The sequence below is a fragment of the Stenotrophomonas sp. SMYL20 genome, from assembly GCF_036320045.1.
GTDB lineage: Bacteria > Pseudomonadota > Gammaproteobacteria > Xanthomonadales > Xanthomonadaceae > Stenotrophomonas > Stenotrophomonas maltophilia_A.
Window position 1 is genome coordinate 1 of record NZ_JAWIRT010000003.1, and the last position, 48,362, is coordinate 48,362.

The 48,362-nt window shown below is 67.2% G+C and carries 43 protein-coding genes; 22 read left to right on the plus strand and 21 right to left on the minus strand.

Translation table 11 applies throughout. The features are described 5' to 3' along the window. The first annotated feature begins 515 nt into the window (after nucleotides 1-515). A complete protein-coding gene (locus V3B48_RS02840; protein WP_329893127.1) occupies nucleotides 516-1,430 on the plus strand; it encodes an IS110 family transposase in 915 nt (304 codons plus the stop codon). Nucleotides 1,431-1,658: 228 nt separating this feature from the next. On the opposite strand, the gene V3B48_RS02845 is transcribed toward V3B48_RS02840, so the two are convergent. The 3 genes from V3B48_RS02845 to V3B48_RS02855 all read right to left on the minus strand — a co-directional run bounded on the left by V3B48_RS02845 (nucleotide 1,659) and on the right by V3B48_RS02855 (nucleotide 4,692). Beyond that, complete coding sequence (locus V3B48_RS02845) at nucleotides 1,659-2,441, minus strand: helix-turn-helix transcriptional regulator (protein WP_279913504.1); 783 nt, start codon at nucleotides 2,439-2,441, stop codon at nucleotides 1,659-1,661. Nucleotides 2,442-2,593: 152 nt separating this feature from the next. Further along, nucleotides 2,594-3,719 (minus strand): peptide chain release factor 2 gene (prfB, locus tag V3B48_RS02850; protein ID WP_097048047.1). Its coding sequence is split into 2 segments (ribosomal slippage): nucleotides 2,594-3,643 and nucleotides 3,645-3,719, totalling 1,125 coding nucleotides; the frame shifts between segments, so codons are not numbered across the junction. Nucleotides 3,720-3,789: 70 nt separating this feature from the next. Continuing rightward, nucleotides 3,790-4,692, minus strand: coding sequence for a LytTR family DNA-binding domain-containing protein (locus tag V3B48_RS02855; RefSeq protein WP_201119039.1), 903 nt, complete (start codon nucleotides 4,690-4,692; stop codon nucleotides 3,790-3,792). Nucleotides 4,693-4,827: 135 nt separating this feature from the next. Here V3B48_RS02855 and V3B48_RS02860 point away from each other — a divergent pair, with 135 nt between their 5' ends. Then, the gene (locus V3B48_RS02860; protein WP_329893128.1) at nucleotides 4,828-6,036 is read left to right on the plus strand and encodes an acyltransferase family protein; all 1,209 of its coding nucleotides are present in this window, start codon (nucleotides 4,828-4,830) and stop codon (nucleotides 6,034-6,036) included. A gap of 119 nt (nucleotides 6,037-6,155) precedes the next feature. On the opposite strand, the gene V3B48_RS02865 is transcribed toward V3B48_RS02860, so the two are convergent. Beyond that, complete coding sequence (locus V3B48_RS02865) at nucleotides 6,156-9,068, minus strand: VIT domain-containing protein (protein ID WP_329893129.1); 2,913 nt, start codon at nucleotides 9,066-9,068, stop codon at nucleotides 6,156-6,158. A 131-nt stretch (nucleotides 9,069-9,199) separates the two neighbouring features. Between V3B48_RS02865 and V3B48_RS02870 the strand changes: the two genes are divergently transcribed. Beyond that, nucleotides 9,200-10,249: a DUF1176 domain-containing protein gene (locus tag V3B48_RS02870; protein WP_121503182.1), complete on the plus strand. Its 1,050-nt coding sequence runs from the start codon at nucleotides 9,200-9,202 to the stop codon at nucleotides 10,247-10,249. Between the two features lie 85 nt (nucleotides 10,250-10,334). Here V3B48_RS02870 and recJ read toward each other — a convergent pair whose 3' ends face one another. Further along, nucleotides 10,335-12,092: a single-stranded-DNA-specific exonuclease RecJ gene (recJ, locus tag V3B48_RS02875; RefSeq protein WP_329893130.1), complete on the minus strand. Its 1,758-nt coding sequence runs from the start codon at nucleotides 12,090-12,092 to the stop codon at nucleotides 10,335-10,337. A 156-nt stretch (nucleotides 12,093-12,248) separates the two neighbouring features. On the opposite strand from recJ, the gene V3B48_RS02880 reads away from it, so the two are divergent. Beyond that, nucleotides 12,249-13,289, plus strand: a complete 1,041-nt coding sequence (locus V3B48_RS02880; protein ID WP_180860498.1) for a DUF1176 domain-containing protein — start codon at nucleotides 12,249-12,251, stop codon at nucleotides 13,287-13,289. Between the two features lie 111 nt (nucleotides 13,290-13,400). Here V3B48_RS02880 and V3B48_RS02885 read toward each other — a convergent pair whose 3' ends face one another. The 5 genes from V3B48_RS02885 to V3B48_RS02905 form a co-directional block, all read right to left on the minus strand. Continuing rightward, on the minus strand, nucleotides 13,401-14,318 hold the full coding sequence (locus V3B48_RS02885) for a phosphoglycerate mutase (RefSeq protein WP_121503180.1): 918 nt from the start codon (nucleotides 14,316-14,318) through the stop codon (nucleotides 13,401-13,403). 4 nt (nucleotides 14,319-14,322) lie between these two features. Continuing rightward, nucleotides 14,323-14,787, minus strand: a complete 465-nt coding sequence (gene greA / locus V3B48_RS02890; RefSeq protein ID WP_026347191.1) for a transcription elongation factor GreA — start codon at nucleotides 14,785-14,787, stop codon at nucleotides 14,323-14,325. Nucleotides 14,788-14,795: 8 nt separating this feature from the next. After that, nucleotides 14,796-18,038 (minus strand): carbamoyl-phosphate synthase large subunit, encoded by a 3,243-nt coding sequence (carB, locus tag V3B48_RS02895; protein WP_032128799.1) that lies wholly within the window; start codon nucleotides 18,036-18,038, stop codon nucleotides 14,796-14,798. Nucleotides 18,039-18,185: 147 nt separating this feature from the next. After that, entirely contained in the window at nucleotides 18,186-19,313 is a 1,128-nt protein-coding gene (carA, locus tag V3B48_RS02900) for a glutamine-hydrolyzing carbamoyl-phosphate synthase small subunit (RefSeq protein ID WP_329893131.1), read from the minus strand. A 355-nt stretch (nucleotides 19,314-19,668) separates the two neighbouring features. Next, entirely contained in the window at nucleotides 19,669-20,340 is a 672-nt protein-coding gene (locus tag V3B48_RS02905) for a dihydrodipicolinate reductase C-terminal domain-containing protein (RefSeq protein WP_240792142.1), read from the minus strand. 120 nt (nucleotides 20,341-20,460) lie between these two features. On the opposite strand from V3B48_RS02905, the gene V3B48_RS02910 reads away from it, so the two are divergent. From V3B48_RS02910 to V3B48_RS02925, 4 genes are all read left to right on the plus strand, one after another. Then, entirely contained in the window at nucleotides 20,461-21,240 is a 780-nt protein-coding gene (locus V3B48_RS02910; RefSeq protein WP_329893132.1) for a 3-oxoacyl-ACP reductase, read from the plus strand. Nucleotides 21,241-21,244: 4 nt separating this feature from the next. Continuing rightward, on the plus strand, nucleotides 21,245-21,640 hold the full coding sequence (locus tag V3B48_RS02915) for a MerR family transcriptional regulator (RefSeq protein ID WP_032128795.1): 396 nt from the start codon (nucleotides 21,245-21,247) through the stop codon (nucleotides 21,638-21,640). A 55-nt stretch (nucleotides 21,641-21,695) separates the two neighbouring features. Further along, the gene (locus tag V3B48_RS02920) at nucleotides 21,696-22,277 is read left to right on the plus strand and encodes an NAD(P)H-dependent oxidoreductase (RefSeq protein ID WP_329893133.1); all 582 of its coding nucleotides are present in this window, start codon (nucleotides 21,696-21,698) and stop codon (nucleotides 22,275-22,277) included. Nucleotides 22,278-22,393: 116 nt separating this feature from the next. Further along, a complete protein-coding gene (locus V3B48_RS02925) occupies nucleotides 22,394-22,855 on the plus strand; it encodes a DUF4304 domain-containing protein (protein ID WP_329893134.1) in 462 nt (153 codons plus the stop codon). Nucleotides 22,856-22,924: 69 nt separating this feature from the next. Here V3B48_RS02925 and V3B48_RS02930 read toward each other — a convergent pair whose 3' ends face one another. From V3B48_RS02930 to V3B48_RS02940, 3 genes are read right to left on the minus strand one after another with little or no spacing between them, the layout of a single operon-like run. Further along, on the minus strand, nucleotides 22,925-23,179 hold the full coding sequence (locus tag V3B48_RS02930; RefSeq protein ID WP_329893135.1) for a DUF6587 family protein: 255 nt from the start codon (nucleotides 23,177-23,179) through the stop codon (nucleotides 22,925-22,927). Continuing rightward, complete coding sequence (locus tag V3B48_RS02935; RefSeq protein WP_049400127.1) at nucleotides 23,179-25,044, minus strand: ferrous iron transporter B; 1,866 nt, start codon at nucleotides 25,042-25,044, stop codon at nucleotides 23,179-23,181. Before V3B48_RS02935 ends, V3B48_RS02930 begins: the two co-directional genes overlap by 1 nt. After that, nucleotides 25,041-25,295 carry a FeoA family protein gene (locus V3B48_RS02940; protein ID WP_032128790.1) on the minus strand — a complete coding sequence of 85 codons (255 nt, stop codon included), beginning with the start codon at nucleotides 25,293-25,295 and terminating at the stop codon, nucleotides 25,041-25,043. The genes V3B48_RS02935 and V3B48_RS02940 overlap by 4 nt, the downstream gene beginning before the upstream one ends. A gap of 119 nt (nucleotides 25,296-25,414) precedes the next feature. On the opposite strand from V3B48_RS02940, the gene V3B48_RS02945 reads away from it, so the two are divergent. The 6 genes from V3B48_RS02945 (at nucleotide 25,415) to V3B48_RS02970 (ending at nucleotide 29,509) form a co-directional block, all read left to right on the plus strand. Beyond that, nucleotides 25,415-26,203 carry an enoyl-CoA hydratase-related protein gene (locus tag V3B48_RS02945; RefSeq protein ID WP_032128789.1) on the plus strand — a complete coding sequence of 263 codons (789 nt, stop codon included), beginning with the start codon at nucleotides 25,415-25,417 and terminating at the stop codon, nucleotides 26,201-26,203. A gap of 2 nt (nucleotides 26,204-26,205) precedes the next feature. Next, nucleotides 26,206-26,607 (plus strand): VOC family protein, encoded by a 402-nt coding sequence (locus V3B48_RS02950; RefSeq protein WP_049400128.1) that lies wholly within the window; start codon nucleotides 26,206-26,208, stop codon nucleotides 26,605-26,607. Then, nucleotides 26,604-27,500 carry a hydroxymethylglutaryl-CoA lyase gene (locus V3B48_RS02955; RefSeq protein ID WP_049400129.1) on the plus strand — a complete coding sequence of 299 codons (897 nt, stop codon included), beginning with the start codon at nucleotides 26,604-26,606 and terminating at the stop codon, nucleotides 27,498-27,500. Before V3B48_RS02950 ends, V3B48_RS02955 begins: the two co-directional genes overlap by 4 nt. A 100-nt stretch (nucleotides 27,501-27,600) precedes the next feature. Further along, entirely contained in the window at nucleotides 27,601-28,371 is a 771-nt protein-coding gene (locus V3B48_RS02960) for an SDR family NAD(P)-dependent oxidoreductase (RefSeq protein WP_049457458.1), read from the plus strand. A 48-nt stretch (nucleotides 28,372-28,419) separates the two neighbouring features. Beyond that, nucleotides 28,420-28,986 (plus strand): elongation factor P-like protein YeiP, encoded by a 567-nt coding sequence (gene yeiP, locus V3B48_RS02965; RefSeq protein WP_005409468.1) that lies wholly within the window; start codon nucleotides 28,420-28,422, stop codon nucleotides 28,984-28,986. Then, complete coding sequence (locus V3B48_RS02970; RefSeq protein ID WP_329893136.1) at nucleotides 28,976-29,509, plus strand: hypothetical protein; 534 nt, start codon at nucleotides 28,976-28,978, stop codon at nucleotides 29,507-29,509. The genes yeiP and V3B48_RS02970 overlap by 11 nt, the downstream gene beginning before the upstream one ends. A 47-nt stretch (nucleotides 29,510-29,556) precedes the next feature. Here V3B48_RS02970 and V3B48_RS02975 read toward each other — a convergent pair whose 3' ends face one another. From V3B48_RS02975 to V3B48_RS02990, 4 genes are all read right to left on the minus strand, one after another. Next, complete coding sequence (locus tag V3B48_RS02975) at nucleotides 29,557-30,258, minus strand: MliC family protein (protein ID WP_329893137.1); 702 nt, start codon at nucleotides 30,256-30,258, stop codon at nucleotides 29,557-29,559. An 83-nt stretch (nucleotides 30,259-30,341) separates the two neighbouring features. Further along, a complete protein-coding gene (locus tag V3B48_RS02980; RefSeq protein ID WP_049400136.1) occupies nucleotides 30,342-30,734 on the minus strand; it encodes a nuclear transport factor 2 family protein in 393 nt (130 codons plus the stop codon). Continuing rightward, a complete protein-coding gene (locus V3B48_RS02985; RefSeq protein WP_329893138.1) occupies nucleotides 30,715-33,864 on the minus strand; it encodes a multidrug efflux RND transporter permease subunit in 3,150 nt (1,049 codons plus the stop codon). The genes V3B48_RS02980 and V3B48_RS02985 overlap by 20 nt, the downstream gene beginning before the upstream one ends. A 36-nt stretch (nucleotides 33,865-33,900) precedes the next feature. Then, on the minus strand, nucleotides 33,901-35,046 hold the full coding sequence (locus V3B48_RS02990) for an efflux RND transporter periplasmic adaptor subunit (RefSeq protein WP_329893139.1): 1,146 nt from the start codon (nucleotides 35,044-35,046) through the stop codon (nucleotides 33,901-33,903). 129 nt (nucleotides 35,047-35,175) lie between these two features. Between V3B48_RS02990 and V3B48_RS02995 the strand changes: the two genes are divergently transcribed. Next, nucleotides 35,176-35,892: a response regulator gene (locus V3B48_RS02995; RefSeq protein ID WP_020424480.1), complete on the plus strand. Its 717-nt coding sequence runs from the start codon at nucleotides 35,176-35,178 to the stop codon at nucleotides 35,890-35,892. Next, nucleotides 35,892-36,968, plus strand: coding sequence for an ATP-binding protein (locus V3B48_RS03000; RefSeq protein WP_032128780.1), 1,077 nt, complete (start codon nucleotides 35,892-35,894; stop codon nucleotides 36,966-36,968). The genes V3B48_RS02995 and V3B48_RS03000 overlap by 1 nt, the downstream gene beginning before the upstream one ends. Here V3B48_RS03000 and V3B48_RS03005 read toward each other — a convergent pair. The 3 genes from V3B48_RS03005 to V3B48_RS03015 all read right to left on the minus strand — a co-directional run bounded on the left by V3B48_RS03005 (nucleotide 36,946) and on the right by V3B48_RS03015 (nucleotide 40,533). Beyond that, the gene (locus V3B48_RS03005) at nucleotides 36,946-38,742 is read right to left on the minus strand and encodes a DUF4105 domain-containing protein (RefSeq protein ID WP_285302823.1); all 1,797 of its coding nucleotides are present in this window, start codon (nucleotides 38,740-38,742) and stop codon (nucleotides 36,946-36,948) included. The two genes, V3B48_RS03000 and V3B48_RS03005, sit on opposite strands and share 23 nt — an antisense overlap. 40 nt (nucleotides 38,743-38,782) lie before the next feature. Continuing rightward, nucleotides 38,783-39,082 (minus strand): DUF2388 domain-containing protein, encoded by a 300-nt coding sequence (locus tag V3B48_RS03010; RefSeq protein WP_329893140.1) that lies wholly within the window; start codon nucleotides 39,080-39,082, stop codon nucleotides 38,783-38,785. Nucleotides 39,083-39,144: 62 nt separating this feature from the next. Beyond that, nucleotides 39,145-40,533, minus strand: coding sequence for an FAD-binding oxidoreductase (locus V3B48_RS03015; protein WP_329893141.1), 1,389 nt, complete (start codon nucleotides 40,531-40,533; stop codon nucleotides 39,145-39,147). A gap of 169 nt (nucleotides 40,534-40,702) precedes the next feature. Between V3B48_RS03015 and serA the strand changes: the two genes are divergently transcribed. After that, a complete protein-coding gene (gene serA, locus V3B48_RS03020; protein ID WP_014037034.1) occupies nucleotides 40,703-41,944 on the plus strand; it encodes a phosphoglycerate dehydrogenase in 1,242 nt (413 codons plus the stop codon). A 78-nt stretch (nucleotides 41,945-42,022) separates the two neighbouring features. On the opposite strand, the gene V3B48_RS03025 is transcribed toward serA, so the two are convergent. After that, nucleotides 42,023-42,637, minus strand: coding sequence for an NUDIX hydrolase (locus V3B48_RS03025; RefSeq protein WP_125895397.1), 615 nt, complete (start codon nucleotides 42,635-42,637; stop codon nucleotides 42,023-42,025). Between the two features lie 133 nt (nucleotides 42,638-42,770). Between V3B48_RS03025 and V3B48_RS03030 the strand changes: the two genes are divergently transcribed. From V3B48_RS03030 to mtnC, 5 genes are all read left to right on the plus strand, one after another. Next, entirely contained in the window at nucleotides 42,771-44,246 is a 1,476-nt protein-coding gene (locus tag V3B48_RS03030; RefSeq protein ID WP_121503164.1) for an amino acid permease, read from the plus strand. 82 nt (nucleotides 44,247-44,328) lie between these two features. Beyond that, a complete protein-coding gene (locus V3B48_RS03035; protein WP_049424691.1) occupies nucleotides 44,329-45,756 on the plus strand; it encodes an amino acid permease in 1,428 nt (475 codons plus the stop codon). 530 nt (nucleotides 45,757-46,286) lie between these two features. Then, nucleotides 46,287-46,928, plus strand: coding sequence for a methylthioribulose 1-phosphate dehydratase (locus V3B48_RS03040; RefSeq protein ID WP_329893142.1), 642 nt, complete (start codon nucleotides 46,287-46,289; stop codon nucleotides 46,926-46,928). Nucleotides 46,929-47,020: 92 nt separating this feature from the next. Further along, on the plus strand, nucleotides 47,021-47,578 hold the full coding sequence (locus tag V3B48_RS03045) for an acireductone dioxygenase (RefSeq protein ID WP_014037028.1): 558 nt from the start codon (nucleotides 47,021-47,023) through the stop codon (nucleotides 47,576-47,578). A 3-nt stretch (nucleotides 47,579-47,581) separates the two neighbouring features. Then, entirely contained in the window at nucleotides 47,582-48,277 is a 696-nt protein-coding gene (mtnC, locus tag V3B48_RS03050; protein WP_043397315.1) for an acireductone synthase, read from the plus strand. Nucleotides 48,278-48,362 lie beyond the last annotated feature (85 nt).

The window sequence follows — 48,362 nt, forward strand, 5'->3', positions numbered from 1 at the left end:
TCGTGTGCGCAGTCCTGCGCACACGGCAAGACCGGGGTTGGGCGTCCTGCCCAACCCGCCCGAGGCATGCCTCGGGCCCATGCGGCTCACGCCCCCGCAACCGGACCCACCCCGCCTTCGACAGTTTTCCGCGATCTGTCGGAGCGGATCCAACTTCAGATGAATTTCGATATCTGACAGATGTGTCGACCAAGGTCGACACCTACCAACAGCCGCCGGAATCTGTCAGAGGCGGGGCGGTGTCGGAGTGCGGGGTGTCAGCCGCATGGATGCGGCTGCCAAGCCTTATCTGATCGGAATCTGGCAGCGTAGGCGTCGAGAGCCGGCGTGGGCCGCCGTGCGAGCCTAGATCTCGACGATCCGTAACCAGGATCGCGACGATCGCCATGTAGCTTGGCGCCCACGCCGGAATCTCCCTTGATCCGCCCGAACAGTTGCTGGAGCGACCACTCGAAGCGATAAGACTGGGCAAGCGGGGGAGCTCTCGACCCTTCCAGACTATACGGAGTCAGGTGATGAACGGGATCGGGATTGATGTCAGCAAGCGTCAGCTGGATATCGGTACGACGGACGGAGAAACCCTGCAGGTCAGCAACAACCGCTCCGGGTTTTCTGAGCTGGATGTTTGGCTGAAGAAGCGTCCGACCCGCCAGATCGTGCTTGAAGCCACGGGTGGCTATGAGCAGCCGGTGCTGGATTTCCTGCACAAGGCCGGTCATCCGGTGGCCCGTGCCAATGCCTTGCGCGCCCGGAAACTGGCTCAGGGGTTGGGTCAGATTGCCAAAACCGACCGTTTGGATGCCTACGCGTTGGCGCAGATGGCCGCCCTGGTGAAGCTGCCTCCCTATCAGCCGCTGCAGTCTTGGCAGCAGAAGATGCGGGAGTTCGTTCGGGCACGTCGGCAGGCGATGGACGCCCTGACCATCGCGCGGCAGCAGCAGGAAATGGTGCTTGATCGTGAACTGCGCCGACTACTGCAGGGCAACATCACCCGCCTACAAACGTTGGTTGAGCGTCTGGGCAAGCAGATCGTCGAGCAGGTTGGTCAGCAGCCTCAACTGAAGATGCTGAAGTCGATGAAGGGCGTAGGGCCTGTGCTGCAGGCAGTTCTAGCCAGCTATCTGCCAGAGCTTGGCAGGATCACTGGCAAGCGCATCGCCAGCCTGGTCGGGGTAGCCCCGATGTCCCACGACAGCGGCACGATGAGAGGAAAACGAAGCATCCACGGTGGAAGAGCCGAAATCCGGCAAGTGCTCTACATGGCGGCAATGTCGGCCATGCGGCATGAACCTCGGCTGCGCGATTTTTACCAGTCGCTACGAGCCCGCGGCAAGGAAGGCAAGGTGGCCATCGTGGCAGTGATGCGGAAGATGCTGGTCATCCTCAACGCCCGTGTGCGCGACGCTGAAAGCGGGCTAGTCCCCGTCTGAGGCGAGCCAGGGCGAAAGACCAAAGGCTGCCGGCCAGCGGCCGGCACTACCGTGCCCGTTTACCTGACGGGCCTGAGACTCTCCAGCAACACAGTTGCTACACGGACGTACTTGCGGCGTCCCCGCACTCCGACACCGCCCCGCCAACCCACGGATAGCTCGCTGTTGCTGTTGCCGTTGCTTCGGCTTGAAGCAGGTGCAGGGCTGCAAGCCCTGCCGAACAACCCCCTACCTACGCGGCAGGTAGGTAACCAGTGACAGGTCGTGCCGACTCTCCGGCACCAGCGCCACGTACTGCAGGTCCAGCAACCCCCGCGTTGGGTGGTTCAGCTTCTTCGCACCTTCGTCGAACCGGCGCACGTCGTGCTCCGGCCACCACTGGCGGAACTCCTCGCTGTGCGCAGCGATGTCCTCGGCCAGCGCCAGGAACGGGGCCTTGTCCGGCGCCTGCGCCATCGCCGCGCGGAAGCCGGCCAGCAGCCCGCGGGTCATTTCTTCCCAGTTGAGGATCAGCGTGCGGTACGGCGGGTACAGGAACATCAGCCGCAGCGTGTTGCGCTCATGTGACGCCAGCTGGCTGTAGTCCACGAACAGCTCGGCGATGGCCGGGTTCCACGCCAGGATGTCGTAACGGGTATTGCGCACGTAAGCCGGGATCGGCTGCATCGCTTCGACCAGCTGGCGCAGGCCATCGGTCACCGTTTCGTCGGGAGATTCCAGTGGCACGCCGTAGCCGGACAGCGCGAACGCATAGGCGCGTTCGTCGTCGCTCATGCGCAGCACCTGCGCCAGCCGCTCCAGCACCTCGGGCGAGGCGCGCACTTCACGGCCCTGCTCGATCCAGGTGTACCAGCTGACGCTGACCCCGATCGCCAGTGCGACTTCCTCGCGCTTCAGGCCCGGAGTACGCCGGCGTCCGGCCGGGAGGCCGAGCGTGGCGGGGTCGACACGGGCGCGGCAGGCCTTGAGGAAGCCGCCGAGTTCCTTGCGTTCACTTTCGCTGCGCATCATCGGCCCGTCCTACCCTTTGTAGCGTCGAGCCATGCTCGACGCGTCCGCCAGCTCGCGAAAAACAGCCGAGCATGGCTCGGCTCTACACAAAAACGGTTCAACCACCCTCGGCGTTGCGCGCGAGGGTGACGATCTCCGCGCAGGCACGTCGATCAGGCATCGACGCGCTTGGAGCCCACGGCCAGGCCGGCCTTCAGGCTGGCTTCGACGAATTCGTCGAGGTCGCCGTCCAGCACCTTCTGCGTATCCGAACGCTCGATGCCAGTACGCAGGTCCTTGATACGGCTCTGGTCGAGCACGTAGTTACGGATCTGGCTGCCCCAGCCGATGTCGGACTTGGTGGCTTCCACGGCGTCCTTCTCGGCGTTGCGCTTCTGGATCTCCAGCTCGTACAGCTTGGCGGCCAGCATCTTCATCGCGTTGTCGCGGTTCTGGTGCTGGCTACGGCCGGTCTGGCAGGCCACGACGATATTGGTCGGGATGTGGGTGATTCGCACCGCCGACTCGGTCTTGTTCACGTGCTGGCCACCGGCACCGGACGAACGGTACACGTCGGTACGCAGGTCGGCCGGGTTGATGGTGATGTCGATGTTGTCATCGATCTCCGGCGACACGAACACCGAGGTGAAGCTGGTGTGGCGGCGGTTGTCCGAGTCGAACGGCGACTTGCGCACCAGGCGGTGCACGCCGGTCTCGGTCTTCAGCCAGCCGTAGGCATAGTCGCCTTCCACGCGCAGCGTAGCCGACTTGATGCCGGCGACGTCGCCACCGGAGACTTCCATCAGCTCGGTCTTCCAGCCGCGCGATTCACACCAGCGCAGGTACATGCGCAGCAGGATCTCGGCCCAGTCCTGGGCTTCGGTGCCACCGGCACCGGCCTGGATGTCGACGAACGCGGCAGCATTGTCCATCTCGCCGGAGAACATGCGCTGGAACTCCAGCTTCTCGACGTGCGACTGGTGCTTGTCCAGGTCGGCGACCACGGCCAGCGCGGTGTCCTCGTCCTGCTCGGACTCGGCCAGCTCAAGCAGTTCGGTGGCATCAGCCAGGCCGTCCAGCACCGAGGCGATGCCGCCCACGGTCTTTTCCAGGCTGGAACGCTCACGGCCCAGGTTCTGGGCGTATTCGGCGTTGTTCCAGACGTCGGGGCTTTCCAGCTCCCGCGTTACTTCTTCAAGACGCTCTTTCTTGGCGTCGTAGTCAAAGATACCCCCGAAGCGACAGCACGCGATCGGTCAGATCGGTGATGCGCTGGCGGACAGGATTCAGTTCGATCATGTCGGCGGTTATGCATTCAAAAGATGACTGGTAATGATACCGCAGGCCGGGGATGCCCGGAATGAGGGCCTCACCCTGCCCCCAGCGCCTGCCGCAGCAGCGGCAGCTGGCGCCGGCTGCAGGGCACCTTCGCCCCGTCGGCCATGTGCAGCAGGGCCTCGCCCCCGTCCAGCGGCTCGATCGAGCGCAGCTGGCCCCGATGGATCAGCCAGCTGCGGTGCGGACGCAGGAACTCGCCCGGGTCCAGCCGCTGTTCCAGTACCGCCATGGTGATCCGCAGCGGGTAGTCGTGGCCGCGTACCCGCAGGTTCACGTAGTTCCCCGCCGCCTGGGCGTACTCCACGTCGGCGGTGGCGACCAGGAACTCCTTGCCCAGCTTGCGCACCAGGAAGTGCTGGGGGCGCTCGACCGGCTCCACCGGCGGGCCGACATCGGGCTCGGCCAGCAGGTGCGCTTCACCCTGCCGCTGGCGGCCGAACCAGGCCACGGCGTGCACGGCAATCACCAGCAGGCTGTAGGTCTGCACGTCCTTGAAGAACTCGTAGAACCACTGCGCCGGCCAGGCGCCATAGGTGTAGTGCTGGCCAATCAGGGCGAAGGCCAGCTTGCGCATCAGCACCATGGCACTGACATGCAACAGCCACCAGGCAACGCCACCCAGCACGTAGAAGCCGATCCGGCGCCGCCAGGTATCTGCATGCAACGGCCAGCGACGAGCGGCGGCGTGCAGAAGCGCCAACAGGCCCAGGCTGGCCAGCGCACTGCTGAACTCCTCGATCGAGACAGTCCCTGCGGAAAAGGGCTGCGCGTCGCGCAATGCCCGCATCCACTGCGCCAGCACATTGCCTGCGGCGGTGCCCAGGAACAGCAACGACCAGAATGCGACGGCAAGCCCGGGGCGACGCGTTCGTTCTGCAACTGGGGCGGTCAGCGCCGCCGAATCTCCATTCTCCATGCCTCCATTGTTGCCCATCCGGCTCCATGCGCATCAGCCATTGGTCCCAGCCACCCCACCACTGGCCCCTGAACGTCCGCCATCGCGCCCCATCCACTGGCATCCGGGCCTTGGCTGGCAGAGCGTGCAGCTTCCTCCCGAAGCCCGCCGCTCATGCACCGTCGCCACGACTTGGACACCCTGCGCATCGCCGCCTTCGCCCTGCTGATCCTCTACCACGCCGCCATGGCCTACGTGGCCGGCTGGGACTTTCACCTCAAGAGCACCTACACCTCCGAATGGCTGCAGTGGCCGATGATCGCGCTGAATCGATGGCGCATGCCGCTGCTGTTCGCCATCAGCGGTATCGCGCTGGGCCTGTCCCTGCCCGACCGGGGCCGGTTGCAGCACACCCTCCGCCGTAGCTGGCGCCTGCTGCTGCCCCTGGTCTTCGGTATCGTCGCGGTGGTGTCCCTGCAGGCCTACTGCGAGGCCTTGGACAAGGGTGACGTGGCACCGGGGCTGGGCCATTTCCTATGGCGCTACTGGCAGTTCCGGCCGTGGCCGGGCGCGCACTTCAGTGGTGCCGCCTACGGCTTCACCTGGAATCATCTCTGGTACCTGGCCTACCTTCTGCCCTACACGGTGCTGGCGGTCGTGCTGGCCAGCCTGCTCCGACCATTGCGCAGGGCGCTGCCGCGCTGGCAACCCGGTGATCGCCTGCTGGGCACCCTGCTGCTGGCGCTGCCGGTAGCCTGGCTGGCATGGTCCCTGCTGGTACTGATGCCGCGTTGGCCACCCACCCATGCCCTGCTGGACGACGTGTATGTGCATGCCGAGTCGCTGCCGCTGTTCCTCGGCGGCTTCCTGGCGGCGCGCTGGCAGCGCGGCTGGGATCTGCTGGTGCGCGGGCGCCGCGTGACCCTGGCCCTGGCGGTGCTGGGGCTCTGCCTGGAGCTGGGCATCCGCGCACTGGCCCGCCTGCCCCATGTGGGCGATCTGGATGCATGGGTGCTGGCACTGCCGTGGGCCCAGACCGAACGCGTCGGCCGCGCGTTGTATACGTGGTGCATGCTGCTGACCCTGTTCGGCTGGGCGCGCGTGTTGCTGGTCCGTCCCTGGCACGGTCTGAACTACTGCCGCGAAGCCGTGTTCAGTTGGTACATCCTGCATCAGACTGTGCTGATCGTTCTGCTGTACGCGCTGCGCCCGCTGCAGCTGGGCCCGTGGCTGGAACCTGTACTACTGGTGGCTGGCACGATAAGCGGCTGCCTGCTGATCCACGAACTGCTGATCCGACGCTCGCGTTGGCTGCGGCCGCTGTTCGGCCTCCGTGCCGATCCGCCAGCGTCGCCGATTGCACGCGCCGCAACGGCGCGCTGAGTTCGGTGCCGTTGTAAAGCCGAGCCCGCGCTCGGCTGCTTCTGCCGTGAGCCGAGCATGGGCTCGGCTCCACCTTGAGGCAGTCGAGCAAGCCCGACTCTACAAAAGCCCGCGATCGATCATTTCACCTCGAACTCGCCCACAAGCACGGTTTCAGCGCGATCCTTCAATCGCATCGTCACCATCTGGTCCTTCTGCTTCGGCGTGCCCCAGTGCGTGGTCAGCCGCAGCATCAGGGTCGTCGCACCGGTCACCAGCTGCTGGCGGCTGCCGAAGTAGTTGGCCTCCACCTTGTACTTGCCCGGCTTGGCGTTGCGCAGCGAGAACTGCTCGGGACCATAGCCACCAGTGAAGTCCTGCGACATCTGCCCACCCTGATAGGTCAGGCGGTTGCCGTAGTACGCGCGCTCGCCGTTCGGGTCGGTCACCCAGAGGTCCATGTCGCTGTTGTCGGCATCCCACGACAACACCACGCGCAGGTCCAGCGGCATCGCCTGCAGCAAGCGCGGGTCGATGCGGCGGGTATCCAGCCGTGTCGTGCTGCGTGCCACCAGGTTGGTCAACTCGTCCAATGCGATCAGGGCGATGCCGTCGAAGCGGTTGTCCCACGGCCGCACCACCACCTGGTACAGCGGCGCCAACGCCTGCTGCGGCTTGCCCGCAGCCGCCAGTGCCAGGCCCAGATCGCGGAAGCTCTGCGGTTCTTCCTGGCCCATCGCCAGCACCTGCTCGAACACCGGCACCGCCAGTGCCGGGGCATCGGCCTGCATCAGCCGGTAGCCGAGCACACGCAACAGGTGGCGGTTGTCCAGGTCCATCTCGGCCAGGTTCGACAGCACGCGCAATGCCAGTTCGCGCTGGCCCTGCTCCAGCAGCAGGTCGGCCACGTCGAGGAAGAACGCACTGCTGTCGGCGTGTGCATCGCGCTCGGCCAGGTAGCGGTCATACAGTTGCGACGCCGGGCCCTGGCGCAGCCGCCGGGCGATGGCCGAGTCCGGCTGCCAGGCCGCCAGCTGGATGCCGAGCTCGCCCTCGTTGGCGGCAGCGGGCGCAGCGACACGACCACCAGTGACCGTGATTGAATCCAGGGCCTTGTTCGATGCGGACGCTGAGCGACGTGCACGCGCGCTGCTGGCTTCCATGCGCTGCTCGGCAGCTGCGGCCATCGGTGCCGGCGCGGGCGGTGCCGCGGGGGCCGGCGCAGCGAGCATCGCCACCGGCGCCGAGTCCATCGCGTAGTCCGCGGATGCAACTTCCAGCGCCCCGCCTTTCAACTGTGGAGGCGCTCCCTTCGGCCAGCTGCGGTTCCACCACTGCTGGCGCTCCTTCCAGCGTGCGGCAACCTGGTCCAGGCGCTGGCGATCGGCGGCGGCGCGATCGCTCACCTGCCGTGCGAAGCGGGCATCGTACTCGGCGCGCAGTTTGCCGGACGGGCGGATCGCGTAGCGCAGGTAGTCCTCCAGGGTTTCCAGCACGATCAGCGAGGTGTCCGGTCCGACCAGGCCGAACTGCTGCGACAGCAGTTGCATTGCCTCGCGGTTGCCTCGGCGGTCGGCGCCGAGTTGCTGCAGACGGGCCTGCGCCCACAAGCCGGCCAGCAGCTCACCGTCGTCACTCTTCTGCGTTGCCGGCAGCGCCTGCCATTCACCGCCGCCCACGCGCACCCGCATCGGCACGCCGTCCGCCGCAAGGCGGGCATGCAGCCATAGCCAGCCTTCGGCCTCGCTGCGACGATCGATCACAACATCCTGTACGCCACGGCCCGCATCGACCTGCACGTCCAACGGCGACGACAGCAGTTCGCGAGCGGCCGCATCAACATCCTTGCCCAGCGCGACGAAGCGTCCGCCATGGGCTTCGCTCCAGCCGCGCAGGCGCACTGCATCGGTTCGCGCGCCAGCACTGCTGACCGCGAACAGGCGCTGCTCCGGTGCGAGTGCTGGCAATGCTTCCGGTCCATAGGTCAACAGTCCATCGCTGACCAGCAGGTATTCCTTCACGTTCGGCTGCGGCTGCCACTGCGCCAGGGCGCTGGCACCGTCCGGGCGTACGGCCTGGAGTGCTGCACGCAGCTCGCTCCAGTTGCCCGCACGGACACGGAAGCGACGCACCGGTTCGGCGCGGTCGCGCAGCACGGTCAACGCCACGGTGCCGTCACCCAGCGCTGCGAAATAGCGATCCAGCAAGGCGAACTCACGTGTGCGGTCGCGCTGGCCCGCCGAACCGGAGCCATCCCACAGCAGGCCGATCTCGCTGGGCAACGTGCGGGGCGTGCTGCTGGGCGACACCGGCAGCTGCGCCAACAGGTAGTGCCCGTCCTGCCAGGGCGCCACTTGGACCTGCGCCTGACGTGCTGCGGGCAGGCTCCACTGCAGCTGCTTCGGCAACTGCGCGCCCTTTCCCTGCCAGTGCAGCTGGCCCGCGCTGATGCGGAATGGCGCCGTACCCGCGGCGGTCGCGCCGGGGGCCTGCAGCTTCAGTTCAACCGAGGCTGCACCGGCGGCGAACTGCAGCGGCAGCGTCCACTGCCAGCCCTGGCCAGCGAAGGCCAGCGGTTCGCGAATCACCAGCTGCACGCGCCGGTTGCCGCCGGCCGGCAGCGGATAGATACGCAGGCGGAACTGGTTGCCGGCGGTCTGTTCCAGCAGGCCCGGGTCGACACCGCGGCGGGCGATTTCCTCGAATACCTGGCGGCCACGGTCCTTGGGCACCGGCACGGCGTCACGCAGTTCACCGTTGATGTCCAGCGCGAAGCCCGTGATCTGCTGGCCATCGGCCAGCGGGAACTGCAGCTCGCCCTCCAGCACGCGTCGGTTCGGGTTGTGGAATTCGAGGGTGATCCTGGTCTGGGCGATGCCGGCATGGACCTCGCCTTCGATGCGGGCACGCTGCAGCTGCACCGGCTGTTCGGCGGCGGGCGCGATCAACAGCGGGGTGGTGGCTTGCGGCCTGGCAATACGTGGCGACTGAGCGCCGACAGGCCCAGCCGCGAGGGCCAGCAACAACACAGCGCAGCAACGGACGAAGACCATGACAGGGCTCCAGAGGGATCGTGGACGTTTGAACGCACGGACAGCCGGAATGGGGTTGGACCGTGCTCGGCTTTTCTTTGCCCCCATCCACAGGCACCATGCCCCACGCTCCCACACGCGCAAGGATGCCGATGCGATTGCCCCTGCTGGCCACTCTGTTGGCACTGGCCTGCCCCCTGACGGCCCTTGCTGCGGCTCCGGCCAAGAGTCTGTATTTCCAGCACCACGACTGGGTCGTGGCCTGTGACAACACCTTGACCTGCCGCGCCGCCGGCTACGCCACCGACGATGGCAGCACCCTGAGTGTGCTGCTCACCCGCAAGGGCGGCCCGGATCAGGCCATCCAGGGCCGCCTGACGCTGCAGCCGGAAGAAGGCCAGACCCAGCCCAAGGGCGCGCTGCATCTGCGCATCCAGCGCCAGGACCTGGGCGTACTGGCTCCCGTGAAGGGCGAAGGCACGCACAGCTTGAATGCCGCGCAGACCAGCGCACTGTTGTCCGCACTGGTACGCGATGGAGGGATCAGCGTGACCGATGACGCTGGCCATCGCTGGCCGCTGTCGGACAAGGGTGCCGCAGCGGTACTGCTGAAGATCGATGAGTACCAGGGCCGCCTCGGCACGCCCGGCGCCGTGATGCGCAGGGGCAGCACGCCTGAGTCCGGCGTTCCCGCCGCACTGCCGGTGCCGGTTGTGCGCAAGGCCGCAACCCTGGACTCAACTCCGGATGATCCCACGTTTGCTCGGCTGGCCGCCTCACCCGCCCTGCGCGCAGCACTGCGTGCCACGCTGGAGGACGACAGCTGCGAAGGCCTGCAGGAAACTGATGCCGACGTTCCGCTCAGCAACTCCCCACTGCAGGTCCAGCGCCTGGACGCGCAGCATGTGCTGGTCAAGGTCCCGTGTTGGCGCGGGGCCTACAACATCGGCGATGGCTATTGGGTCGCGCGCCCGCAGGCGCCGTTCCAGGCGCAATGGGTGACCAGCGATGCGATCGACTACGCCGACGGCCAGATCATTGCCGCGCAGAAGGGCCGCGGCCTCGCTGACTGCATTTCGCACGCAGCCTGGACGTGGGACGGGACGAACTTCATCGCGACGTCCGAGGTGGCACCGGGTCTATGCCGGGGCGTACCCGGTGGCACCTGGGAACTGCCGATGCTGGTCAGCGAGGTCCGCTGACGCCACAGAAAAAGGGGACGGAGGGGATTAAGTCGCAAGTGGCAAACAAGGCACAAGCGACTTAATCCCCTCCGTCCCCTTATTCTCATGCAGGCAGGCAGTGCTCGACGATCAGTTGGATGGCGCTGCCGCCGCGATAGTCGTCGCAGGCCAGTCGATAGGCCAGATGCACATGACGGCCGGGTGCGTTGCCGTGCCAGCCGCCGAAATGGATCGCATTGATCGTGCCAGGCACGCCCGGCAGGCGCAGTTCCAGCTTCAGGTGGCGCTCCTTCAGTACGCGCCAGTTGGCCACTTCGAAGTGGCCATCGAACAGCGGTTCGGGGAAGCCCTGACCCCACGGTCCGGCCAACCGCAGGGCATCGGCGTGGCGATGATCCAGCTCATCTGCGGCCAGTTCGCCATCGCTCAGCACCTGCTGCTGCAGTGCCGCCGGGTCGAGCATTTCCAGCACCACGGCGACGAAGGCGGCCTTGAAGTCATCGACGTGATCCAGCCGCAGGCTGAGGCCGGCCGCCATGGCGTGACCACCGAAACGTTCGATCAGACCCGGATGCCGCGCATCGACCAGCGCCAGTGCGTCACGGATGTGCAGGCCGGGAATCGAGCGCGCCGAGCCACGCAGCGTGTCGGCACCGGGTTCTGCAGGCGCGAAGGCGATCACCGGGCGATGCAGGCGATCCTTCATCTTCGACGCGACCAGGCCGACCACGCCCGGGTGCCAATCGGCGTCAAACAGGCAGGCCGCCACCGGTCGCTGGCCTGCCATGTCCAGCACCACGCGGGTCAACGCCTGCTCGGCGTCGTCAGTCATCGACTGCTGCACGGCGCGCCGTTCCGAATTGATCTGCTCCAGCGTCTGCGCGATCTCGCGCGCCTGGCGCGGGTCTTCGGTCAGCAGCAGCGCGATGCCCAGCGCCATGTCCTCCAGCCGGCCCGCCGCGTTCAGGCGCGGGCCGAGTGCGAAGCCGATGTCGGTGGCAGTCAGTCGCGCGGCGTCACGGCCGCTGGCTTCGATCAGCGCACGCAGGCCGACACAGCCCTGCCCTGCGCGTAGACGGCGTAGGCCCGCACTGACCAGCGCACGGTTGTTCGGATCCAGTGCCACCAGGTCGGCAACGGTGCCGACCGCCACCAGGTCCAGCAGCGTGGTCAGGTCCGGCCCCTTGCCATCGGCAAAGACGCCGGCCTCGCGCATCTGCCGGCGCAGCGCCATCAGCACGTAGAAGATCACGCCGACACCGGCCAACGACTTGCTGGGGAAGGCATCGCCATCCAGATTTGGATCAACGATGACATCGGCCGGCGGCAGCTGCGGGCCGGGAAGATGATGGTCGGTGACCAGCACCTGCCAGCCACGCGCCTTGGCCTCAGTCACACCCGCATGGCAGGCAATGCCGTGGTCGACCGTGACCAGTAGGTCCGGCTGCAGCTCGGCCAGCTCCTCCACCAGCGACGGCGACAGGCCGTAGCCGTGCACCATGCGGTTCGGCACCGCGTGGAAGACATGCCGTGCGCCAAGCATGCGCAGACCGCGTACGCCGACCGCACAGGCGGTGGCGCCATCGCAGTCGAAATCGCCGACCACCAGGATGCGCTTGTCGTTGGCGATGGCTTCGACCAGCAGGCTCACTGCATCGTCGATGCCGGTCAGCAGCTCGGGCGCATGCAGGCTGCCCAGCTTCGGCAGCGCCAGTTCGGGTGTGCCTGCACCACGACTGGCGTAAAGCCGCGCCAGCAGCGGCAGCGTGCCCTCCGGCCAGTTGGCGGGCGCAACCGCATCGCGGCGGCGGATCGTCGGCGTATCAGAGGAGGGCTGCACGGCATCGGCGGCAAGGGACATCGGCATCGCCGGTTACGGAAGACCCGCACATCATAGCGTGCGACCTCCGCCCCGGTCGGCTGCCTCTGCGGACGCAGGTCTCTGACTCTTGACAGAGCAGTTGGTTTTCGCGGGCGCATCTTCCATGCTTGCCTGCCCTGCAACGGACATCTTCCAATGCTTCGCACTCTGCAGACCGCGCTGTTGGCGCTCGTCGTGGCCCCGGCCGCTTACGCCGCCACACCTGAGCCCAAGGCGGGGGTCGAATTCGAGCACAACGACTGGTCGCTGGCCTGTGACAACACCCGCACCTGCCGCGCGGCTGGATACAGCCCGCAAGCTGCAGGTAACCTGCTCAGTCTGATGCTGGAACGCGCAGGTGGTCCGGGCACGAAGGTGTTCGCACGGCTGCGCAATGGCGAGGACGGTGTAAGCCCAACGCCAACCGGAGCGCTGCGCCTGCGCCTGAACGGCAAGCACCTGGGCCCGGTGCGCGACACGGGCGACGGGGACAAAGAGTTGTTGCAGCAGGCACAGACCGATGCACTGGTCGCCGCACTGCCCCGCCAGGCACGCATCGAGATCATCGACGGCAAGGGCAAGGTCTGGCCGATCTCCGACAGCGGTGCAGCGGCCGTACTGCTGAAGATGGACGAGGCACAGGGCCGGCTGGGCACGCCGGGTGCGCTGGTGCGACGCGGCCACAAGGCCGAAGCGAACGTGCCTGCGGCATTGCCGGTGCCGGTGATCATGCGCGGCACGCTGGTGGAACCGCGCGCCGCGGACGCGGCGCTGGCGAAAGCACCGGGCCTGCGCAAGGCGTTGATCGGCAGCTTGCCGAAGCCGGATGTGTGCGGTCGCCTGAGCGATGGGGGGAAAGATGAGATCGAGATCCAGCGACTGGACGCCCAGCATGTGCTGGCAAGCACCAGCTGCTTCGTGGGGCCCTACAACATGAGCAACGGCTACTGGGTGGTGCGAGACAAATCGCCGTACCAGGCGACCTTTGTCACCGACCTGGCCGAAGATTTTGACCGCGATGACGCTACGTTGCGAGGCCGTTTCCGGGGCCGCGGTGTCGGCGATTGCATCTCCGCAAATGACTGGGTCTGGGACGGCGAGCGCTTCGTGAAGAGCAGCGATTTCACGACGGGCCAGTGTCGCAATATGCTCGGCGGGCACTGGACGCTGCCGACGGTGGTCAGCGAGGTTCGTTGATGCCGGCAGGGCTTCGCCCGTTACCTGCGCTAGTGCCGGCCGCTGGCCGGCAACCCCGGCAAACGTCCAGGGTCAGAGCCGTTTTCCGATGGAGAACGGATCCGATCCCGCTCAATCGTGAAGCTGCCGCGGCTTTTTCCAGAACTGCCAGCGCTGGCCACGATCCAGCTGGAACTGCAGGCCATCCTCGAAATCCAGCACCAGCCGCTGCAGCTCGCCACGTTTCAGCGCGGCCAGCAGCGGACGGATCGCATCATTGCCGAGCTGCTGCAAAGAGCGCAGCTGGCGCAGGTCGACCAGTGCATCCACCGCCTGCTCGCCATCCACGGCCACGCCCGCCGCCAGAGCCAGGCCCTGCAGCAGGGCATCACGACTGCGCACCTGCGCATGCGCCGTGCTGACCGACACTGGCATCACGCCACCGCCCCAGAACCACAGCGAATTGATCGGCTGTTGTCCCTGCGCGGCGCGCTGCTGGTTCCAGGAATGGTTGTGCAGCAGCACCTGCGCTTCGGTCATGAGCGCCCGCCAGCGGCGGCCACCCTCGCCTTCCGGCAGGTGCGAGAACAGGTCATCGCCCAGCACCTCGTCCGGACTGTCGAAGTCCGGCAGGGCCAGGTCGATCGGAAGCCGCAGGTACCAGCGCGAGGGATCGGGCGCGTCGAGCACGAACCCGGCATCGGCGAACAACGGCTGCAGCACCGGCAGCAGGGCCAGGCTGTCGGCCAGCGTCGGCCGCAGTGTTTCGCCATAGGCCATCATCCGCGCACCGTGCATGTCCGGCACCATGCAGGCCGGATCGGCACGCAGCCAGCACGCGCCGGCAGCATCGCCGACGTCACGCTGGCGGGTCAACGCGGCCACCGGCCAGTGCGGCGCGGCAACCGTGAAGTGGCGCGTCAGCTGCGCGCGTTCGCCCGGCGCGACCTGCACCGCCGTGGCGCGGCCGAGCGCACGCGCCACATCGTCAGGCAGCGCAGCCGCGGCAAAGCGGCTGCGCGCCGGCAACAGCAGGGTCGCCGTTGCCACTGGGTCAGTCCACGTAGCTGACGCTGACGATCTCGTACTCGCGCTGGCCGGCCGGGGCGTCGATCACGATCGAATCGCCTTCCAGCTTGCCGATCATCGCGCGCGCCACCGGCGAGGAAATCGCGATCAGGCCCAGCTTGATGTCCGCTTCCAGGTCACCGACGATCTGGTACTTCTTCTCTTCGTCGGTTTCCACGTCGGCCAGAGTCACGCTGGCGCCGAACACCACCTTGGAGCCGGCATTGAGCTTGCTCACGTCGATGATCTCGGCGTGCGACAGCTCGCCTTCCAGCTGCTTGATGCGGCCTTCGATGAAGCCCTGCTCCTCGCGCGCGGCGTGGTACTCGGCGTTCTCCTTCAGGTCGCCATGCTCACGCGCTTCGGCGATGGCAGCGATCACCTTCGGGCGCTTGACCGACTTCAGGTGATCCAGTTCGTCGCGCAGCTTCTGCGCGCCCTTCATCGTGATGGGGGCTCTCATGCATTCAACTCCTTGTGCAGCTCCTGCAGCGACCAGACGGGGCCGGTGCCGCGGAATTCCAGTGAATCCACCAGCGCCTTGGCGCCGGCAATGGTGGTCGAGTAGGTGACGCGATGCTGCAGCGCCTCGCGACGGATCGAGAACGAGTCGTTGATCGCCGAACGACCTTCGGTCGTGTTGACGATGTAGACGATCTCGCCGTTCTTGATCGAGTCGACGATGTGCGGACGGCCTTCGACCACCTTGTTGATGATCTCGCAGTCCATGCCGTGCTGCTGCAGCCACGCGGCGGTGCCACGGGTGGCGACCAGGCTGTAGCCACGCGCCAGCAGTGCCTTGGCCACCGGCAGCACGCGCTTCTTGTCCGGATCGCGGACCGAGACGAAGGCCTTGCCGACCGGCGGCGCCTTGATGCCACCGGCTTCCTGCGCACGCGCGAAGGCGGCGTTGAAGGTGCGACCGACGCCCATCACCTCACCGGTGGAGCGCATCTCCGGCCCGAGGATCGGGTCGACGCCCTGGAACTTGGCGAACGGGAAGATCGCTTCCTTCACCGAGTAGTAGTCCGGCACGATTTCCTTGGTCGCGCCCTGCTCGGCCAGGGTCTTGCCGGCCATGCAGCGGGCGGCGATCTTGGCCAGCGGCATGCCGGTAGCCTTGGACACGAACGGCACGGTGCGCGAGGCACGCGGATTCACTTCCAGCAGGTAGATGGTGTCGGCACCTTCATCGCTGGTCTGGATCGCGAACTGGGTGTTCATCAGGCCGACCACGTTCAGGGCCTTGGCCAGTTCCACCACCTGGCGACGCAGCTCGGCCTGAGTTTCAGCCGACAGCGAGTACGGCGGCAGCGAGCACGAGGAATCGCCCGAGTGCACGCCGGCTTCTTCGATGTGCTCCATCACGCCGCCGATCAGGACGTTGCCCTGGGCATCGGCAATGATGTCGACGTCGCACTCCACGGCATTGTCGAGGAAGCGGTCCAGCAGCACCGGCGAATCGTTGGACACCTTCACCGCGTCGCGCACGTAGCGGGCCAGGTCGGCTTCGCCGTAGACGATTTCCATCGCACGGCCGCCCAGCACGTAGCTCGGGCGCACCACCAGCGGGTAGCCGATCTCGCGGGCCAGCAGCAGGGCTTCCTGGTCGTTGCGGGCGATGCGGTTCGGCGGCTGCTTCAGGCCCAGCTTGTCGACCAGCTGCTGGAAGCGCTCACGGTCTTCGGCCAGGTCGATGGAGTCCGGGCTGGTGCCGATCACCGGCACGCCGTTGGCTTCCAGCGCGCGCGCCAGCTTCAGCGGGGTCTGGCCGCCGTACTGCACGATCACGCCCTTCGGCTGTTCCAGTTCGACGATTTCCAGCACGTCTTCCAGGGTCAGCGGTTCGAAGTACAGGCGGTCGGAGGTGTCGTAGTCGGTCGACACGGTTTCCGGGTTGCAGTTGACCATGATGGTTTCATAGCCATCCTCGCGCAGCGCCAGTGCCGCGTGCACGCAGCAGTAGTCGAACTCGATGCCCTGGCCGATGCGGTTCGGGCCACCACCCAGGATCATGATCTTGTCGCGGTTGCTCGGCGCGGCCTCGCACTCGTCCTCGTAGGTCGAGTACAGGTAGGCGGTGCCGGTGGAGAACTCACCGGCGCAGGAATCCACGCGCTTGTAGACCGGGCGCACCTTGTGCGCACGACGCAGCGCGCGGATGGCGGCTTCGTTGGTGCCGGTCAGCTGCGCCAGGCGCGCGTCGGAGAAGCCAGCGCGCTTCAGCTTGCGCAGGCGGGCGGCGTCCAGCGCGTCGATGCCACCGGCAGCGACTTCGGCTTCGGCCGCGATGATTTCCTCGATCTGGTCCAGGAACCAGTGATCGATGAACGACAGTGCGTAGATCTCTTCCACGCTCATGCCGGCACGGAACGCATCGGCGACGAAGAACAGGCGCTCCGGGCCCGGGGCCTTCAGCTCGCGGCGCAGGGTCTGCAGGTCTTCTTCGTTGCTCAGGTCCAGGCCGGTCGGGTCGAAGCCGACCTTGCCGGTTTCCAGGCCACGCAGCGCCTTCTGCACCGACTCCTGGAAGGTACGGCCCATCGCCATCACCTCGCCCACCGACTTCATCTGGGTGGTCAGGCGGGCATCGGCGGCCGGGAACTTCTCGAAGGCGAAACGCGGGATCTTGGTGACGACGTAGTCGATCGACGGCTCGAACGAGGCCGGGGTCAGGCCACCGGTGATTTCGTTCTTCAGTTCGTCCAGGGTGTATCCCACGGCCAGCTTGGCGGCGACCTTGGCGATCGGGAAGCCGGTGGCCTTGGAGGCCAGCGCCGAGGAACGCGACACGCGCGGGTTCATCTCGATGACGACCACGCGGCCGGTCTTCGGGTTGATGCCGAACTGCACGTTCGAGCCACCGGTATCGACGCCGATCTTGCGCAGCACGGCGATGGAGGCATCGCGCAGGCGCTGGTACTCCTTGTCGGTCAGGGTCTGCGCCGGCGCCACGGTGATCGAGTCACCGGTGTGCACGCCCATCGGGTCCAGGTTCTCGATCGAGCAGACGATGATGCAGTTGTCCGCGGTATCGCGGACCACTTCCATCTCGAACTCCTTCCAGCCCAGCACCGACTCTTCCACCAGCACTTCGGTGGTCGGCGACAGTTCCAGGCCGCGGCTGACGATCTCGACCAGCTCTTCGCGGTTGTAGGCGATGCCGCCACCGCTGCCGCCCAGGGTGAAGCTGGGGCGGATGATGGTCGGGTAACCGACGCGGGTCTGGATCTCCAGCGCTTCGTCCAGGGTGTGGGCGACGGCGGCGGTCGGGCATTCCAGGCCGATCTCACCCATGGCGACGCGGAACAGCTCGCGGTCTTCGGCCATGCGGATCGCTTCGCGTTTGGCGCCGATCAGCTCGACGTTGTACTTCTCCAGCACGCCGTTGTCGGCCAGGTCCAGCGCGCAGTTCAACGCGGTCTGGCCACCCATGGTCGGCAGCAGCGCATCGGGCTTTTCCTTGGCGATGATCTTCTCGACCGTCTGCCAGTTGATCGGCTCGATGTAGACGGCGTCGGCCATCTCCGGGTCGGTCATGATCGTGGCCGGGTTGCTGTTGACCAGCACCACGCGGTAACCCTCGTCACGCAGGGCCTTGCAGGCCTGGGCGCCGGAGTAGTCGAACTCGCAGGCCTGGCCGATGACGATCGGGCCAGCACCGATGATGAGGATGGTCTTGAGGTCAGTGCGCTTGGGCATTTTCTTCTCTAAGTCAGTACAGCGTGACAAGGGGGGTGATCGCACGCTGTCGATCAGGAATCTTGATCCGCAGCGCCGCGCCAGCGGCAGCAGCGTTGCGGGGTTTACGGTCCATCGCGACGCCACCGGGGGCCGGCGGCGTACTGATCACGCCTTGGCCTGCTCCATCAGCACCACGAAGCGGTCGAACAGCGGACCGACATCGGTCGGGCCCGGCGACGCTTCCGGGTGGCCCTGGAAAGAGAACGCCGGCACGTCGGTGCGGGCGATACCCTGATTGGTGCCATCGAACAGCGAGCGATGGGTCACGCGCAGGGTCGGCGGCAGGGTCGCTTCATCGATCGCGAAACCGTGGTTCTGCGAGGTGATCATCACCCGGCCGCTGTCCAGGTCCTGCACCGGGTGGTTGGCACCATGGTGGCCGTGGCCCATCTTCATGGTCTGCGCGCCCGAGGCCAGGCCCAGCAGCTGGTGGCCCAGGCAGATGCCGAAGGTCGGGATCTTCACGTCGATGAAGGTCCTGATCGCTTCGATGGCGTAGTCGCACGGTTCCGGGTCACCCGGGCCGTTGGACAGGAACACGCCGTCCGGCTTCAGTGCCAGCACTTCGGCGGCCGGGGTCTGTGCCGGCACCACGGTCACTTCGCAGCCGCGCTCGGCCAGCATGCGCAGGATGTTGGTCTTCACGCCGAAGTCGTAGGCCACGACCTTGAACTTCGCCGGCACGCTGACGAAGGCGTTGGCGTCCAGGTCCAGCTGGCCCTCGGTCCAGGTGTAGGTCTTCTCGGTAGTGACGACCTTGGCCAGATCCATGCCCTTCAGCCCCGGGAACTTGCGGGCAGCTTCCAGTGCCTTTTCCACGTCGATGTCACCGGCCATCAGCGCACCGTTCTGCGCGCCCTTCTCGCGCAGGATGCGGGTCAGCTTGCGGGTGTCGATGCCGGCGATGGCGACCACGCCACGCTGGATCAGCCAGTCCTGCAGCGACACCTGGCTGCGCCAGTTGCTGGGACGGCGGGGAACATCGCGCACGATCAGGCCGGCCGACCACACCTTGGACGCTTCATTGTCCTGGTCGGTCATGCCGGTGTTACCGATATGCGGATAGGTCAGCGTGACCATCTGCCGGGCGTAGGACGGGTCGGTCAGCACTTCCTGGTAGCCGGTCATGGCGGTGTTGAACACCACCTCACCGACGGACAGGCCGGGCGCGCCTACGGATTCGCCCTCGAATACGGTGCCGTCTTCGAGGACGAGGATTGCGGCTTGGGTCACGGGAATCTCACTTTGGCTACCGAGGGGGCTGCCGAAGTCACGCCTGCGCTTCACGGAAATCCGGTTGCAAAAAAGCGCGGACGTGCGGTCTGGGACCGGTCCGGCTTTCGTGATTCGGCGAGTGCGAATTGTAGCGCTGCCGGGGCGCTCGCGCCAGCGGTTATCGCACTTCATGAACAGGCGATTGCGCATTCATTTCAATCCGGCGGCGTATGCAGGGTCCACCGCCAGATCGTGCCGGCCGCTGGCCGGCAATCTGCATGCCATCAGGCGCCTGGTAGTGCCGGTCGCTGGCCGGCAATCCCCACGCCTTCGGGCGCCCGCAAGCTGCCGGCCAGCGGCCGGCACTACCGCCTTACTGCAGCAGGTCCCGCACCCGGTAGCTGCCCGGGGCGCGGCCCTGCAGCTGGCGGGCGGCAAACAGGGCGCCGCGGGCGAAGATGTCGCGGTTGGTGGCCCGGTGCACCAGCTCGATGCGCTCACCCAGGCCGGTGAACTGCACCAGATGCTCGCCGACGATGTCACCGGCACGCAGGCTGGCGTAATGCGGCTCCGCCCCGCCCCGCTGCGCGGCCGCGCCCAGGGTCAGCGCGGTGCCCGACGGCGCGTCCTTCTTCTGCGTGTGGTGCGATTCGACGATGTCACAGTCCCAGCCGGCCAGCGCCTGCGCCGCGCGCTCGACCAGCTCGTCCAGTACCGCCACGCCCAGGCTGAAATTCGACGCCCAGACCAGCGGGATGGACGCCGCCGCGGCCTCCAGCGCCTGCCGCTGTGTGCTGGAGATGCCAGTAGTGCCCGAGACCAGGCCCGCACCCCGCTCCACGCATAGCGCCAGCATCGGGTCGAAGCCCTCCGGCAGGCTGAAGTCGATCGCCACATCGAACACCGGCGCGCCAGGCAGTTCGCTGGCGCCGAAGAACGGCACGCCGTCGACCACGCGCTGGGTCGGCGCACGGCCGGTTACCGCAGCCACGATCTGCAGGGTTTCGGGATGTTCGGCGGCCAGCCGCAGCAGGGCCTGGCCCATGCGCCCGGAGGCACCGTGAATGAGCAATCGCAGGGGAGTCTGGTTCATGCCTGCAGGCTAGCGGCAGCACGCCTGCTCCGGCAAGCGCCATCACTGCTACGCTGCATGCCCTTTCATGCAATGGATGGCAGCCCCCTCATGCAGATCAGCGAACAGCTGGTGCTGGTCACCGGCGCCGGCCGCGGCCTTGGCAAGCACATCGCCCGCGCCTTCGCCGCCCAGGGCGCCCGCGTCATCATCAACTACCACCGCAGCGAAGGCGCCGCACGTGCGCTGGCCGCCGAGCTGGGCGGACAGGCGATCGCATTGCCGGCCGACGTCACCGACCGCAGCCAGGTCGACGCGATGCTGCAGCACGCCCTGGCGCACTTCGGCCAGGGCGTCACCACGGTGGTCAACAACGCACTCGCTGCGTTCTCGTTCAATGGCGATGCCCGCGACGCCGCCGCCGACATCGGCTGGCCGGCCTTCCAGGCGCAGTTCGAGGGCAGCGTGCATGGCGCGCTGAACACCGTGCAGGCCGCCCTGCCCGGTATGCAGGCCCGCCGCTTCGGCCGTGTGATCAACATCGGCACCAACCTGTTCCAGAACCCGGTGGTGCCCTACCACGACTACACCGCCGCCAAGGCCGCACTGCTGTCGCTGACCCGCACACTGGCCGGCGACCTCGGCCCGCACGGCATCACCGTCAACATGCTGTCCGGCGGCCTGCTGCGCACCACCGATGCCAGTTCCGCCACGCCCGAAGCGGTGTTCGACTACATCGCCGCCAACACGCCGCTGCGCAGCGTCACCACCCCGGCCGAATTCGCCGATGCCGCGCTGTTCTTCGCCAGCCCGTGGTCACGCGCGGTGACCGGCCAGAACCTGGTGGTGGATGGCGGACTGGTGCGGGACTGAGCCGATGCGCATCTCCGAGGTCAGCCGCCTGACCGGTGCCAGCGCCAAGGCCATCCGACTGTACGAGGCGCGCGGCCTGCTGCCGCCGGTGCCACGACTGAACCGCTACCGCGACTACAGCGAACAGGACGTGGCCTGGGTGCAGCTGATCCGCCAGGCGCTGGGGCTGGGTATCACGCTGGCGGCAATCTCGCGCCTGCAGGGCCGCGACGGGCGGCTCGACTGGCAGGCAGTGTTGACCCTGCTTGAGCAGCAGCGCAGCCGCATTGCCAGCGAGCGGGCACGGCTGGCGCAGGTCGAGCTCGACCTGCAGCAGGTCAGCGACGAACTGCAGCAGTGGCTGCTCTCCGGCAGCAATGACTGCGTGCTGGAACCCAGCGGCTGCACGACCCAGGCTTGACTCTGCCCTTGGGGCAGACCGCAGCCTCGCGCACTTTCCATTGCCCGAGGTTGCCGTGTCCCGTTCCATCCTGATCCTGCTCGGCCATCCCGACCGCGACAGCCTGTGCGGCGCCCTCGCCCAGCGCTACGCCACCGCCGCCGAGAATGCCGGCCACCGGGTGCGCCTGATCGCATTGGGTGAACTCGAGTTCGATCCGGTGCTGCGGCATGGCTACCGCCAGATCCAGCCGCTGGAAGCCGACCTGCAGGACGCGGCGGAAGCGATCGAGGCCTGCGATCACCTGGTGCTGGTCTATCCCACCTGGTGGGGTGCGATGCCGGCGCTGCTGAAGGGCTTCTTCGATCGCGTGCTGTTGCCGGGGTACGCCTTCCGCTACCGGCGCGATTCGGTGTGGTGGGACCGGCTGCTGGCCGGGCGCAGCGCGCGGGTGATCACCACGCTGGATACGCCGCCCTGGTACTACCGCTGGATCTACCGCGACCCGGGCATCACCCAGATCCGCGCCCCCCTCCTGGAATTCTGCGGCATCCGCCCGGTGCGGGTCAGCCGTCTCGGCGCGGTGCGCAGCAGCAGCCCGGCGCAGCGGGAGCGATGGCTGGCGTTGGCAGCAGAGCTGGGCTCACAGGCCAAGTAGATCCACGCCATGCGTGGATGAAATACAGGCCACGTTCCATGTGTCGCGTTTGCCAATTGACCGCCAGGCACTGCGCCTCAAGGCTGAGGGCCCCTCTTTCGGCCCAGGCAAAGCCCATGAAATCCTCGACTGTCTTCAGCAAGTGCGCCAGGAAGACCGGCTTTTCCGGCACGTCGACGACCCGCTACCGCTTGCTGGATGCCGCCCTGCTTGTCGTCAATCACCAACGCGCCAGCGAAAGCCGGGGCTTCTATGTGAATGCCGGGCTCTACTTTCCAGAACTGCTCGCGTATCCCCTCGCGCCTGACGACCTTGAAACCGCCTTCAGATACCGCTCCAGCATTCCCACGCCCCATGTCGACTGGCGGATCGAAGAGACGCCCGGCCTGCGCCGGGCTTTCATCCAGCAGGATCTGGATGATCTGCTGGAGGCCGGCAATCGCGATGGGATGAAATGCCTGCTGCTCGATGCTCTTGCCGACGTGGCGGGCTTCGCGGCAACCCATGGAAACCGGGAGTCGGTGCGGCGACTGAATCAGGACGGGAACTTCCGGGCGATCATCCGCAGAGAGGTCTAGTAGATCCACGCCATGCGTGGATGGACTCCAGGAGTGTGCGAACCAAGGTTCGCACCTACCAGGACACATTCAGTGCTGTTTGGGCGGCGTCGGCCCGCAGCTGTCGCAACCGCCACAGGCGCCACCGCCTCCGCTCACCGGCGGTGCGATCTTCCGCCCCAGCGCCTGCAGCCAGGCGGCGCGGCTGGGTTTCAACAGGGCCAGCGCCAGCGCCCCGCGCAGCTTGCGCACGGTGCCGGGAAACTGCTTCTTCAGCACCACCCAGGCACTGACCAGCACGGCCACCGCGATGATCAGGTACTGCAGCAGCAGTCCACGATCCATCAGCCGCCTCCCAGCGCCTTGGTCACCTGGTAGGTGATCAGCGCCGCCACGTAGGCCGCAGCAAACAGGTAGAACGCCGAGAAGGCCATCGTCTTCCACGAATTGGTCTCGCGCTTGATGGTGGCCAGCGTCGAGATGCACATCGGGGCGTAGATGTACCAGACCAGCAGCGACAGCGCGGTGGCCAGCGACCAGCCGTCGCTGATCAGCGGGGTCAGTGCCTGGCTGGCGGCATCGTCATCGGCTGCGGACAGCGCGTACACGGTCGCCAGCGAGGACACCGCCACTTCGCGCGCGGCCAGGCCCGGAATCAGCGCAATGCAGATCTGCCAGTTGAAGCCCAGCGGCGCGAAGAACACCGCCATCGCATGGCCGATCTGGCCCGCATAGCTGTAATCGATGGCCGGCATGGTGGCGCCGGCCGGAGCCGCCGGGAACGACAGCAGCACCCACAGCAGGATGGTCAGCGCCAGGATGATGCCGCCGACACGCTTGAGGAAGATCATGCCGCGCTCGTACAGGCCGACCGCCAGGTCGCGCACGTGCGGCAGGCGGTACGACGGCAGCTCCAGCATCAGCGGGTGCTCGCTCTTGTCGCGGCGCCACTTCTTCATGATCCACGACATCGCCAGCGCACTGAGGATGCCCGCCGCATACAGGCCGAACAGCACCAGGCCCTGCTGGTTGAACACGCCCCACACCGTCTTCTGCGGGATGAACGCGCCAATCAGCAGCGCATACACCGGCAGGCGTGCCGAGCAGGTCATCAGCGGCGCGACCAGGATCGTGGCCAGGCGGTCACGCGGGTCCTGGATGCTGCGCGTGGACATGATGCCCGGCACCGCGCAGGCGAAGCTGGACAGCAGCGGGATGAACGAACGGCCGGACAGGCCGGCGGCGGCCATCATGCGGTCGAGCAGGAACGCCGCACGCGGCAGGTAGCCGGATTCCTCCAGCACCAGGATGAAGAAGAACAGGATCAGGATCTGCGGCAGGAACACCACCACACCACCCACACCGGCGATGATGCCGTCAGTCAGCAGGCTGGCCAGCGGGCCTTCCGGCAGCACGCTGCCAACAAACGCACCAAGCCAGGCGAAACCGGCCTCGATGCCGTCCATCAACGGTGTCGCCCAGGCATACACCGCCTGGAAGATCAGGAACATCACCACCGCCAGGCTGATCAGGCCGAACACCGGGTGCAGCAGCCAGCGGTCCAGCGCGTCGTCGACTTTGGCGGTCCGTGCCGGCATGCGCACGGCCACCGACAGGATCTCGCGCACCTTGGCGTGGTAGTCGATGCCACCTTCCGGGCCCGGCACCGGCGCATCCAGGTGCGGCACCATCGCATCGAGGCGCTCGACCAGGGCCTTGGCGCCCTGCTTGCGCACCGCCACGGTTTCCACCACCGGCACGCCCAGCTCGCGCTCCAGCGCGGCCACGTCCACCTGGATGCCACGGCGCTGGGCCGCATCGACCATGTTCAGCGCAACCACCATCGGCTTGCCCAGCTCGCGCAGTTCCAGCGCGAAGCGCAGGTGCAGACGCAGGTTGGTGGCGTCGATCACGCACAGCAGCACGTCCGGTGCAGCCTCGCCCGGGTAGAAGCCCCGGCACAGGTCACGGGTGATCGCCTCGTCCAGGCTGGCCGGGTGCAGGCTGTAGGCACCTGGCAGATCGAGTACGGCGAACTCGCGGCCGGACGGCGCGCGCAGGCGGCCTTCCTTGCGCTCGACGGTGACGCCGGTGTAGTTGGCAACCTTCTGCCGGCTGCCGGTCAGCTGGTTGAACAGCGCGGTCTTGCCACTGTTGGGGTTACCGACCAGCGCAATGCGCAGGGGCGCGGTAGAAGTTGCAGCGGTCATGCGCGACGCTCCTGGCGGTTGGCGTCGACCACGACGCGCTTGGCTTCACTGATACGCAGCGCAAACCGGGTGAACCCGACCTGCACCAGCAGCGGCTCGCCACCGACCGGGCCCTTGGCCACCAGGCGCACTTCCTCGCCCTTCACGAAACCCAGCTCGCGCAGGCGACGGGCGATGGCATCGTTGGCATGGAGGTCCTGCACGGACTCGACCACGGCCGAGGCGTGCAGCGGCAGTTCGGACAGCGTCATCTAGCGCATTCTCTGCTGGATGTAAATGGTTCTCGATTCTAACATTCCCGCGTCGCGTCATGGCCCATGACCAATGGCCCGCTATGATCCATACAGGTATGGAGTGACCCTGGAATCCCATGAACGATGCTTTGCAGATCGAGCGCAGCGGCGCCGTCCTCACCCTCTGGCTGAACCGGCCCGAGCTGCACAATGCCTTTGACGCCGGCTTGATAGCGCGGCTGACCGCCGCCCTCGAAGCCGCCGGACGCGACGACGCGGTGCGCGCGGTAGTGGTGGCCGGCCACGGCGCCTCCTTCTCGGCCGGCGCCGACATGCAGTGGATGCGTGGCATGGCCGCCGCCAGCGAGGCCGACAACCGCGAGGACTCGCTGGCCCTGGCGCGGCTGATGCGCACCCTGGACGAGCTGCCCAAGCCAACCCTGGCCCGGGTCCACGGCGCGGCCTTCGGTGGCGGCGTCGGCCTGGTCGCCTGCTGCGACATCGCCATCGCCAGCACCGCGGCCCGCTTCGGCCTGACCGAAAGCCGCCTCGGTCTGCTGCCGGCGGTGATCTCGCCCTACGTGATCGAGGCCATCGGCCCGCGCCAGGCCCGTCGCTGGTTCGCCACCGGCGAGCACTTCGATGCCGATACCGCACTGCGCATCGGCCTGGTCCACCAGCTGGTCGAGCCGGAACGCCTGGACGAGGCCGTGCAACGCCAGCTGGCCCTGCTCGACAAGGCCGGCCCGATCGCTTCTTCCAGCGCCAAGCAGCTGGTGCGGCAGGTGCGTGACAGCCATGACCGCGATGCCCTGGATCGCGATAATGCCGCCCTGATCGCGCGCCTGCGGGTGTCCGCCGAGGGCCAGGAAGGCCTGGGCGCCTTCCTCGACAAGCGCGCGCCCCACTGGGTCACGGAAGCCTGAACATGCTCGATCATCTTGGTTTGACCAGCGCCGACCTGGCGCGCAGCAAGACCTTCTTCCTGCAGGCGCTGGCGCCGCTGCAGATCGGCGTGGTGATGGAAGTCACCGCCGAACAGACCGGCGCGCACGACCACATCGGCTTCGGCAGCGAGGGCAAGCCGTTCTTCTGGCTCGGCAATGGCGGCACCGCCAGCCACGGTGTGCACGTGGCCTTCGCCTGCGCCAGCCGCGCCCAGGTGGACGCCTTCCATGCCGCCGCCCTCGCCGCCGGTGGCCGCGACAACGGCGCGCCGGGCCTGCGCCCGTGGTACCACCCCGACTACTACGGCGCCTTCGTACTCGACCCGGATGGCAACAACATCGAGGCGGTATGCCACCGCCCTGCCGACGAGGTGGCCGCATGAGCGACTACGTCCGCATCGTCGAGGTCGGCCCGCGTGACGGTCTGCAGAACGAAAAGCAGTCGGTGTCCACCGCCGACAAGATCGAACTGATCAACCGCCTGTCGGCCACCGGCCTGCGCAGCATCGAGGCGACCAGCTTCGTCAGCCCGAAGTGGATCCCGCAGCTGGCCGATGCCGCCGAGGTCTACGCCGGCATCCAGCGCCGGGCCGGCATCCACTACCCGGTGCTGGTACCGAACGAACAGGGCTACGACCGCGCCCGTGCGGTGGGCGTGGAGGAAGTGGCGGTGTTCACCGCCGCTTCGGAGGCGTTCAACCGCACCAACACCAATGCCGGCATCGACGAATCGCTGGCCCGGTTCGAGCCGATCCTGCGCCGCGCCGCCGCCGATGGCGTGCGCGTGCGCGGTTACGTGTCCACCGTACTCGGCTGCCCTTACCAGGGCGAGGTACCACTGGCCGACGTGGTGCGGGTGGCGCGTGCCCTGCACCAGATGGGCTGTTACGAAATCTCGCTGGGCGACACCATCGGCGTCGGCACCCCGCGCAAGGCCCGGGCGATGCTGCAGGCGGTTGCCGCCGAGATTCCGATGGCCGCACTGGCCGTGCACTTCCACGACACCTATGGCCAGGCCATCGCCAACATCGCCACCTGCCTGGAAGAAGGCGTGCGCGTGGTCGACAGCGCGGTGTCCGGCGCCGGTGGCTGCCCGTATGCCAAGGGCGCCAGCGGCAACGTCGCCAGCGAGGATGTGGTCTACCTGCTGCAGGGCCTGGGCCTGGACAGCGGCGTGGACCTGCCGGCACTGGCCGAGACCGGCCGCTGGCTGGCCGGTCTGCTCGGCCGCGCCACTGCCAGCCGCACCGGCCAGGCACTGGCCGCCGCCGGCTGACCGCTGCACTGCGCCGCCCTGCACCGGCGGCGCAGTGCACAACAGCGGCGGTCACGGCTTCCGTTAGAATCGGCGGTTCTCGAACCTGCAGGACCGTTCAATGCAGCTGTCTTCCGTACGTGCCGTGATCACTGGCGGCGTCTCCGGCCTCGGCCTGGCCGTGGCCCAGCACCTCGTCGCCCAGGGCGGCAAGGTGGCCCTGTTCGACCTCAACGACGACAAGGGTGCAGCCGCCGTTGCCGGGCTGGGTGCCGACAAGGCCCGCTATTTCAACGTCAACGTCAGCGATGAAGCGGCCGTTTCGGCAGCCATCGACCAGGCCCACGATTTCCTCGGCGGCCTGAACGTGGCGATGAACTGCGCCGGCATCCTCGGCGCCGGCCGCGTGCTGGGCAAAGAAGGGCCGATGCCGCTGGCCGGCTTCCAGGGCACGGTGATGGTCAACCTGGTCGGTAGCTTCAACGTGGCCAAGGCCGCGGCCAACCGCATGCAGCACAACGAGGCCGGTACCGATGGCGAGCGCGGCGTGATCATCAACACCGCCAGCATCGCCGCCTACGAAGGCCAGATCGGCCAGGCCGCGTATGCCGCCAGCAAGGGTGGCGTGGTGTCGATGACGCTGCCGATGGCGCGCGAACTGTCGCGCTTCGGCATCCGCGTCAATACGATTGCTCCAGGCGTGTTCTGGACGCCGATGGTGGACGGCATGCCCGAGGCCGTGCAGCAGTCGCTGGCCGCCTCGATTCCGTTCCCGTCGCGCCTGGGCAAGCCGGAAGACTTCGCCAGCCTGGTTGGCTTCATCCTCGGCAACACCTACCTCAATGGCGAGACCATCCGCCTGGACGGCGCTACCCGCCTCGCTCCGAAGTGATTCCCCCGGGCGCCGGGACGGCGCCCTCCCCCAACGACCTAGATCACCATGAAAGCCAACGACATCAAGAAGGGCAACGTCGTCGAGTACAACAACGGCGTGTACCAGATCCGCGACATCGAGCGCAGCTCGCCGCAGGGTCGCGGCGGCAACGTCCGCTTCCGCTTCATCATGTACAGCGTGCCGGGCGGCAACAAGCTCGACGCCAGCTTCGATGCCGACGACAACCTGGTCGAAGTCGAACTGCTGCGCCGCCAGTCCACCTATTCGTACAAGGACGGCGATGCGTTCGTGTTCCTCGATGACGAGGACTACACCCCGTACACCCTGGACGCGGACGTGATCGGCGACGACGCCGGCTACATCACCGACGGCCTGACCGGCATCTACGTGCAGGTGATCGACGAGCAGCCGGTGGCGATCCAGCTGCCGGCCTCGGTGGTGCTGGAAGTGATCGAGACGCCGCCGGAACTGAAGGGCGGCACCGCCACCAAGCGCCCGAAGCCGGCCAAGCTCAACACCGGCATCGAAATCATGGTGCCGGAGTACATCGTCAACGGCGAGCGCGTGCTGGTGAACACCGCCACCGGCGAATTCGCTGGCCGTGCCGACTAAGCGCCTTGCGCTGATCGGTTGCCTGTCCCTGCTTGCGGCGTGCTCGCCGCAGGCAGCGGACAATGCTGCCGACGCCACGCCAGCCGAACCGGCCGTGACCGCCGCACCAGCGGTGGAAGCACCGGCCGCCGTGGAGGCCATCGCCGAAGCGGAGCCCGCTACCGAGCAGCCCTCGGGCGAAGAAGACCTGGACAAGGTACGTGCAGCCGCAGGCTGTCCGGTCCCGGAGGATGTGTATGACGTCGACGACGTGCGCATCTACTGCGCGATGCCGGCCGACGTGCAGGCCTTCCTCGCGCGCGAGAACACCTGCCAGCATTTCGCCGGCGAAGAGCCGTACGACGACGAGCGTCGCCGTGAACTGGAAGAGGCCAGCGCCAAATACTGCGAAGGCCGCGAGAAGAACTTCACCGATCTGGTCGTGCGTCATCGCGGTGACTGCGCTGTTCGCGCAGCGCTGATCGGGATCAACGGCCGCTATGACCTGGACTTCGATCTCGACCTGAAGCCCTGCGGGGGCTGACCCCTCGATGATGTAGAGCCGAGCGTGGGCTCGGCTCTACAGATGGCTTACGGCTGCTTCGCGCCGAAGTTGCCGCAACCATGATACTGGCGGGTGCCGATGGTCAGGTTCACCTTGGCCTCGAACGCCTCACCACTCATGTCGTCCTGGCAGGTGGTGCGCTGGAAGCTGAGCTTGACGTCGGTACCGTCGGACGCCTTGCCGCTCCAGCCGTCAGCGCCTTCGGTGGGTTTGGCCACGTCGAAGCGGCGCTCACCGTAATCGACTTCCACCTGCAGGCCTGGCGTGTCGCCATCTACGACCGCGAGCCACCCCGGTTCGTTGCCGGTGGCACGGAACGCGGCATTGCCGGCGCTGCCATCGCCTTCGGTGGCTTCGACCGCATGGCACTCGCGATCGGCTTCGCCCTTCAGGCTCAACAGGCCGTCATCGCTGCCCTTGGTCCAGAAGCTGTTGCCCTGGCCATCGCCATACTTCGCGCCCGACGCCGCACGCTCGGAAGTCATGGCGAAGGTACGTTCGCCGATCACTACCGTCGCCGCATCCTCGCCATTGAAGGTCGCGCGCACGTTCAGATCACCACACCGGTACATGGTCTCGCTGCCGGTACCGGCGCCGGTGCTGGCAGCCGGTTCGGGCGCGGCCGGCGGCGCGGCATCAGTGCCGCCCGCAGCGGGTGGCTGTGCCGGCTGGCACGCGGCCAGGACCAACCCGAGGGAGGCTGCCAACAGACTGGGGACTACACGCATGGCTCGACTCCTTGTCGACACTACAGAGATCTTCGACCCTACCACCTGCCGGTGAGCGGGGCCTGAAAGCGGCCTGACCGCGCTCATGCAGCCAGCACCGCCATCGACAACAACTGCGCACCGCTGCCGCCGGAACTGCAGGTCCAGACCCGCAGCAGGCGCAGTTTCAGCTCGCGCTCCTGGCCCTGCCCGCGCACCGACAAGCGCACGTCACTGGACAACAATGCCAGGCGTCCGCACAGCAGCGTTTCCACCGCGTACGATTGCAGGCTGCTCACCCGCAGGTTCCCGGCCAGCCAGTCGCCCAGCCAGGGCAGATCGAGCATGCGCCCGCCCTGCCCATCCATCATGAACAAGGCCGGCGATACCAGCGCGGTCAGCGCATCGTGGTCGTCATCCAGCAATGCCTGCCGCAGGCGCTGTTCCAGCGCTGCCAGCTGCCGCTCATGCAGGTCTTCAACGATGTCCCGTTCCATCCACGGATCCTTCCGGCATCGGCCGGCGCCTGCGCAGGCGTTGCGCGATCCACTGCCGCGCGCCCTGCACTACTACATAGAAGACCGGCACGAAGAACACCGCCAGCACGGTCGCACTGACCATGCCGCCGAACACGCCGGTTCCGATCGCCTGCTGGGTTTCCTTCGATGCGCCCTGCGCCAGCATCAGCGGCACCACGCCCAGCGCGAACGCCAGCGAGGTCATCACGATCGGCCGCAGGCGCAGCCGTGCCGCCTCCAAGGCCGCTTCGACCAGGCCACGGCCCTGCTGCTGCAGCTGGCGTGCGAACTCGACGATGAGGATCGCGTTCTTCGCCGACAGCCCGATCACCGTGATCATGCCGACCTTGAAGAACACGTCGTTGGGCATGCCGCGCAACAACACGGCCGCGACCGCACCGAGCAGACCCAAGGGCACCACCAGCATCACCGCCAGCGGAATCGACCAGCTCTCGTACAGTGCCGCCAGCACCAGGAACACCACCAGCATCGACAGCAGCAAAAGCCACGGCGCCTGCGCACCGGATTCGCGTTCCTGCAGCGACTGGCTGGTCCATTGCAGGGCAAAACCGGATGGCAACTTCTCCGCCAAGCGCTCCATCTCCGTCATCGCCTGGCCGGTCGAAACACCGGAGGCCGGTGCGCCGGACAGGTTCAGCGCCGGGAAACCGAGATAGCGTTGCAGCTGCAGCGGCGCCTCGGTCCAGTGCGGGGTCACCAGCTCGGACAACGCCACCATGCCGCCTTCGCTGTTGCGAACGTACAGCTTCAGCACGTCCTCCAGTTCCATCCGGTGGGGTGCATCGGCCTGCAGGATCACCTGCTGCAACCGGCCCTTGTTGGGGAAATCATTGACGTACTGCGAGCCCATTGCCGCCGACAGCGTGCTGCTGATGTGTTCGAAGCCCACCCCCATCGCCTCGGCCTTGGCCCGGTCGATATCCAGCCGCACGCTGGTGCCGGCCGGCAGGCCATCGGCATGTACCTCCGACAGCAGCGGGCTGGCCTCGGCCAGCTTCAGCAGCTCCTGCAGAGCCGCGCGCAGTTCGGCCTGGCTCTGCCCGGTACGCGCCTGCAGGGCGAGCGAGAACCCGGACGAACGGCCCAGGCTGTCGATCGCCGGCGGCATCACGCTCATCACCTCGCCCTCGGCAATCGTGGACATCGCCTTCTGCGCGGCCTCCACCTCGCCGGCTGCGGTGGCCCCTGCACGCTCACCCCAGTCCTTGAGCATGGTGTAGGTCAGCGCCGCGCTCGGGCCGGAACCGGAGAAGCTGTAGCCGAGGATCGACTGGTTGGAGCCGATGCCCGGGCGCGAGGCCACGTGCCGTTCGTAGGCTTCGACCACGGCCAGCGTGCGCTCGGCCGTGGCTTCGGCAGGCAGCTGGATCGATGTCATGAAATAGCCCTGGTCTTCTTCCGGCAGGAACGCACCCGGCAACCAGTGCAGTCCCAGCAGCAGCGCCACCACCAGTGCGGCGAACACGCCCATCACCCGCCCACTGCGCTGCAGCACCGAGGCCACGCCACGCTGGTAGCGCCCGGTCATCTTCTCGAAGCCACGATTGAAGGCACCGAACAGCCCGCCACGACCATGGTGTCCATGGGTATTCGGGCGCAGCAGGGTCGCGCACAGCGCCGGCGTCAGGCTCAATGCCAGCAGCGCCGAGAACAGGATCGACACCGCCATCGCCACGGTGAACTGGCGGTAGATCGCGCCCACCGAGCCGCTGGCCAACGCCATCGGAATGAACACGGCGGTCAGCACCAGGGTGATGCCGATCACCGCACCGGTCAGCTCGCTCATCGCCTTGATGGTGGCCTCGCGCGGCGGCAGTCCTTCCTCGGCCATGATCCGTTCCACGCCCTCGACCACCACGATGGCGTCGTCGACGATGATGCCGATCGCCAGCACCATGCCGAACATGGTCAGCACGTTGATCGAGAAGCCCAGTGCCAGCATCACCGCAAAGGTGCCGAGCAGCGCGATCGGTGCGACCAGCGCCGGAATCAGCGTGTAGCGCCAGTTCTGCAGGAACAGGTACATCACCGCAAACACCAGCAGCATGGCCTCCAGCAGCGTCTGCACCACCTTCTGGATCGAGATCTTCACGAACGGTGCGGTGTCGAACGGAATGCTCGACTCCACGCCGCGCGGCAGCAGCGGCGCCAGTTCGGCCATGCGCTCACGGACCGCCGACGCGGTGCGCACTGCGTTCGCGCCAGGACGCAACTGCACCCCGGCGGCGGTCGCTGGGTGGCCATCCTCGCGGGTGCCCCACGCATAGCTCTGCGCGCCCAGTTCGACGCGGGCGACATCGCCCAGCACCACCCGTGAACCGTCTGCCCCGGCGCGCAGCACGATGGCTGCGAACTGCTCCGGCGTGGACAGCTGCCCATCGGCGCTGAGCGGCACGGTGATGCGCTGGCCTGGAACACCCGGCGAATCACCGATGCGTCCGGGCGAGATCTCCAGGTTCTGCTGCTCGATGGCGGTGGCCACATCACCCATGGTCAGGCCGTAGCCGGTCAACCGGGTCGGGTCCAGCCACACGCGCATCGCCTGTTCGGCACCGAACAGCTGCACGCGGCCGACGCCATCGATGCGGCGCAGCTCTTCGATGATGTTGCGCGCCATGAAATCGCCCAGCGCGGCTTCGCTGACGCTGGCATCCGGCGAACGCAGGCCGACCAGCATCAGGAAGCCGGAATCGGCGGCCTCCACGAACAGGCCGTTCTGGCGCACGCTGCGCGGCAGGCGCGGCTCGATCGCCTTGATCCGGTTCTGCACGTCCACCTGCGCCAGCTCCGGGTTGGTACCGGGCTTGAAGGTCGCAGTAATCGAGGCTTCGCCGGAGGTGTCCACCGACGATTCGAAGTACAGCAGGTGCTTGACGCTGGACAGCTCGCGCTCGATCAGGCCGACCACCGCGTCATTCAGCGTCTGCGGGCTCGCACCCGGGTAACTGGCATAGATGCTGACGCTGGGCGGCGCGACCGCCGGATAGCGCTCCACCGCCAGCCGCGGGATCGCCAGCACACCGGCCAGGATGATGAAGATCGCCAGCACCCAGGCGAACACCGGGCGATCGATGAAGAAACGTGCCATGTTGGATTTTCCTGGAGGGACCGGCCCGGTAGAGGCTCAGCCCTTGCTGCCGGCCTGCACCGCGCCGGCGCTGGCGACCGGCATCTGCCAATCGCGCGCATCGACCACCACGCCTTCCTGCAGGCGTTCCTGGCCTTCGACCACCACCTTTTCGCCCGCCTTCAGGCCGGTGCGCACCAGCCATTGGCGATCGACACTACCGTCCACTTCCAGCGTGCGGATCACCGCCTTGCCATCGCCACCGATCACCCAGGCATAGGCCTGGCCACCGGCACTGCGCAGCACGGCCTGCTGCGGCACGGTCAGTGCGCTGGCCGGCGCACCCCGCGGCACCTTCGCGCGCACGTACATGCCGGGCAGCAGCTGGCGCTGCGGGTTGTCGACCAGGATGCGCAGGATCACATCACCGGTGCGCGCATCGACATTGATACCGGAGAACAGCATCTGGCCACGTTCGGGCAGCGGCTTGCCGGCCGCACCGATGATCGTCACCGGCAGCTCGCCGCCACCGGCACTGCGTTGCAGCGACTCGAGCTGCGCCGCTGGCTGGCGCACATCGACGTAGACCTGGTCGATCTGCTGCACCACCGCCATCGGCTCGGCATCGGCCACGCCAACCAGTGCACCTTCGGTCACCAGCGCCTGGTCGATGCGACCGGCAATCGGTGCACTGACCGTTGCATAGCGCAGGTCGAGCTGGCGGCGGGCCAGGATCGCGCGCGCCTCGTTCACCGCGGCACGGGCCTGTTCGTACTCGGCACTGGCATCGTCGCGGTGCTGCTGGCTGACGGCCTGTGCCGCGGCCAGTGCATGCAGGCGCTGCGACTGCACGCGACTGCGGCCCAGGGCGGCCTCACTGCGCTGCAGCGCGGCCAGTGCCGAATCGACATCGGCACGGAAGGCCGCCGGATCGATCTGGAACAGGGCCTGGCCGGCGTCTACTTCCGCGCCCTGGTCAAACAGCCGGCGCTGCACGATGCCACCCACCTGCGCTCGGATCTGCGCGGTGCGCACGGCGGCCACGCGGCCAGGCAGTTCGTCGTCACGCTGCACCACCTGCGGGCCGACGGTAACCACGCTCACGCGGGGTGCGGCTTCGGGCGTGGCTTCGGGGGTGGAGCAGGCCGTCATGGCCAGGGCGAGGGCCGCGATCAACGCGACCGGAGTCCTGAAGGTTCTCATTGCTGTGCACAATGCCGCGCGGGCGGCTGATAGGTTCTGAAGAACCCAGTGTGCGTGGCGATGATGGGGTTTCGATGGAGGAACTGTGGAGATACGATGGAGGCAAGCACCTTAAGGCCCCGCCCCTGCATGCATGCCGCCCCTGCCCTCGCCGCCCTCGTCCTGATCGTCGAGGATGAGGCCGAGATCGCCGACATTCTTACCGCCTATCTGGAACGCGAAGGACTGCGTACGCTGCGCGCCGCCGACGGCCACAGCGCACTGGACCTGCATCGCAGCGCCCGCCCCGACCTGGTCCTGCTCGACGTGCAGCTGCCGCGGCTGGATGGCTGGAGCGTGCTGACCCAGCTGCGCCAGCGCGGCGAGACGCCGGTGATCATGCTGACCGCACTGGACCAGGACCTGGACAAGCTGACCGCACTGCGCATGGGCGCTGATGACTACGTGGTCAAACCATTCAATCCGGCCGAAGTGGCGGCGCGCGTGCGCGCCGTGCTGCGGCGTACGTTGCGCGCCTCGCGCGTGGATGCCCCGACCGCGCTGCGGGCGGGCCCGCTGCTGATCGACTCGGCCACCCACGCCGTACACGTGGAAGGCGAAGGCTACAGCCACGAAGTGCTGCTCACGCTCACCGAGTTCAAGCTGCTGCACTGCATGGCGCTGGCGCCGACCCGCATCTTCAGCCGCAGCGAACTGATGCACGAATGCCTGCCGGAAAGCGAGGCGCTGGAGCGCACGGTCGACAGCCATGTCAGCAAGCTGCGCCGCAAGCTGGATGAAGTGGGCATGGTCAATGTGCCGGCCAGCGTGCGTGGCGTCGGCTACCGGTTGATGGCCGACCGCTGATGGCCCGCCTGCGCCGCTCCGGGCTCAGCCGCCACATCATCGTCTCGATGTCGCTGATGGTGATCGGCGTCATTGTGATGATGATCCTGTCATCGTGGCTGCTGTATGCGGTCCTGGTCGAATTCTTCCCCGGCACTACCGAGGAGCCGGAAAGCTGGCTGCCGACCGGCCCTGAACTGGCATGGATGGTCGGCGTGATCCTGACCGGCCTGGCGCTGGCCATCGCCGCCTCGTTCCGTCTTGCCCATCGCATCCTGTCGCCGTTGAATTCGCTGGTGGACAGCGTGCGCGCGCTTGCCGGCGGCGACCTGGGTGCGCGTGCCAGCGTCGAGGAAAACTCGCCGGGCGAAGTGGCCACCTTGGTCGAGGACTTCAATGCCATGGCGCGGCGGCTGCAGCACGTGGAGAGCGAGCGTGCGATGTGGCATGCAGCCATCGCCCATGAACTGCGGACTCCGGTGACGATCCTGCGCGGCCGCCTGCAGGGCCTGGCCGAGGGCGTCTTCCAGCCGGACGAATCACAGTTCCGCAGCCTGCTCGCCCAGGTCGAGGGCCTGTCACGACTGATCGAGGATCTGCGCGTGCTGAGCCTGTCCGACAATGCGCGGCTGGACGTGCGCCGCGCACGTACCGACGTGGTGGCCGAAGTGCATTCGGTGATGACCCTGGTCGATCCCCAGTTCCGCGCCGCCGGCTTCGTGCTGGAGCTGGAAACCAGCCGCGAAGAACACAACGCGCACTGCGACCCGACCCGCCTGCGCCAGGCGCTGCTGGCGCTGCTGGAGAACGCGCGCCGCTATGCCAGCCCGGGCAAGGTGCGGATTGCCGTGCATGACACACCGGGCCATGTGCAGGTAGCGATCGAGGATGAGGGCCCGGGCATCGACCCTGAGCTGCACGCCGACATCTTCTCTCCGTTCATGCGTGCCGACGGTTCGCGTTCGCGCCAGGGTGGCGGTAGCGGGCTCGGCCTGGCGGTGGTCAAGGCCATCGCCGATGCGCACGGTGGCCGCGTCTACTGCACGGCGGGCAACGCTGGTGGCAGCCGTTTCGTTATCGAGCTGCCGCGCCAATAGCCGGCGTGGCTGCCTGTTCCCGCAGGCGGGCACCGAGCGCAGCGAGGTTGGCGTCGATCGCATCCATTTCGTTGCGCTGCTTCTCCGGCAGCTGCTGACGCAGCTGTACGCGCAGCGCCTGCCAGGCCGGCACCGCCTGTGCGCTGGCGGTGGCAACCGCTTCGGCCAGCACCGCCTGCTCATCGGCCAGCGGCAACCCGTAGCCGCCGTCCGCCAGCAGCGTACCCGGGCGCAGCCATTGCCCACCCTGCTCCAGCAACTGGCGCAGGCCCCGGGTCTCGGCACTGTCCGGTGCGGCCAGCAGGCGCCGTTTCAGCACATCGCGCGCGCGCAGCTCGGCGCGGCGTTGCGCAGCCTGTTCCAGCAGCAGCAGGCCGGCGCTTGCGCGCAGGTCGCCCTGCAGCAACCACAGCGCACGCTGCTGTGCGGGCAGCTTCAACCAGCCGCGTACGTCGCGTGCGGGCAATGCCAGCTGGGCTGCCGCCACGCCGAACAACTGCTGGTAGTGATCGCGTGCCGAGGCGAAGTAGTAACCCTGCGCCTGTGCTGCATTGCGGTCCGTGAGTACCTGCTCGTCCAGCACATGCAGCTGCGACAGCCGACGCTTCAAACCACGCGGACTCAGCTGGGCCAGCCCGGCCTCGCCCAGCCGCGGCACACCCGCCTGCAGCAGCTTGGCGGTTTCCACCGCGCAGTTGTTGCTGACGAAGTAGTAGCGCCCGTCGTAGCTCCAGTGCACCTGTGCAGTGCGCTCGAGCAGGCTGGCGATCTCGCCGGGCGACAACTGCAACGGCAGCGACTGCAACCCGCGCAGTTCCACCTTGGTGTACTCATCCACCACCTGCTGCAGCGGCAGCACGAACAGTCGCGACGGGTAGCCACCGGTAAGGCCACGCCAGTTGGAAATCTGCACGTCACCAACGAAGGCACGGAACGAAAGCACACGGTGGTATTCCAGGTCCAGGCGACAGTCCGGCCCCGGCGCACGGCCCGGCCGGCAGATCACCAGCCGCAGCATGCTGTGGCCCCAGCGGCTCATCGGCTGCGCGCTGCCTTCGGCAAACAGGTAATCCACCGCGTAGACGCGTGCCGGGTCGAGTTGCAGCAATGACGCCGCGCCCTCTTCCGATTCAGCCTGCAGCAAGGGCAGCGTGGTCGCGCAGTGCGACTGCGGCAGCGATGGCGGGGTTCCGAAATGGGCCTGGTACCACTGCGCCAGTGCCGGGCGCCGGCAGGCAAACTCGCTGTCGAGCACGAAATGCTCGGCGTTCACTGCCAGGTACTCGGCCGGATCTTTCAGTTCATACGCATCGGGACTACGGTCTCGGAAGTCATTGCCGCCACGGCCGAGATGCCAGGGCTTGCGCTGCCATCCGGCCAGATCACGCCAGCGCACACTGCGCGACCAGTTCGCCCCGGTACGGTCGGCAACATGGCTCAGTTCGTGTACCAGCGCGCTGCGGCGTGCGCGGCGCGCACCGGGCACGGCATCATCCAGCAGATCGCGGCGCAACGTGATGCGGCCGGCGAAGGCGCGGCCATGCACCTCGGCGGGAAGGCCATCACTCCAGCGCACCTGCACCTGCGCCGGCAGGGCGCGCAGCAGGCCATCTGGCAACAATGACTGCACGTCGGCCAGGGTCTGCGTCGCCACCTGCTGCTGTGCAGGGCTCAACCCCGCAGGATCGAGCTGCAGGCGGTCAGCCGCGTGCGCGACGTGAGCGATCAGCAGTAGAGCCACGCCGTGCGTGGCTGCGTTCCTTGCAGTTGTCATGGCGTTGCCGGCCAGCGGCCGGCACTACCCGAAGGCAGGATCAACGCGCCAGCAGCGCGCGGGCCAGTTCCAGGTCGCTCTGCTGCTGTGTGGCAGTGCTCTGCTCACGCAGGTGGACAAGCGCCGCCTGCAGGCGAGCGCCACGGATCTGGCCGTCGCTGGCGACGAACGCAGCGGCATCGTCGCGTGCAGCCAGCACCACCTTGTCGTCACCCGAGCTGCTGCCCGAGGAACCGGAGGACGCACCCGTGGCCGAACCGGCCGACGTGCCGGCGAAGCTGGAAGCGAAGCCGGCCAGCGGCAGGGACAGCAGGGCGAGCAGCAGAAGCGGACGGGTCATCGGTTCGAAGCCGGTTGTTAGGAAGCGTGGAGCGTAACGGGTGCGTGAAGGATTTGCCCGACTCAAACGTCGAACAGCTTGCCGGGGTTCAGCCGCGCTTGGGGATCGAACGCGCGTTTGACCGCCTTCATCAGCGCGATCTCGGCCGGGCCGCGGGTGCTGTCCAGGTAGCCCTTCTTGACCAGGCCGATGCCGTGCTCGGCCGAGATGCTGCCATCGAAGCGGGCCAGCACCTGCGCCAACAGCATGGTTACGTGCTCGCATTGCGCCACGAAATCAGCGTCGCTGGTGTCGTCCGGCTTGAGCACATTGATGTGCAGATTGCCGTCACCGATGTGGCCGAACCAGACCACGTCGAAATGCGGATAGGCCTGCCCGATCAGCGCTTGGGTCTCGGCCAGGAACGCCGGCATCGACGAGATCCGCACCGAAACATCGTTCTTGTAGGGCTTGTAACGGGCAAGCGACTCAGTGATGCCTTCGCGCAGGCGCCACAGCTGCGCGGCCTGCGCGTCGCTGGCACTGATCACGCCATCGCTGACCCAGCCATTGCCCATGCAGTCCTCGAACGCGGCCATCGCCGCCGCTTCCTGGGCCTCGTCGCCGGCCGCGAACTCGGTCACCACGTAATACGGGTGCACTTCGTCGAACGGCGCCTGCGCGCCATGCGCCAGCACGTGCTCCAGCGCCCGGTCGGTGAAGAATTCGAAGGCCTGCAGCTGCAGGCGCGCGCGGAACGCGGCGAATACCTGCATCAGCACCTCGAAGCTGGGTACGGCCAGCAGCATCACATTGCTGGCCGGCGGCGGATCGGTCAATTTCACCGTGGCTTCGACGATCACGCCCAGCGTGCCTTCCGAGCCGATCAGCAGCTGGCGGAAGTCGTAGCCGCTGGAGTTCTTGATCAGCCCCTTGTTGAGTTCCAGCAACTCGCCGTCAGCGGTGACCACCTTCAGTCCAGCGATCCACTCACGGGTGTTGCCGTAGCGGATCACGCGGATGCCACCGGCATTGGTGGCGATGTTGCCGCCGATCGAGCAGGACCCGCGCGCGGCGAAATCCACCGGGTAGATCAGGCCGTGGTCCAGCGCGGCGTTGTGCACGGCCTCCAGTGGCATGCCGGCCTGCACCACCAGGGTGCGATCGACCGCGTCGTAGGCCAGCGCCTTGTTCATCCGTTCCAGGCTGAGCACCAGCTCGCCGTTGGCGGCCACCGCGCCACCCGAGAGGCCGGTGCGGCCACCGGACGGCACCACGGCCACGCCCTCGCCTGCGCTCCAGCGCATCACCGCCTGCACTTCCTCGACCGTGGCCGGCAGTGCGATCGCCAGCGGCGCCGGCGTCCAGCGCCGGGTCCAGTCGCGCCCGTAATGCTCCAGGTCGGACGGATCGGTCTTCAGCTTCAGGCCGGGGCAGGCTTGTTGCAGCGAGGCAATGCGGGAATCGGTCATGACAGTCCAGCGCGGTGCGTGAAGAACGGGCAAGCGTGCCAGCGGCACGCGCCAGCGTCCAGCCCCGCAGCCGTGCAGATAGCTACGGATGCAACCAATTGCGCACTGCACCATGGTCGCTGCGATCTGGCATAGTGGTCAGCCCCTGTCCCACTGGCCGTGTTGCCCCATGTCGCCGAAGAAGACCTCGTTCCCGAAGCAGGATATCCGCGTGCTGTTGCTGGAGGGGGTCAGCCAGACCGCCGTGGAGGTATTCAGCGCCGCCGGCTACAGCCAGATCGAAGCGCACACCAAGGCGCTGCCCGAGGACGAACTGAAGGCACGCATCGCCGAGGCGCATATCGTCGGCATCCGTTCGCGCACCCAGCTCAGCGCCGAAGTGCTGGCCGAGGCCAAGCGCCTGATCGCGGTGGGCTGCTTCTGCATCGGCACCAACCAGGTCGACCTGGACGCGGCCGAGCTGGCCGGCATCCCGGTGTTCAACGCGCCGTACTCCAACACCCGCAGCGTGGCCGAGCTGGTGATCGCCGAGGCGATCATGCTGACCCGCGGCATCCCGCAGAAGAACGCCGAATGCCATCGCGGCGGCTGGTCGAAGTCGGCCAGCGGCAGCCATGAAGTGCGCGGCAAGACGCTGGGCATCATCGGTTACGGCCACATCGGCACCCAGGTCGGCGTGCTGGCCGAATCGCTGGGCATGCAGGTGATCTTCCACGACGTGGAAACCAAGCTGGCACTGGGCAATGCCCGTGCAGCGGCCAGCCTGGACGACCTGCTGGCGCGTGCCGACATCGTCACTCTGCACGTGCCGGAGACCCCGTCCACGCAGTGGATGATCGGCAGCACCGAGCTGGCGAAGATGCGCAAGGGCGCGCACCTGATCAACGCCGCACGCGGTACCGTGGTCGACATCGATGCACTGGACGCGGCACTGGCCAGCGGCCACGTCGGCGGCGCCGCGCTGGACGTGTTCCCGGTCGAGCCGAAGGGCAACGGCGATATCTTCGAATCGCCGCTGACCCGCCACGACAACGTGATCCTGACCCCGCACGTGGGCGGCAGCACGCTGGAGGCGCAGGACAACATCGGCGTTGAAGTGGCCGCCAAGCTGGTGCGCTACAGCGACAACGGCAGCACCCTGTCGGCGGTCAATTTCCCGGAAGTGACCCTGCCCGAGCACGCCGACAGCCTGCGCCTGCTGCACATCCACCAGAACGTGCCGGGCGTGCTGTCCAAGGTCAACGAGATCTTCTCGCGCCACAACGTCAACATCGACGGCCAGTTCCTGCGCACCGACCCGAAGGTGGGCTACGTGGTGATCGACATCACCGCCAGCGAGGAACAAGCCGCCGCCGTGCGCGACGAGCTGGCCGCGATTCCGGGAACGCTGCGCACGCGCATCCTGTACTGAAAAAAGGGGACGGAGGGGATTAAGTCGTTTGCGGCACATGCGGCGTAAACGACTTAATCCCCTCCGTCCCCTTTTTCTTCAGCGCGTCAGCCACCGGCGCGCCATGCGCTGCATGGATTCGTCCGATTCCGGATCGGCCGCGACCTCGGTCACCGGCCGCCAGGCCAGTTCCAGCGACTCCTCGCTGAGCACGAAGGCCTCGCCACCCAGCGCCCGGATCACGAAACGCACGTCGTAGTGCCAGTGCCCCGGCACGTCCTTGCGCTCCGGAATCCAATGCTTGTCCAGGTCGAAGATGGCCGGGTCTTCCAACACCAGGCCGCTCAGTCCCGATTCTTCCTCGGCTTCCTTCAGTGCCACCTGGGCCAGGTCGCGGTCGCCGTCGGCGTGGCCGCCCAGCTGCAGCCAGCGCTGCAGCTTGCGGTGATGGGTCAGCAGCAGGCGCTGGCCGTCGGCACTGACCAGCCAGCAGCTGGCGGTGAAGTGGCCGGCCAGCCGCTCGCGCCGGAACGGATCTTCCGGATCGTCCAACAATGTGCCGAATTCGGCAGCCAACGCGTCGTGGGCGGGCTCGCGGCGGGCGTAGTCCCGCAGCAGGCCACGCAGGCGATCGTCAAGCACGGCAAGGGTTTCGGCGGTCTGGCTCATGAATGGGCGGCGTTTGGAAAAATACTGCTCATTATCGCCGTTCATTGTTGCGATTGCGCTTGTGCGTTGGCTTCAGCTTTGGCTAAGGTACAGCGGGCCGTTCGCGCGGCCTTCACCATTCCAGGGTTGCCGGCAACGTATCGGCGGCCCACCCAATCCGATCACTAGGAAGTACTGCATGCTGAAAGCTCTGTTGAGGGTCAAGCCGGTTGAACCGGCCGGGCACGTCGATGCTGGCGAACCCATCGAAGGCAGCCTGGACGGCGAAGCCACGTTGAAACGGACCCTCACGGCTAAACACCTCATCCTGCTTGGCGTGGGTGCGGTGATCGGCGCAGGTATCTTCGTGCTGACCGGCCAGGCTGCGGCCAACCACGCTGGCCCGGCAGTGATGCTGTCGTTCGTCATCGCCGGTTTCGCCTGCGCCCTGGCGGGCCTGTGCTACGCCGAATTCGCGGCGATGATGCCGGTCTCCGGCAGCGCCTACTCCTACTCCTACGCCACCCTCGGCGAGGGCATGGCCTGGTTCATCGGCTGGTGCCTGGTGCTGGAATACCTGTTCGCCTCGGCCTCGGTCGCGGTGGGCTGGTCGGCATACCTGATCAGCTTCATCACCACCACGCTGCACATGCCGTTCCCGGATGCCCTGAGCGCGGCCCCGATTGCCTGGACCGGCAGCGAGTTCATCGCCTCGGGCAAGCTGTTCAACCTGCCGGCAGTACTGATCGTGGCGGCGGTGTCCGGCCTGCTGTACGTGGGCGTGACCCAATCGGCCTTCGTCAACGCGATCATCGTGGCGATCAAGGTCACCGTCATCTGCCTGTTCATCGGCATCGGCGCGGCTCACATCGACCCGGCCAACTGGCAGCCGTTCATCCCGGAAAACACCGGCGTGGCGGGTGAGTTCGGCTGGAGCGGCGTGTTCCGTGCGGCCACCATCGTGTTCTTCGCCTACATCGGCTTCGATGCGGTCTCCACCGCCGCCGGTGAAACCAAGGACCCGCAGCGCAACATGCCGATCGGCCTGCTCGGCTCGCTGGCGGTGTGCACCATCGTCTACATCATCGTCTGCGCGGTGCTGACCGGCATGATGCCGTACCACCTGCTGGGCACCGACAAGCCGGTGGCCACCGCGCTGGAACCCTACCCGACCCTGTCCTGGCTGAAGACCCTGGTCGAGATCGGCGCCATCGCCGGCCTGTCCTCGGTGGTGCTGGTGATGATGATGGGCCAGACCCGCATCGCCTACACCATCTCCCGCGACGGCCTGCTGCCGAAGTTCTTCGGCAGGGTCCACGCCCGCTTCCGCACCCCGTACGTCGCCACCATCGTGGTGGGCGTGATCGCCGCGGCACTGGCCGGCCTGGTACCGCTGAACGTGCTGGGCGAACTGGTCTCGATGGGCACCCTGCTGGCCTTCGCCACGGTCTGCATCGGCGTGCTGGTGCTGCGCTATACCAAGCCGGAGATCCACCGCCCGTTCCGCGTGCCGGCGGTGTGGATCATCTGCCCGCTCGGCGCAGCCACCTGCCTGTTCCTGTTCTGGCAGGCGTTCGTGGTGCACTGGCACCTGTTCGTTGGCTGGACGCTGCTCGGCCTGCTGATCTACCTGGGCTACGGCATCCGCAACAGCAAGCTGGCCAAATCGCCCTGATCCGCCTACGGGCCGGCCTCGCGCCGGCCCGTCCGTTTTCCCCGCGCGCCGGTCATGGCGCGCTTCGACAAGACCACCACACATGTTCAAGCAACTGTGGGCCACCAAGCACCCGCATGCCGCCCATGAAGACGCCAACGGCCTGAGCCTGCGCCGCCACCTCGGCCCCTGGGGGCTGACTGCCCTGGGTATCGGCGCGGTGATCGGCGGCGGCATCTTCGTCATCACCGGCCAGGCCGCCGCCAACCACGCCGGCCCGGCCATCATGCTGTCCTTCGTACTGGCCGCCATCTGTTGCGCCTTCTGCGCGCTGGCCTACGCCGAATTCGCCTCGATGGTGCCGGTCTCCGGCAGCGCCTACACCTACACCTACGCCACCTTCGGCGAGCTCTCGGCCTGGTTCATCGGCTGGATGCTGGTGCTCGAGTACGGCGTCTCCGCCTCGGCGGTCGCGGTCAGCTGGACCGGCTATTTCCTCAGCCTGCTCAGCCAGTTCGACATCCATCTACCGGCGGCGCTGGTCAGTGCCCCACTCGATGCACAGCTGCGCCCGACCGGCGCGATCGCCAACCTGCCCGCCGCCGCACTGGTGCTGCTGCTGACCTGGCTGTGCTACGTCGGCATCAGCAAGTCCTCGGCGATGAACATGGCGATGGTCGTGCTCAAGACCGGCCTGATCGTGCTCGTCATCGTGGTCGGCTGGAAGTACGTGGACACCAGCAACTGGACCCCGTTCATTCCGGCCAACGAAGGCCCCGGCAAGTACGGCATGGAAGGCGTGCTGCGCGGTGCGGCGATGGTGTTCTTCGCCTACATCGGCTTCGAGGCGGTGTCGGTGGCGGCGCAGGAATCGAAGAATCCACAGCGCGACATGCCGTTCGGCATGATGCTGTCGCTGGTGATCTGCACCGTGCTGTACATCGCGATGGCCGCAGTGATGACCGGCCTGGTGCCGTTCCAGCTGCTGGGCACCGACGAGCCGGTGGTGACCGCGGTGGCCGCGCATCCGCAGCTGGGCTGGCTGCGCTGGGTGGTCGAGGTCGGCGCGCTGGTCGGCCTGTCTTCGGTGGTGCTGGTGATGATCATCGGCCAGCCGCGCATCTTCATGATCATGGGGCGCGACGGCCTGCTGCCGCCGGTGTTCACCAAGATCCACCCGAAGTACCGCACCCCGCACATCAACACCGTGATCACCGGTATCGGCATCGCGCTGCTGGCGGCGCTGTTCCCGCTGGATATCCTCGGTGAGCTGACCTCGATGGGCACGCTGATCGCGTTCGCGGCGGTCTGCGCGGGCGTGCTGATCCTGCGCCGCACCCAGCCGGACCTGCCGCGTCCGTTCCGCATGCCGATGGCGTGGCTGATCTGCAGCCTGGGCGTGCTGAGTTGCCTTGCGCTGCTGTCGGCGATGACGATGCACAACTGGATGCTGATGGGTGTCTGGACCTTCGTCGGCTTCGTGATCTATTTCTGCTACGGCTTCAGGCACAGCCGGCTGCGGGTGAAGTAAAGGGATTGCAGGGCCTGCGGCCCTGCACCCGCCTTTGAAGCCGGAGCAACGACAAGAGCTGGGCTGAGGGTTTGGCGGGGAGGCATGGGTTCGCGGGGGACGCCGTGAATCCATCCCTGGAGGCTTGGCCGCGGCATCCATGCCGCGGACACCCCCGCGAACCCATGCCTCCGCACCCCTGACACTCTCCCGGCGCGTCCGGTGGATCCACGCCATGCGTGGATGAATTCGGTCTGGGAAATGAATTCTCTGTAGAGCCGAGCCATGCTCGGCTCCGAGCAAGCGCAGCGCCGCGACCCGCTTCTGCCTTTCCTTCTTCACTCCGTGGCTGACGCGCACGGAACCTGTCCGTGGTCGGGGGGGGGGGGTGGGGGGGGGGGTGGGGGGGGGGGGGGGCGCGGCCCAGCCCCCCCGCAACGGTGGGAGCGGCGCCCCGGCGCACCCACCCGCCCGGCCAAAGCAAGAAATCCAGCCCGGCGAGACAGCCACGAGGGGCTCAGCCGTTGGCCGAATCCAGTAAAATCGCCGGCATGAACGCCCCCACCCTCCCGTACGACACCGCGCGCCTGAGCGAACTGGCCCAGCTGCTGATCGACAACGTCCGCGAGCTGGCCCACGCCGGCTGGACCCCGGCCACCAGCAGCAACTTCTCCCACCGCCTGGACGACCGTCACGCCGCGATCACCGTCTCCGGCAAGGACAAGGGCCGCCTGATCGAGGACGACATCATGGTGGTGGACTTCGACGGCCTGGCCGTCGGCCGCCCGCTGCGCCCGTCCGCCGAAACCCTGCTGCACACCCAGCTGTACCGCCGCTTCCCGGAAATCGGCTGCGTGCTGCACACCCACTCGCCGGTGCAGACCGTCGCCTCGCGCCTGTACGCGCCGCAGGGCCACATCCGCCTGGAAGGCTACGAGCTGCTGAAGGCCTTCGCCGGCAACAGCACCCACGAGATGGCCATCGATGTTCCGGTGTTCGCCAACACCCAGGACATGAACGTGCTTTCGAAGCAGGTCGATGACCTGCTCGACCGGCAGAACCTGTGGGGCTACCTGATCGACGGCCACGGCCTGTATGCCTGGGGCCGCGACATGGCCGAGGCACGCCGCCACCTGGAAGCGTTCGAGTTCCTGTTCCACTGCGAGCTGGAACTGCGCAAGCTGCGCGGCTGAACCCGCACGCAGGTGCAGATGCCGATCCGGAATCTGCACCTCGTGCCCACCCTGCTACCCTGTCTTCCCCCCGAGACGTTCAAGCTGCCGCCATGAGCCGACTGCGCATCTACGACGACACCCGCCCCGAATCGCCGCTTCTGGATACCCAGGACGGCGCGGTCATCGCTGCCGAGCTGCAGAAGATCGGCGTCACCTTCGAGCGCTGGCAGGCCACCGCACCGGTCGCACCGGGCGCCAGCCAGGATGAAGTGTTCGCCGCTTACCGCGCCGACATCGACCGCCTGGTTGCCGAGCGCGGCTTCAAGAGCGTGGACGTGGCCTCGATCGCCCCGGACAACCCGAACCGCGCCGAGCTGCGCAGGAAGTTCCTCGACGAACACTTCCACAAGGAAGACGAGGTGCGCTTCTTCGTCGCAGGCTCCGGCCTGTTCACCCTGCACGTGGGTGACAAGGTCTATGAGATCGAGTGCGTGAAGGACGACCTGATCGCCGTACCCGATGGCACCACCCACTGGTTCGACATGGGCGACGAGCCCAGCTTCGTGGCGATCCGCTTCTTCACCGAACCGGATGGCTGGGTCGGTCACTTCACCGGCACCGACATCGCGCAGAAGTTCCCCCGTTACGTACCCACCCAGGCGTCCTGATCCATGCAGCCCCGCGTCATCCTGACCGACATCGAAGGCACCACCAGCAGCATCTCGTTCGTCAAGAACGTGCTGTTCCCCTATGCCCGCAAGGCGCTGCCCGCGTTCGTCGCCGAGCACGGCCAGCAGCCGGAAGTCCGCCGCTGGCTGGATGCGGTGGCCACCGAGATCGGCGGCGCCTGCCAGGACAGCCTGGTGGCCGAGACGCTGCAGGGCTGGATCGACCAGGACCGCAAGCACACCGCTCTGAAGGCGCTGCAGGGCCTGATCTGGGACGAAGGCTACCGCCGCGGCGACTACACCGCGCACTTCTACCCGGAAGTGGCGCCGGTGCTGAAGGGCTGGCACGCCTCCGGCCTGCCGCTGTACGTGTACTCCTCCGGCTCGGTGCCGGCGCAGAAGCTGTTCTTCGGCTTCAGCGACGCCGGTGACCTCAGCCCGTTGGTGTCGGGCTGGTTCGACACCGAAGTCGGCGGCAAGCGCGAGGCCGACAGCTACCGCCGCATCGTGCAGGCCATTGGCGTGCCGGCCGGCGAGATCCTGTTCCTGTCGGATGTGGTGGAAGAACTGGATGCCGCCCGCGAAGCCGGCCTGCAGACCCGCCTGATTGATCGCCTGGACGACTACCCGCTGCCGCGCACCGGCCAGGCCGCCAACGGCCACGAGCGGGTCGAGAATTTCCAGCAGATCCAGCTGTAAGCAAGAAAAAGGGGACGGAGGGGATTAAGTCGTTTTTGTGGGGCGAGGGGGGCCCGACAGCGGAAGGCCCACCGGCGCGGTGTTG

What these genes read in the sequence shown, in the direction of transcription:
- V3B48_RS02840 (WP_329893127.1), top strand. Translation starts at nt 516, where the DNA reads ATGAACGGGATCGGGATTGATGTCAGCAAGCGTCAGCTGGATATCGGT.
- V3B48_RS02845 (WP_279913504.1), bottom strand. Translation starts at nt 2,441, where the DNA reads ATGATGCGCAGCGAAAGTGAACGCAAGGAACTCGGCGGCTTCCTCAAG.
- V3B48_RS02855 (WP_201119039.1), bottom strand. Translation starts at nt 4,692, where the DNA reads ATGGGCAACAATGGAGGCATGGAGAATGGAGATTCGGCGGCGCTGACC.
- V3B48_RS02860 (WP_329893128.1), top strand. Translation starts at nt 4,828, where the DNA reads ATGCACCGTCGCCACGACTTGGACACCCTGCGCATCGCCGCCTTCGCC.
- V3B48_RS02865 (WP_329893129.1), bottom strand. Translation starts at nt 9,068, where the DNA reads ATGGTCTTCGTCCGTTGCTGCGCTGTGTTGTTGCTGGCCCTCGCGGCT.
- V3B48_RS02870 (WP_121503182.1), top strand. Translation starts at nt 9,200, where the DNA reads ATGCGATTGCCCCTGCTGGCCACTCTGTTGGCACTGGCCTGCCCCCTG.
- recJ (WP_329893130.1), bottom strand. Translation starts at nt 12,092, where the DNA reads ATGTCCCTTGCCGCCGATGCCGTGCAGCCCTCCTCTGATACGCCGACG.
- V3B48_RS02880 (WP_180860498.1), top strand. Translation starts at nt 12,249, where the DNA reads ATGCTTCGCACTCTGCAGACCGCGCTGTTGGCGCTCGTCGTGGCCCCG.
- carB (WP_032128799.1), bottom strand. Translation starts at nt 18,038, where the DNA reads ATGCCCAAGCGCACTGACCTCAAGACCATCCTCATCATCGGTGCTGGC.
- V3B48_RS02905 (WP_240792142.1), bottom strand. Translation starts at nt 20,340, where the DNA reads ATGGGCCAGGCCCTGCTGCGGCTGGCCGCCGAACATCCCGAAACCCTG.
- V3B48_RS02910 (WP_329893132.1), top strand. Translation starts at nt 20,461, where the DNA reads ATGGATGGCAGCCCCCTCATGCAGATCAGCGAACAGCTGGTGCTGGTC.
- V3B48_RS02915 (WP_032128795.1), top strand. Translation starts at nt 21,245, where the DNA reads ATGCGCATCTCCGAGGTCAGCCGCCTGACCGGTGCCAGCGCCAAGGCC.
- V3B48_RS02925 (WP_329893134.1), top strand. Translation starts at nt 22,394, where the DNA reads ATGAAATCCTCGACTGTCTTCAGCAAGTGCGCCAGGAAGACCGGCTTT.
- V3B48_RS02930 (WP_329893135.1), bottom strand. Translation starts at nt 23,179, where the DNA reads ATGGATCGTGGACTGCTGCTGCAGTACCTGATCATCGCGGTGGCCGTG.
- V3B48_RS02935 (WP_049400127.1), bottom strand. Translation starts at nt 25,044, where the DNA reads ATGACCGCTGCAACTTCTACCGCGCCCCTGCGCATTGCGCTGGTCGGT.
- V3B48_RS02940 (WP_032128790.1), bottom strand. Translation starts at nt 25,295, where the DNA reads ATGACGCTGTCCGAACTGCCGCTGCACGCCTCGGCCGTGGTCGAGTCC.
- V3B48_RS02945 (WP_032128789.1), top strand. Translation starts at nt 25,415, where the DNA reads ATGAACGATGCTTTGCAGATCGAGCGCAGCGGCGCCGTCCTCACCCTC.
- V3B48_RS02950 (WP_049400128.1), top strand. Translation starts at nt 26,206, where the DNA reads ATGCTCGATCATCTTGGTTTGACCAGCGCCGACCTGGCGCGCAGCAAG.
- V3B48_RS02955 (WP_049400129.1), top strand. Translation starts at nt 26,604, where the DNA reads ATGAGCGACTACGTCCGCATCGTCGAGGTCGGCCCGCGTGACGGTCTG.
- V3B48_RS02960 (WP_049457458.1), top strand. Translation starts at nt 27,601, where the DNA reads ATGCAGCTGTCTTCCGTACGTGCCGTGATCACTGGCGGCGTCTCCGGC.
- yeiP (WP_005409468.1), top strand. Translation starts at nt 28,420, where the DNA reads ATGAAAGCCAACGACATCAAGAAGGGCAACGTCGTCGAGTACAACAAC.
- V3B48_RS02975 (WP_329893137.1), bottom strand. Translation starts at nt 30,258, where the DNA reads ATGCGTGTAGTCCCCAGTCTGTTGGCAGCCTCCCTCGGGTTGGTCCTG.
- V3B48_RS02980 (WP_049400136.1), bottom strand. Translation starts at nt 30,734, where the DNA reads ATGGAACGGGACATCGTTGAAGACCTGCATGAGCGGCAGCTGGCAGCG.
- V3B48_RS02985 (WP_329893138.1), bottom strand. Translation starts at nt 33,864, where the DNA reads ATGGCACGTTTCTTCATCGATCGCCCGGTGTTCGCCTGGGTGCTGGCG.
- V3B48_RS02990 (WP_329893139.1), bottom strand. Translation starts at nt 35,046, where the DNA reads ATGAGAACCTTCAGGACTCCGGTCGCGTTGATCGCGGCCCTCGCCCTG.
- V3B48_RS02995 (WP_020424480.1), top strand. Translation starts at nt 35,176, where the DNA reads ATGCATGCCGCCCCTGCCCTCGCCGCCCTCGTCCTGATCGTCGAGGAT.
- V3B48_RS03000 (WP_032128780.1), top strand. Translation starts at nt 35,892, where the DNA reads ATGGCCCGCCTGCGCCGCTCCGGGCTCAGCCGCCACATCATCGTCTCG.
- V3B48_RS03005 (WP_285302823.1), bottom strand. Translation starts at nt 38,742, where the DNA reads ATGACAACTGCAAGGAACGCAGCCACGCACGGCGTGGCTCTACTGCTG.
- V3B48_RS03010 (WP_329893140.1), bottom strand. Translation starts at nt 39,082, where the DNA reads ATGACCCGTCCGCTTCTGCTGCTCGCCCTGCTGTCCCTGCCGCTGGCC.
- V3B48_RS03015 (WP_329893141.1), bottom strand. Translation starts at nt 40,533, where the DNA reads ATGACCGATTCCCGCATTGCCTCGCTGCAACAAGCCTGCCCCGGCCTG.
- serA (WP_014037034.1), top strand. Translation starts at nt 40,703, where the DNA reads ATGTCGCCGAAGAAGACCTCGTTCCCGAAGCAGGATATCCGCGTGCTG.
- V3B48_RS03025 (WP_125895397.1), bottom strand. Translation starts at nt 42,637, where the DNA reads ATGAACGGCGATAATGAGCAGTATTTTTCCAAACGCCGCCCATTCATG.
- V3B48_RS03030 (WP_121503164.1), top strand. Translation starts at nt 42,771, where the DNA reads ATGCTGAAAGCTCTGTTGAGGGTCAAGCCGGTTGAACCGGCCGGGCAC.
- V3B48_RS03035 (WP_049424691.1), top strand. Translation starts at nt 44,329, where the DNA reads ATGTTCAAGCAACTGTGGGCCACCAAGCACCCGCATGCCGCCCATGAA.
- V3B48_RS03040 (WP_329893142.1), top strand. Translation starts at nt 46,287, where the DNA reads ATGAACGCCCCCACCCTCCCGTACGACACCGCGCGCCTGAGCGAACTG.
- V3B48_RS03045 (WP_014037028.1), top strand. Translation starts at nt 47,021, where the DNA reads ATGAGCCGACTGCGCATCTACGACGACACCCGCCCCGAATCGCCGCTT.
- mtnC (WP_043397315.1), top strand. Translation starts at nt 47,582, where the DNA reads ATGCAGCCCCGCGTCATCCTGACCGACATCGAAGGCACCACCAGCAGC.